General features: G+C 32.6%; 48 protein-coding genes and 2 pseudogenes (2 of these 50 cut by a window edge). 12 read left to right on the top strand and 38 right to left on the bottom strand.

Annotation, left to right across the window (positions count from 1 at the left end):
- The 10 genes and pseudogenes from COC46_RS05965 to COC46_RS22125 all read right to left on the bottom strand — a co-directional run.
- On the bottom strand, window positions 1–22 hold the 5' portion of the coding sequence (locus tag COC46_RS05965) for an AIPR family protein (RefSeq protein WP_098808824.1). It extends 1,775 nt beyond the left edge of the window; only the first 22 of its 1,797 coding nucleotides appear in the window; its start codon is at window positions 20–22; its stop codon lies off the left edge, out of view.
- A 464-nt stretch (window positions 23–486) separates the two neighbouring features.
- Window positions 487–885, bottom strand: a pseudogene (locus COC46_RS05960) (DUF4311 domain-containing protein).
- 378 nt (window positions 886–1,263) lie between these two features.
- Entirely contained in the window at window positions 1,264–2,340 is a 1,077-nt protein-coding gene (locus COC46_RS05955) for an amidohydrolase family protein (RefSeq protein ID WP_098808823.1), read from the bottom strand.
- A gap of 112 nt (window positions 2,341–2,452) precedes the next feature.
- Window positions 2,453–2,818 (bottom strand): hypothetical protein, encoded by a 366-nt coding sequence (locus COC46_RS05950; protein WP_098808822.1) that lies wholly within the window; start codon window positions 2,816–2,818, stop codon window positions 2,453–2,455.
- Window positions 2,819–3,137: 319 nt separating this feature from the next.
- Complete coding sequence (locus COC46_RS23085; RefSeq protein ID WP_369700020.1) at window positions 3,138–3,233, bottom strand: HTH domain-containing protein; 96 nt, start codon at window positions 3,231–3,233, stop codon at window positions 3,138–3,140.
- A 1,049-nt stretch (window positions 3,234–4,282) separates the two neighbouring features.
- Window positions 4,283–6,184, bottom strand: coding sequence for a DUF1998 domain-containing protein (gene drmB, locus COC46_RS05935; RefSeq protein ID WP_098808819.1), 1,902 nt, complete (start codon window positions 6,182–6,184; stop codon window positions 4,283–4,285).
- A complete protein-coding gene (locus tag COC46_RS05930; protein WP_098808818.1) occupies window positions 6,181–9,699 on the bottom strand; it encodes a helicase-related protein in 3,519 nt (1,172 codons plus the stop codon). The genes drmB and COC46_RS05930 overlap by 4 nt, the downstream gene beginning before the upstream one ends.
- Window positions 9,700–9,718: 19 nt before the next feature.
- Window positions 9,719–11,239: a hypothetical protein gene (locus tag COC46_RS05925; RefSeq protein WP_098808817.1), complete on the bottom strand. Its 1,521-nt coding sequence runs from the start codon at window positions 11,237–11,239 to the stop codon at window positions 9,719–9,721.
- Window positions 11,240–11,244: 5 nt separating this feature from the next.
- A complete protein-coding gene (locus COC46_RS05920) occupies window positions 11,245–12,225 on the bottom strand; it encodes a hypothetical protein (protein WP_098808816.1) in 981 nt (326 codons plus the stop codon).
- 394 nt (window positions 12,226–12,619) lie between these two features.
- Window positions 12,620–12,772, bottom strand: a complete 153-nt coding sequence (locus COC46_RS22125; protein WP_176545069.1) for a hypothetical protein — start codon at window positions 12,770–12,772, stop codon at window positions 12,620–12,622.
- A 141-nt stretch (window positions 12,773–12,913) separates the two neighbouring features.
- Between COC46_RS22125 and COC46_RS05915 the strand changes: the two genes are divergently transcribed.
- A complete protein-coding gene (locus COC46_RS05915; RefSeq protein WP_098808815.1) occupies window positions 12,914–13,705 on the top strand; it encodes a hypothetical protein in 792 nt (263 codons plus the stop codon).
- A gap of 306 nt (window positions 13,706–14,011) precedes the next feature.
- Here COC46_RS05915 and COC46_RS05910 read toward each other — a convergent pair whose 3' ends face one another.
- The 5 genes and pseudogenes from COC46_RS05910 to COC46_RS05890 form a co-directional block, all read right to left on the bottom strand.
- Complete coding sequence (locus COC46_RS05910) at window positions 14,012–15,115, bottom strand: DNA cytosine methyltransferase (protein ID WP_098808814.1); 1,104 nt, start codon at window positions 15,113–15,115, stop codon at window positions 14,012–14,014.
- A gap of 202 nt (window positions 15,116–15,317) precedes the next feature.
- A complete protein-coding gene (locus tag COC46_RS05905; RefSeq protein WP_098808813.1) occupies window positions 15,318–16,511 on the bottom strand; it encodes an NgoFVII family restriction endonuclease in 1,194 nt (397 codons plus the stop codon).
- A gap of 53 nt (window positions 16,512–16,564) precedes the next feature.
- A complete protein-coding gene (locus tag COC46_RS05900; RefSeq protein WP_098808812.1) occupies window positions 16,565–16,834 on the bottom strand; it encodes an AAA family ATPase in 270 nt (89 codons plus the stop codon).
- Window positions 16,835–17,242: 408 nt separating this feature from the next.
- Window positions 17,243–17,652, bottom strand: a pseudogene (locus COC46_RS05895) (transposase); the annotation flags it as partial.
- Between the two features lie 248 nt (window positions 17,653–17,900).
- Entirely contained in the window at window positions 17,901–18,587 is a 687-nt protein-coding gene (locus COC46_RS05890) for a hypothetical protein (RefSeq protein WP_098808811.1), read from the bottom strand.
- A gap of 246 nt (window positions 18,588–18,833) precedes the next feature.
- Here COC46_RS05890 and COC46_RS05885 point away from each other — a divergent pair, with 246 nt between their 5' ends.
- Both COC46_RS05885 and COC46_RS05880 read left to right on the top strand, forming a co-directional pair.
- Window positions 18,834–19,517 carry a response regulator transcription factor gene (locus tag COC46_RS05885; RefSeq protein ID WP_098808810.1) on the top strand — a complete coding sequence of 228 codons (684 nt, stop codon included), beginning with the start codon at window positions 18,834–18,836 and terminating at the stop codon, window positions 19,515–19,517.
- Window positions 19,507–21,021 carry a sensor histidine kinase gene (locus COC46_RS05880; RefSeq protein ID WP_098808809.1) on the top strand — a complete coding sequence of 505 codons (1,515 nt, stop codon included), beginning with the start codon at window positions 19,507–19,509 and terminating at the stop codon, window positions 21,019–21,021. Before COC46_RS05885 ends, COC46_RS05880 begins: the two co-directional genes overlap by 11 nt.
- Window positions 21,022–21,146: 125 nt before the next feature.
- Here the strand turns inward: COC46_RS05880 and COC46_RS05875 are convergent, their stop codons facing one another.
- The 6 genes from COC46_RS05875 to COC46_RS05855 all read right to left on the bottom strand — a co-directional run bounded on the left by COC46_RS05875 (window position 21,147) and on the right by COC46_RS05855 (window position 25,216).
- Window positions 21,147–21,542, bottom strand: a complete 396-nt coding sequence (locus tag COC46_RS05875) for a VOC family protein (protein WP_098808808.1) — start codon at window positions 21,540–21,542, stop codon at window positions 21,147–21,149.
- A 190-nt stretch (window positions 21,543–21,732) separates the two neighbouring features.
- Entirely contained in the window at window positions 21,733–22,122 is a 390-nt protein-coding gene (gene mutT, locus COC46_RS05870) for an 8-oxo-dGTP diphosphatase MutT (RefSeq protein ID WP_098808807.1), read from the bottom strand.
- A 112-nt stretch (window positions 22,123–22,234) separates the two neighbouring features.
- The gene (locus tag COC46_RS22620; protein ID WP_255294825.1) at window positions 22,235–22,363 is read right to left on the bottom strand and encodes a hypothetical protein; all 129 of its coding nucleotides are present in this window, start codon (window positions 22,361–22,363) and stop codon (window positions 22,235–22,237) included.
- A gap of 106 nt (window positions 22,364–22,469) precedes the next feature.
- Window positions 22,470–22,658 carry a hypothetical protein gene (locus tag COC46_RS05865; protein WP_098808806.1) on the bottom strand — a complete coding sequence of 63 codons (189 nt, stop codon included), beginning with the start codon at window positions 22,656–22,658 and terminating at the stop codon, window positions 22,470–22,472.
- 59 nt (window positions 22,659–22,717) lie between these two features.
- Window positions 22,718–23,641: a type II toxin-antitoxin system SpoIISA family toxin gene (locus tag COC46_RS05860; RefSeq protein ID WP_098808805.1), complete on the bottom strand. Its 924-nt coding sequence runs from the start codon at window positions 23,639–23,641 to the stop codon at window positions 22,718–22,720.
- A gap of 204 nt (window positions 23,642–23,845) precedes the next feature.
- Window positions 23,846–25,216 carry a PTS transporter subunit EIIC gene (locus COC46_RS05855; protein ID WP_098808804.1) on the bottom strand — a complete coding sequence of 457 codons (1,371 nt, stop codon included), beginning with the start codon at window positions 25,214–25,216 and terminating at the stop codon, window positions 23,846–23,848.
- Between the two features lie 452 nt (window positions 25,217–25,668).
- Between COC46_RS05855 and COC46_RS05850 the strand changes: the two genes are divergently transcribed.
- On the top strand, window positions 25,669–27,051 hold the full coding sequence (locus tag COC46_RS05850; protein ID WP_098808803.1) for a hypothetical protein: 1,383 nt from the start codon (window positions 25,669–25,671) through the stop codon (window positions 27,049–27,051).
- Window positions 27,052–27,437: 386 nt separating this feature from the next.
- On the opposite strand, the gene COC46_RS05845 is transcribed toward COC46_RS05850, so the two are convergent.
- The 3 genes from COC46_RS05845 to COC46_RS05835 all read right to left on the bottom strand — a co-directional run bounded on the left by COC46_RS05845 (window position 27,438) and on the right by COC46_RS05835 (window position 31,003).
- Window positions 27,438–27,698 (bottom strand): hypothetical protein, encoded by a 261-nt coding sequence (locus tag COC46_RS05845; RefSeq protein WP_098808802.1) that lies wholly within the window; start codon window positions 27,696–27,698, stop codon window positions 27,438–27,440.
- 61 nt (window positions 27,699–27,759) lie between these two features.
- Complete coding sequence (locus COC46_RS05840) at window positions 27,760–28,332, bottom strand: MerR family transcriptional regulator (RefSeq protein WP_098808801.1); 573 nt, start codon at window positions 28,330–28,332, stop codon at window positions 27,760–27,762.
- Between the two features lie 304 nt (window positions 28,333–28,636).
- Window positions 28,637–31,003: a glycoside hydrolase family 65 protein gene (locus COC46_RS05835; protein WP_176545068.1), complete on the bottom strand. Its 2,367-nt coding sequence runs from the start codon at window positions 31,001–31,003 to the stop codon at window positions 28,637–28,639.
- Window positions 31,004–31,161: 158 nt separating this feature from the next.
- Here COC46_RS05835 and COC46_RS05830 point away from each other — a divergent pair, with 158 nt between their 5' ends.
- On the top strand, window positions 31,162–31,944 hold the full coding sequence (locus COC46_RS05830; RefSeq protein ID WP_098808800.1) for a DUF1189 family protein: 783 nt from the start codon (window positions 31,162–31,164) through the stop codon (window positions 31,942–31,944).
- Window positions 31,945–31,969: 25 nt separating this feature from the next.
- Here the strand turns inward: COC46_RS05830 and COC46_RS05825 are convergent, their stop codons facing one another.
- Window positions 31,970–32,995 (bottom strand): LacI family DNA-binding transcriptional regulator, encoded by a 1,026-nt coding sequence (locus COC46_RS05825; RefSeq protein ID WP_098808799.1) that lies wholly within the window; start codon window positions 32,993–32,995, stop codon window positions 31,970–31,972.
- A gap of 293 nt (window positions 32,996–33,288) precedes the next feature.
- On the opposite strand from COC46_RS05825, the gene COC46_RS05820 reads away from it, so the two are divergent.
- From COC46_RS05820 to COC46_RS05800, 5 genes are all read left to right on the top strand, one after another.
- Entirely contained in the window at window positions 33,289–34,572 is a 1,284-nt protein-coding gene (locus COC46_RS05820) for an ABC transporter substrate-binding protein (protein ID WP_098808798.1), read from the top strand.
- Window positions 34,573–34,645: 73 nt separating this feature from the next.
- Window positions 34,646–35,593 (top strand): carbohydrate ABC transporter permease, encoded by a 948-nt coding sequence (locus COC46_RS05815; RefSeq protein WP_098808797.1) that lies wholly within the window; start codon window positions 34,646–34,648, stop codon window positions 35,591–35,593.
- A gap of 23 nt (window positions 35,594–35,616) precedes the next feature.
- On the top strand, window positions 35,617–36,432 hold the full coding sequence (locus COC46_RS05810; RefSeq protein ID WP_098808838.1) for a carbohydrate ABC transporter permease: 816 nt from the start codon (window positions 35,617–35,619) through the stop codon (window positions 36,430–36,432).
- A gap of 14 nt (window positions 36,433–36,446) precedes the next feature.
- Window positions 36,447–37,109, top strand: a complete 663-nt coding sequence (gene pgmB, locus COC46_RS05805) for a beta-phosphoglucomutase (protein WP_098808796.1) — start codon at window positions 36,447–36,449, stop codon at window positions 37,107–37,109.
- Window positions 37,110–37,752: 643 nt separating this feature from the next.
- Complete coding sequence (locus COC46_RS05800; RefSeq protein ID WP_098808795.1) at window positions 37,753–39,462, top strand: hypothetical protein; 1,710 nt, start codon at window positions 37,753–37,755, stop codon at window positions 39,460–39,462.
- Window positions 39,463–39,495: 33 nt separating this feature from the next.
- On the opposite strand, the gene COC46_RS05795 is transcribed toward COC46_RS05800, so the two are convergent.
- On the bottom strand, window positions 39,496–39,972 hold the full coding sequence (locus COC46_RS05795) for a GNAT family N-acetyltransferase (RefSeq protein WP_098808794.1): 477 nt from the start codon (window positions 39,970–39,972) through the stop codon (window positions 39,496–39,498).
- Between the two features lie 283 nt (window positions 39,973–40,255).
- On the opposite strand from COC46_RS05795, the gene COC46_RS22120 reads away from it, so the two are divergent.
- A complete protein-coding gene (locus COC46_RS22120; protein WP_176545067.1) occupies window positions 40,256–41,608 on the top strand; it encodes a L,D-transpeptidase family protein in 1,353 nt (450 codons plus the stop codon).
- Between the two features lie 84 nt (window positions 41,609–41,692).
- On the opposite strand, the gene COC46_RS05785 is transcribed toward COC46_RS22120, so the two are convergent.
- The 11 genes from COC46_RS05785 to COC46_RS05735 all read right to left on the bottom strand — a co-directional run bounded on the left by COC46_RS05785 (window position 41,693) and on the right by COC46_RS05735 (window position 53,756).
- The gene (locus COC46_RS05785; protein WP_098808793.1) at window positions 41,693–42,079 is read right to left on the bottom strand and encodes a hypothetical protein; all 387 of its coding nucleotides are present in this window, start codon (window positions 42,077–42,079) and stop codon (window positions 41,693–41,695) included.
- Window positions 42,080–42,120: 41 nt separating this feature from the next.
- Window positions 42,121–42,486 carry a hypothetical protein gene (locus COC46_RS05780; protein ID WP_098808792.1) on the bottom strand — a complete coding sequence of 122 codons (366 nt, stop codon included), beginning with the start codon at window positions 42,484–42,486 and terminating at the stop codon, window positions 42,121–42,123.
- A 159-nt stretch (window positions 42,487–42,645) separates the two neighbouring features.
- Window positions 42,646–42,993, bottom strand: a complete 348-nt coding sequence (locus COC46_RS05775) for a DUF6054 family protein (protein ID WP_098808791.1) — start codon at window positions 42,991–42,993, stop codon at window positions 42,646–42,648.
- A 312-nt stretch (window positions 42,994–43,305) separates the two neighbouring features.
- A complete protein-coding gene (locus COC46_RS05770; RefSeq protein ID WP_098808790.1) occupies window positions 43,306–44,700 on the bottom strand; it encodes an amino acid permease in 1,395 nt (464 codons plus the stop codon).
- Window positions 44,701–44,872: 172 nt separating this feature from the next.
- On the bottom strand, window positions 44,873–46,219 hold the full coding sequence (brnQ, locus tag COC46_RS05765) for a branched-chain amino acid transport system II carrier protein (RefSeq protein ID WP_098808789.1): 1,347 nt from the start codon (window positions 46,217–46,219) through the stop codon (window positions 44,873–44,875).
- A 482-nt stretch (window positions 46,220–46,701) separates the two neighbouring features.
- Window positions 46,702–47,154 carry a GNAT family N-acetyltransferase gene (locus COC46_RS05760; RefSeq protein WP_098808788.1) on the bottom strand — a complete coding sequence of 151 codons (453 nt, stop codon included), beginning with the start codon at window positions 47,152–47,154 and terminating at the stop codon, window positions 46,702–46,704.
- A 555-nt stretch (window positions 47,155–47,709) separates the two neighbouring features.
- Entirely contained in the window at window positions 47,710–48,180 is a 471-nt protein-coding gene (locus COC46_RS05755) for a hypothetical protein (protein ID WP_098808787.1), read from the bottom strand.
- A 191-nt stretch (window positions 48,181–48,371) separates the two neighbouring features.
- A complete protein-coding gene (locus COC46_RS05750; RefSeq protein WP_098808786.1) occupies window positions 48,372–48,860 on the bottom strand; it encodes a VanZ family protein in 489 nt (162 codons plus the stop codon).
- 595 nt (window positions 48,861–49,455) lie between these two features.
- On the bottom strand, window positions 49,456–50,262 hold the full coding sequence (locus tag COC46_RS05745; RefSeq protein WP_098808785.1) for a protein phosphatase 2C domain-containing protein: 807 nt from the start codon (window positions 50,260–50,262) through the stop codon (window positions 49,456–49,458).
- Window positions 50,263–50,488: 226 nt separating this feature from the next.
- Window positions 50,489–52,579 (bottom strand): DUF262 domain-containing protein, encoded by a 2,091-nt coding sequence (locus COC46_RS05740; protein WP_098808784.1) that lies wholly within the window; start codon window positions 52,577–52,579, stop codon window positions 50,489–50,491.
- A gap of 46 nt (window positions 52,580–52,625) precedes the next feature.
- Window positions 52,626–53,756: a CaiB/BaiF CoA transferase family protein gene (locus COC46_RS05735; RefSeq protein ID WP_098808783.1), complete on the bottom strand. Its 1,131-nt coding sequence runs from the start codon at window positions 53,754–53,756 to the stop codon at window positions 52,626–52,628.
- A 421-nt stretch (window positions 53,757–54,177) separates the two neighbouring features.
- On the opposite strand from COC46_RS05735, the gene COC46_RS05730 reads away from it, so the two are divergent.
- A complete protein-coding gene (locus COC46_RS05730; RefSeq protein WP_098808782.1) occupies window positions 54,178–54,360 on the top strand; it encodes a hypothetical protein in 183 nt (60 codons plus the stop codon).
- A gap of 508 nt (window positions 54,361–54,868) precedes the next feature.
- Here the strand turns inward: COC46_RS05730 and COC46_RS05725 are convergent.
- Window positions 54,869–57,671, bottom strand: the 3' portion of a protein-coding gene (locus COC46_RS05725; RefSeq protein ID WP_098808781.1) for a S8 family serine peptidase. It continues 962 nt past the right edge of the window; the window shows 2,803 of its 3,765 coding nt (coding positions 963–3,765); the start codon falls outside the window, past its right edge — the gene reads right to left on this strand; the stop codon is at window positions 54,869–54,871.

Raw genomic sequence — 57,671 nt, 5'->3', positions numbered from 1 at the left:
CATTCTTAATTATATTTGACATTAAACTACTCCTTATATCTGTAATTTTAATTTAATATTAGCTTTTCAATATAGCACTTCTCTTATTATAATTCTACCTATTCAAAAAAGTTAAATCAATATCAATTAAAAAATGGAATTATTTGAGTGGTTAAACATGAATCATAAATAAAATTACTTTTTCCGTATAATCAATTAACATTAGTCTGAAATCCAATGACTATACTTTCGTCTTATGATTATTCTTCAACTTATTTATAGATACTATCAAAGTTAATGGCGTTTTCAATTTTACGTAGTATTAGATGAATTTTGGAATTAGTTGATCTAGCGCCACCATTTCTACTTTATTTTTATTATACTAAAAAAACTTGTAGACAAGTGGTAAAATAACTTTGTCTACAAGCTTAAGCTGCTCCTTAAGTAACAGCTATTAACTAAATTAAAGTATTAAATTAAATGGATCTTCTGTCCAAAATGGATGTCTTAATATAACACAAGTTTAATTAGACAATAAAAGTACTGGTATTGGGCCAATGCGTAAAAATTGTCCCTATCTGGAACTAGTACTTTTAAAGCATTTGCTGGAAGTGATTCAGGTATCGCTGAAGCTGTTAAGTGTAAAAATGTCACCACAATTGCACCTATACTTGCAATTGCCATTTTCTTTGGTTTATGTAGAATATATTCCGGTAATTTATCACTACTTATTAATACTGTTGCTGACCAGTTAGGTATAATTCGATGATTAACGTCATGTATAAACGCACCGGCACCTACTGACGAAGCCCCTACATTAAAGAAAAATCCTAATCAAAACGAAAAACGGGAAGTAGCATCTCTTGCACATGCATTTAACTCTTCTAATTTACGAAATGCACCCATTCCTTGTACTTTTGGTGCATGAAACATACGAGCTGCCCCAACACCAGTTCTTACTCCTACAAATGTTACAATAATAATTGATTTAAAAATAATCTCAGACAATTCCATAGAATTCACTGCCTATCTAGAAGATTGTTTTCCGCTTAAAATTGACTTTAACAACCTTTTGAATGGTTAATTTGTTCAATTTTAATCTGCGATTTGTTCTCGATGAATAGATCGATAAACCATTGCTGATACTTGTGCAGTTAAAGATAGGCATCGTGTATCATCCATATTAAATTTCTCTTATTATTTAGACTTGAATATTATTCAACAATTCTTTACATCTAACCGCGTTGTCACTTTTTTGTAGTAGTACATCGATTTGTTTTTCCTTCATTTGATTATAACGACCTCTCCTTCTCTGAAAATAAATTTCGGTTTAAGTAGTTTTTTACAGATCAATTCTTTACCCTCAGGATCTAGTAAATTTACATCTTCACTAACAAGCTCAAATACAATTAGATTTGCTCTATTTCCAGGACTAAATGTTTTTTGTTTTTTAAGATCCGTTGAATTTTTTGTGAAATTTTTAACAATCATTTCTAGAGGATAACCACAATCTTGTAACTTATGCATCTTTTTCACTAAGCTACTGATTGGATTCTCATCATATTTAACATATAATTTTATGCATATAGTAAATGGAAAGTCATAACTTGATTTAAACTTTTTCATTGTTTCGAAACTAATTCCTAATTTTTCCTGACCGATTATTGCCCCTGGTAACATTTCGTCTGAATCACTTATTTCTCCGTATTTTTTATTAATGAAGGTATGCGTTACCCAGTCTCCTTTTTTTATAAATGTAAATATCTCTTCTAAATTCGGAGGAGGATTACCTGGATAAATCATAATCGGTATGCTCAAAACATCTGCTAATATCCGAGCATATTCAAGTGTCTTTATCCCACCATCATTTACAACTAAACTACTCACCCGTACTATTAAACATATTATTCCAAATTGGCTCATCAATTCTCTAACGATTTCATTCTTCATTAAATCACTCAATTCTTTAATTTCCGAAATTTCATGATATAATCCTTTTCTTGAAATATTTAAGAATGATAATATTTCTGGTCCTCTCTGATAAAAAACATCTTCCTTAAAAATTGAAAAATTACTAACCCCTGCCCCCCCAGCTTCTAAAGATGCAACACCTTGTTGAAGTCTGATTAAATCTAATTCAATTCCTTGTTTTATAATGTCTTTAACCACTTGTACATCAAGTTCGATAAATCCTGGAACAATATAACACCCTTCTACATCAATAAATTCTAAGTCTTTAAGTTGCATTAAATCTTCTAATTTAAAAATCTTACCATCTAAAATGGCAATATCACGTTTTTCAATTTTTAATGATTTAGTATTGACAACATAACCATTTTTGAGAATGATTGGATTTATCATATTGAACACATCCATTACTTTAAATATTGGTAAAGTGTAATCATTTCTTTCTCATTAAACTGAATCTCTTTTTCTTGTAAAATTTGTCTTAGCATCTCAATCTGTAGCTTTTTTACTTCAAAGTTATGTAATTTTGTATATAAATTTTGTTCATATTGTTTTTTGAAGTAGAAACGATGTACCATAAAAAAATACGTAATATAAAAGCACTTTTCTGACCCCCATCTATTTCGTTTGTAAAAGCTTTCAAAATTTCATGGGAGATTTCAAATCCTTTTAGTAGTATCTCTTGACTAATTGCTTCGGAATCATCACGTCGTAATTCTGATGGCTCTAGTTTACTAGGCTGTTTTTTTGGTTCCTTATTAACTATTATTTTCACATATTCCTTGATACCCTCTAGATCACGCATAGTTGGAATTGGTTCAACAACCACGACCTGAATATCAGATTCAATTGGAAATACACTAACAATCAAATCGATATCTTCTATTTTACAAAACTCTTCTACATCTAAAAAGGAACAATGCGTTACTAATTCTCTTTTATCATATGTTTTTCAACAACTTAAAATATAGGTTGAAGCTGTTCATCCAAAATTAGATCTGTTTCAAATTCATTATATTTTTCATAATTCTAGTTGTGATTTTATATATTGGGTATTTATTTAGATTAGTTAATAATAAATGCTCTAATAGAACACGTAGATTAATATCCTGACCTCTTGGACGATAATCAATTTGCTTCTTGCGCTCAAGCTAAATTATCCATGAGTCCACATATTCCTCAACTTGGTTTTAATCACTTAATAAAGTGTTTCGACTAACACATAATTTTTTCGCTAATTCCGCTACAGAAATATCCTCACTTTGCATCAACAATAGCATTTTAATTCTTCTTACTCGAGGTGATTGATCAGGCTACATGCTAATTTGCTCAATTTGCGTGAACTGCTCTCTTAATTTATTTCAGATATTATCATTAAACCCTACCCATAAACCTTTATTCGTTTGTGAATGCAAAAGAACACTTTGATCTTTAAACCAACTCCTAACATTTTCTAAATCATATTTAATTGTTCGCGTACTAACCTGAAACTCATTAGACAGATCCCTTATTCGAACAGAAGATCTCGCATCAAATAGCTTTGTCACAATTTAAAGTTCCTTTACCGTTAACATATTCATCACAGTTCTACAGTAATAAAAATGCGTATCCGTTTACACTCATATTATAATTTGATTCAATCGAGGTAAACAGTCAAATGTTTTCTCCTTAATTAGTGAAATAATTCTTCAAATATATTATCGTTCCTTTTAATCTTTTTTACAGATTTATGAATTTTATTGGTTTATCATTAAATACCTAATCCACCTGAGAACGGGTAGTTATCTCCACAGTTGAAAGTTTTTGTTACTTACCAAAACCTAAAGGAGTCTGAAAAAAGTATTACTTTTTCTGAAATCTTCAATTCGATCAAAAACACCTTGTACATTCTAATAGTATTTAAAATAGATAAGGCGTTTCGGTTAAAACTTAATTATAAATTTTTATTGTAATTTTGGACAAGATATTGTGCTAACGCCGTTGTGACAAGATTTAATCTCAACCTACTTGAATTAGTGAACTCTACCAAGTCAAATTACCAATGACTATAATGTATAATCACCTATAGTCATAAATAGCGTGGAAAAACAATATTAAGCTATGTCTTTGTACTAATTAGCCATAGTTAATATTAAATAAATTTATTAAGTTCGTGGGCAAAATGTTGTAATTAAATTTTAATTTTTTCTCTATGAATCAATTTCATAATGCATTTTTTATTAAGTTTAGACTTCCAGAATTTCTGTTTTCAGCAATTATTCACCACTAATTTATTTCACTTTATTTTTTAAAAAAAGAGAGCCATTAATTGGCTCCTAAAACAATACAATACGTTTTAATAGTTCTTAAAAAATCCAATCTTGGAATCAATTAATAGTGTTCTATCCAACAATAGATTTCCTAATTCACATGAGGTTTCAGGCAGATAAGAACAACTATGACAAGCTGCACCATTAAGATTATTAACACCTTGACCTGAGGATTTTCCAATTTCCGAACATACAGGGTCAGAACTGCACCAACGAGCTTTATCTATTGCTTTATATACCACAGGGAAGAAGTTTTCTTTTCTCCCCATTCTTACAAGACCACCAAAAGTACCATCTATATCACCTGAAGATGTATATAGTAATATTCCGCATTGCTCTTCATTTAGATATAGTCTTTCACGAATGGAAGCTGAATTATAGCCACATGTTAATGCCAACTCATCAATTATTAGGTGTGATAATGTATGCAGAAGAACATTTTTTGGCTTTAAAATATCCACATCAATATTTGCTCCTCTTTTCTCAGCACGAGTAAGTAACTTATTGAAATAATGTTGGACATTTGTTCCTTGTTCCCATAACTTCAATTTTTCATAATTTATAGTAAAGAAAATGCCTTCACCATAAACCTTATAAGCAGGTAACCAATTATTTTCAGGTAAATTTGGGTCTTTAAATAATAATTGTTTACCTTTTAGTATTTGATTCTGAGCAACTTCTTCATCATTGGTTGTTAGTCTATTAAAACCGGTTAAAGCAATTGTCTCTTTTAATTTAGTTACTCTATTAATCATGCTAAAGAATGTATTGATATCATTTTCATTTACTTCATCGCAAATCCATTCTTTTTTAACCTTTAGGTTTTCTGTAACAATTTCTTGTTTCAGCGTATCAAATTCCTTTTTCCTTAATTCTTTTTCTGCATTCCTGGTACTTACTCTCTGAGGAGTTGGTTCTTCCTCTATCCCACCCTCAATGTACAACATAGCAAGTTCTATATCTGAACGATTAAATTCTTGGAATTCAGGTGGGCATAGTTTTTTAACTATTGTAATTTTATCTTCAATACTTTCAGCAACATTTAGCCATGAGGAAGTAACCCCATATTTTTCAAACATATCAATTAGTTTCTCAACTTCAAGATTCTCTCCCGGTAAGTGAATTGCACTAATAGTATTTGGATAATACACATTGATAGAATTTTTTAATACTGCAATTGGATAAGAAGAGCAACTTTCCTTGTCATTTTCAGAACCATACCAAGGTTTATAGCCGGGACATTGGTATAACTTTTTTTCATTTTTATTAAGCATTTTACTTAATTCACTTACTCGGTCCTCGTCCAATTCAGAAGTAGTTTTTCTAGACATTATTCCTTTAAGCGATCTTTCTTTATTACAAGAGCAATTAACCTTGAGTGAATCTAAGGTTGCCCCTCCTGTTGAAAGAAGTTTCAATTGGCCATTACAAGAGGTATTCTCGTCACCATGAACCCATTCTCTCCATGGAAAATCAGATATGTGGCCATGACTACAAACCATAACAAATGGAACTTGTATCATCTTCATCTGTTTTTTACATTCTTTGCAATCTAACCAACTTGTTCTTGAGGACATAGAAGTTTGATGTAATGTTTTGCACTTCGGACAATAGTGCCAAGTAGGAAAACGCAACAACGGGATATACAAATCTGTATTAGTTTGAGTTATTGAAGTTCCTGCATTTTTGTATTGATAACTTGGCCTAAAATCTGGAGGCATCAATAATTGCTTTACCTTTAACAAGGATCTTAATCTAGGTTCTTGTATTTCATACTCATCAAATGTTTCAATACGATATTCATTTTTGTCATAATACCATTTATCAAGTGCGCCAATCATAGCTGATTCCCCTTCGGGACTAATAACAAGAGCACCGGGTCCAAATGTTGTAACAAGTTGACCTCTTCTTAAAGGTAAATCTTTCATGAAAACAAAGCCTCCCAACCACTTTCACTTTCATTATTCTCATCATTACTAGAGTTATATATTGTCGCAATTAGTCCTCTACATTCTGAATCTACATTTCTCATTGAATTAATCATCGACTCAGCATTTACTTTTAATGCGTGTGGAATCGTAGTACCAGCCGAATACATATAACCATTTACCTTAGGATCTACTCTCCATGCAGTATAATTTCCTTTTTCCAGTCGTTTCAATATCTTCATAAACCTGCTTTTGAATTCTTCAACTTGTTCTGGATCAACAAGTTCTGCTCTTTCTATTAGACGATTATAAAAAGGGACTATTTTATTATTAAGATACTTCTGAATCTCTTTCCAATCCGGAGTTCTAGCAACATCAGCATTTAATGCTTGGCGTAAAAATCCGATTACAACCGCATGTAAACCTCTATCTAAACATGAATCAGAAAAAGGAGTAACACTTGTAGGTTCTACTTGAGCATATAATTTTTGATGATATTCCCTAAAATGTTCAAAATGGGATTTATCTCTTGATTTTGTATTTGAATATAAAGTAAATATTAATCCAGGTCTTTCCGACCAACGACGTCCTACACGACCACTAACTTGTATATATTGCGCTGTCATTTTTGGTTGCCCTACTATTGCCATTACTGATAAGCGATCAATATCTACTCCAACTTCAATAATGTTAGATGCCAGACATAAATCTATTGTTGAATTCGAATCTTTTTTATCTTTATTAGGTCTATATTTTAGTTTCAAATCATCTATAGTTTTAGAGATTTCATGACTTTGCTTTCTCGATGTTAATTCTAAAACATTATTTATATACCTTATATCCTTTTGAAGTCCTTTTCTCATTGCCATCGCATTTGAATATTGAGGTATGTCTGTTTGAGTTAATGTCAGACCACCACCTAATTCCCGTAATGTATTATAAAATGAAAGTAAGGTCCAGTAAGGATCTCTTTCCTGTTCATTTATTTCAGCAGTCGATTGAAGAATAGATGAAAATGCCATAACCTGTGACATCATAATACGAACAGTTGTTGTATACACTCCTATATATTTACGTCCTGGTTTAGGCTTACTTGTTTCCTCATATATTGCTGGAGTTGCAAAAAATGAATCTTCATTTTCAAGCCCCGGACTTGGGAATAATCTTGCATTTTCTCTGCCGAATAAAGCACGAGCTTGCTCTTCAAATTGCTTAATTGTTGCTGTCGCTGCTATAATCTTCGGTTTGACTTCTTTTCCGTCGATCTTTTTAATACACAATTCTTCAATTAGTGTTTCAAAAAGACCTGTTAAAGTACCAAGTGGACCCGATATTAAATGTAACTCATCTTGCACTATTAAAGAGGGAGGACTTATAAACCTGTCTCCGTTTGAGTCAATTCCAAATAGCGATCTTGCCAATGGCTGCCATACTAGTTGAACAAACTTATCAACTGTTCCAATTAAAAAAGTTGGTCGTTTCTCATATATAGTTTCATCAACTATATAAATTGGTAATTCTTCATGAAAGTGACAATTTTTATCTGGACAATGAACCACTAACCTATCATTGGTAATTTTATAACCGAAGTAATACTTCTTTTTGCTTCCTTTTTCATCATAATAACCTAAATTCGCACCGCACCAGGAACAACTATTCACAACAAATTGCTTGGCATTTTTTTCATTTTTCTGAAGTTTGCTCAGCTGTGTTTTAGCCTTTATATTACTATTAGGAGTCGTTTCTGATCCAACCCAGATACCAATTGAAAAAGGTATATCTCCTAGTTTTGAAATATTCTTTTTTCTTAAATATTCTAAAGCACAAATAAGCCTTGCAGATCTTTGGAACTGGTCAGCAGTTAAAAGCCTTAACGTGTATCTCATCATTACATCAACACCAGCATCCATTTTATTCTTTAACCGTCTTAGAATTATTTGGAAAGAAGCAACCCCTAAATACGCTTCAGTTTTTCCTCCTCCAGTAGGAAACCAGATTAAATCTACTATTTCTCTTGAGTCGCTCTTCTCGTCAACTAATGACTCCATTGACATTAAAATAAAAGCAATCTGGAATGCTCTCCAAGAATTCCTGGCATGCTTAAGTTTAATTTCATCATTAACACTTTCTTTAAATGATTTATTAAAAACAATTTGTTTATCTTCTACACGCCCAAAGCGACTTTCTTTACCGTTAACTTGTTGGAGGAGTATTGCTGTATTCGCTAAACGAAATGCTTCAAGTATTTGTGGTTCTTTTAACAATTTCAGACCCTTTTTCATCCTACTTAGGCTTTCTTGACATAGTTCCAAGTGTTTTCTGGCAATCGTTTGTAAAAGTTTTGGTACTTTATCAACCTCAGTAGATTTCTTATCTATCCAATCTTGATATCCTTGAATTAATGGATTTAGAATTTCTTCCGGTGATTTATTACTAGATAGACCAGCAAGATCACTCATTTTAATCTCAAGTTCAACTTGTTCACCATCCTGATTGACAAAAACATTCGGAGTCATACTAAGTGCTTCATACTCTGGCATAAATGTTGTTGATAATAGCTGTACTTTTTTAGAATTTTGTTCCCAATCAGCAGCGCATCCATGCCCAAAAGCGTAGACGCCCTCGTTCCGATAAAGAAGTTCAGTTGAAGCCTCTTCATCACTCAACCATTGCTTCATTTCATATTGTTTTGGATAAACAGAAAAATAATATTCCTCAGGTGTACTTATAGACATATTCGCTTGAAACAATATTAACTGTTGTCTGTTAAACTTCGGAACTGAAGAACGGTTCGTAACACTTACAGTAATTATATATTTATCCTTAACTTCTCGAAGACGTGCCTGAAAATGAATATGATAATGGGCGATTTTATCCCCTTTTTTATTTTTCATTTCAACCTGTTTTTCCATTTGTGTACTGCTATTAAGTTCTTTTAAAGGTAAATTCCATATGCCTTCAACTGTTTCCCTTAACCACCATTGGACACTATTACTTTCACCTTTTACTTTTACATTAGTTGGAGTATATGTTCCCCCTTCTATTCTTACATTTAATTCTGGAAGATCTTTATTTACACAAAATGTTAACCCCATCGTTGAAGGCATAAAATCATTTCTTTGTGGAAATAATTCAACATCTCCGTCATCTTCGGTTGTCTCCATTCCTTCTTTACGCTCAAACATTTTATCCAACATATCATTCTCTTGTATTTCATCTGAATTTTCACTGATTGGAGTTTCAAGCGCAACTTCTTCGTTTATACCAAGTGGAAATAAGTGACCGCTTACATATCTTTGTGTTGGTGATTCTCGTTGCAGTATCTCTTCCTTTATGCTCGCGACTTCCCAATAATATGGCTTGTACAGTTCATCTCTCGTTTCAAATATTGTTGTACCAATTGGATTGAATTTTTTATAATGTTTTCTAATTTGTCCCGGACCAATCATTTCTTCTTTGACATTATCAATAACTTTCTGACGATTTTGAAGTGAATCTTCTAAAGAAATTGCCATAAATCTATCCCCTTTGATATTAATCTATATTCATAGGTCTCATGAGGTTATATGGTGCAATTAAATGTGTAGACCGATCAATTGATACAATACGTTCAATATTAAATGAAACACCATTAAACTCCGTCGACATGAATGTGTGATATCCTTTTTCTTGCAATTCTTTTAATATATTAGTAGATAGTTCACACATTAATTTATCTGATATAATTCTTCCTGCTTTTATATGTGCCTGTTGTATCTGCTTCATCGTTTCATATATTACCTTAATTCTATCATCCTCATATTTAAATGCCTTTAATATCTTATCAAGTTCAGTTGGACATATAGAATCTTCATTACACCACGATCTCAACGAAGCTATAGACGCAGTTTTAATATTATACTTTCTAACTAGAATTTCACTTACTTTTCCTATTCCTTTTCTTTGTACATTGAGACGAAGTTTATTTTTCCATTCATTTTGAAGTTTTCTATATTCAGCAGCCTTACTTTTAAGGACATATTGATCTGCAACCTCAGCAATTAACTTTGTGTCTCTTTCGTTTCTTATAACAATATAATTGTCTTCATCAATATCTTTAAAATTAAGTTGTTTAATAAAATTGTTCTGTTCATTTGGTGAAAGCACCCGAATTTTAGAATCTTTAGGTACAAATAAGAAACGTTCATTTTCCAGATAAATGATGCATGCTTCAATTGCATCATGTGAATTAACTTCCATTGTTTTTCTTTGTTCTTCAATGAACATACTAACTGCTGTATTAAATAAGTCTTCTTCTAATACAAGATTACTTTTCTTTTCTACGTGTTCTCCAAATGTTATATTCTTAAAAATTGTACTAAGGGTACCCTTTTTATCAATTTCTTCAAATGCCCCTTTGGGACTCAATGAATTCGTAAAAATATCGTATGATATAAAAGTTACTGTTTTTCCTTTAAACGTGTTTTTAACATACTCACCAAAATAGTTTGGATTCCCTATATATATAACTTCATCAAAAATTTCAAGTTCTTTTCGAAAACTATTTTCTGTAAAATAACTTATTTTTAAGAATGACTTTACTTCGGTATTTATAATTAGTCTCTCTTGAACTGTTAACGCTCTTTTAGTAACAATAGCAATTTTCAATCCAACTTGTGCCCTGATGTTAATGAATTGACAAAGGTAGTCTAACAGGTAATTATTACTTATTTCTATAACTTCCTTAAAAGATTTTGCAATTTTTATAACAAATTTAGAGAATAGTTCTGGATAACTACTTTTAATTTGCATGAATTTTGAAATAATTCCTTTTACAATATCCTTGCTTAAAACGATATTATAAGGAGATAAACTGCTCGATAACTTAAAAAATACTTTTTTTAAGTTATTAAGGACCATTACCAAATGCTCATCATTATCGTACCTATTTTGGATTTCATTTTTAAACTTCTCAATATAGTTGGCAAATGGCAATAACTCTTTACTTTGTACATGCTTAAAAAGAACTGTACTTTTATCTAAACTATATAAATCTAGTAAATTATTAAAATTCACAATAGTCACCTCCAAGCAAGGAGCTCAATACCCAGTGGAATCTTAGTTCCAATTGCATCTAAGTACTCAACAATTTCATTAGTTACAATTTTGTGTTCACCTTGCAGTAAATTTCTTTTAACTTCTTCCTTTACTTCATGTAACCGAATCTCGTTGTCTGTTCTACTAGATAAAATTATCTTGGGATTCTTAGAAAATTGTTTATCCTGTTTAAGATAACTATTTAAATCCGAATAAATAACTGGTACTTCTTCAATTATTTCGTCCTCATTTTTTTTCATTTGAGAAGAAAATAACTTGCCATTTGTGTAACTATTACTATTATCTAAATATAAAAAGTCTCCAATTGATCCATGAATTCCATCATAAAAAAAAATCATTTCACTCATTGACTCAATTAATTGCGCATTGTTACCAACTAAATAAAATGTATCACCAGGATAAAAAGAAACTTTACTTAATTGACTAGATGAATAAAGCAATTTTAGCAAACGGTTATTATCTAAACCTAACTTTTGGTTTTTACTTACTTTTCTAGTTCTCTTTATCTCATCAAATTCTTCATCTAAAATAATTACTCTCTCAATCCAATAATTCTCTGGAATACCTCTCTCAATTTTTCCATCTTTAATTTTTAGAATCATTTCTCCTTCAAAAACTGGACTAGGTTCTACACAAATTACCGACGCCTTTCTTGAGGAGTCCTTATCCTTGTAAATAATTCGGCTACCTGGTACTAGACCTAATATAGTTTTTCTAATTGATCTCATCTGCTTATTTATTGAGAATGTCTTTTCTGCTATCCCCATTGCTATAAAAAGAGAAAAGTAATGGTCACTTGGGAGAGAAATTAGTAATCTGATTGGTTTTTTATACTTTATACCCTGATCATTTATGTAAGAACCTAATTCAAATGCAAATTTAATCCAATCTGGTATATCTTGAGTTCCTTTTTTACTAAGAATTTTTAAATCCTTAATAGTCACCGTTCATTCACCTTCTAATAGTCCAAATTTATCTATATAGTAATTTTATCACAGATATCAACTGAGATAAATTTCCCCTTTAATTAATGATAAAATTTTACTATACACGTTAGGTAATTTATCACGAGAAATAATATCTTTAGTAGTCATTATAAGGAGCACTTCTATGAATCTTTTTCTCAAAACTCAATATATGAAATTGCAATATATCAAAACTTAGATTTTTTTTATTAAATTTGAATAAAACAAAAAATAAATTTATATTGATTGAATTCTGTAGTACCGCTTTCTACAAAATTCTTTCCTATAAAGAGCAGATCTGTATTTCGTACAAGACTATCGCCATTAAATGAGTTTTTATGTCAATTACCATTTTCAACTACTAAAATCTTCTTTAAATAATCATTATAAAATTTATTAGATGTTTAAGATAGAAGATTGATTTAATATCAACTAAAAGACTTTCATTTACATTGCCATTAATTTGATTTTCACTATAAACACAATTTTCGGGATGAATTTGTGCTAGATTTTGTACAATTTCCAATTTAACACTCCCTTATCAATTAAACTTTATAAGAATAAATGCATATCAATTTTTTCCATAAAATTACTTTTTTGTGGAATTTTACCATTAATCATCATAGAATTAAATTTATAGAAGCATGAAAAAAGGAGGAGAAAATCTATGAAGTTACAACTAATTAGACAACTTAACCCAAAAGTTGGTAGATATCAGGATGTTTACCGCTTTACTAACAGGAAAGAATTTGTTCCTATAGCTACATTTAGTCATGAGGTGATAGAAGAAGTTTTTAACTTTGCTTATGATATGAGTTTTGGGCGCCAAGGACACCACCGAAATCATAGAACAGGTGGTAATAACCGTAGACGTAATGGTGAAATTTTTGCGGATACTTTTCAAGGGAAATTAGCAGAGTTTGCACTTTGGAGTGTATTAAATGATAATGGGGTATTAGTACCAAGACCAGATCTAGAAATGTATGAAGAAGGAGTCTGGGATTCTAGTGACTTTGAGTATTTGGACAGGAAAATTGCAGTTAAGTCTACGAAGTCATTTGGACAGTTATTGTTACTGGAGGCAGAAGATTGGAATGAAGAAGGATTGTACATTCCAAACTTAAATACAAATAATGAACTTTATCATTATTTTGTATTAATAAGATTAGAACCATATACTGCAGATATTTTGAGACAAAATAGATTGTATTTCAACGATATATGTAACAGGGACGCTCTTAGAGAATTAATTATGGAACAAGAATTCACCTATGATATTCCGGGGTATATGACAAGAAATGATTTGGTCCAATTAATTGAAAATAACTACTTTATCCCACAAGGAGCATTTCTAAATAGAATTGGTCCTAACAACATAATGGACGCTGATAACTATTATATACAGGCTGGAAATCTACATAATATTCAAGAGTTAATTGAAATGTTACAAAACTTGTAAAAAATACGTGAGTTCTAGAAGAAAATCTTTTAAAAAAACATAGAAATTATTTACTAAAACAAATTTGAGAATCCATATTTTTTAGGCTTCTCTTTTTTTATACACCTCGCAATGTTTATAATAATTTATTAATGAAATCCTATCCAAAATTTAGTAATAAGGAAATTTAGTAATATCAAAAGTATTAGAAATACCCAAAATCATAGTAAATAATCAACAATATTAACAACCTATTAAAAAATGTATACTCTTGAAGAGAAAATTCCACATAACATTAAAAAAAGAAAAGAGACCCAGAAAGGTCTCCTAAACCGTTGCTTCTATTTTTTCTTTTACTTTAACAGTTTCCTTATTATAAACAGTGTCGAGTGCTACAATCATATTAGTAGCAAGTCTTTTAATTACAGGTACACTTACTGCATTACCAGCTTGTTTGTAAATATGAGAATTAGCCATTTTTTCTGGAATTTTATAATCATCATCCACCGGGAATCCTTGAAAACGTAAAGCCTCTTTAGGAGTAAGCTTTCTATATCCCCAATTATCTATAATTAGAGGAACATTGTGTCCCCCAGTTCCCATATTTGCAGTAAGGGTTGGACAAACATTACTTCGATTTTCTCTTATATACACCCTTCGTAATTGATATACTGTATCTCTACGTTTCATTGATTCCAGAATCATATTGTAATATTGACTAGAAACGGTATAGTAAAATGCAGAATCTTGTTCTTCGTCTCGATCTAAAATATCATCAATAGTTTTTGTAGGATCAAGCTTGTCCGGCCATACAAAATTACTTAAGGCCTCTTTGTTCTTAAATCCAACAATGAATATTCTCTCCCTGTTTTGTGGAATATCTCCATATTCCATTGTATTCATAACCTTACTATCGATGTCATATCCGCTTTCTCTAAGCATTTGCTTGATAACTCTAAATGTATTGCCGTTATCATGTCCTTTTAGATTTTTTACATTTTCTAAAAAGATAGCCCTTGGTTCTCTTTCACGAATAAAACGAATAACATCAAAGAATAATGTACCACGCGGATCAATTGCTTCTGTGTATCCACTACATTCTGGACATAAGGCTCCATTCTTGTATTCGTCAAAAGTAACACTATGCTCGTGTTCACATTCATGACATTTATATTTCATTCCATGTCTATTCCCAGCAACAGAAAATGCAACACATGGCCATCCAGCAGTTAAAATATCAACTTTTGGCATTTCATGTGCACTTACTTTACGTATATCTGCTTCTATTAATGTATGATTAAAGTTTTCTCTATAAGTAATACATGCATTCTTGTCCATCTCGTTTGCCCAAATAATATTGGCTCCGGCTTGTTCAAAACCCTTATCAATTCCTCCGATTCCGGCAAACAAACTTGCAACTTTATATGGCATTTATTGACCTCCTACCCAAAAATCGAATATATGTTCTCATATACGAGATATATTTTATTTTAACATATATAATTGACTTTGGCTGCCCCTTATAGAAATTATTTTATGGAAAGTATATATTTTGTTTGAAGATAAATTTGGCATATATTATGTTTTTTACTTATTGTTTTATCAAAAAACATATTTATGCTATTACAGAACATTAAGTACTTAGGTTACTAGTTAAACTTTGGTAATATTCCTCGAAACTTCCAACTTTGGCAAAATCCAAACTGAATCGGTCTTCCGCTTTTTTGTAGAGAATTACAGAATCTATATTAATTTCTTCTAACATCTCGTATGTGACAAGTTTTCGAGGTGGGACTTTTAATAAATCTTGTAATAACCACTTACCCAATGCTTTGTTGGGATTACTCATTAATCCCTTTCCAAAATGAGTTTCACCTTCTTTTTTACTCGCTTGTTGACACATACTAGCAGAAATTTCAGTACCATTCGGTAACTCAAGCGTAAATGGTACATCACGAGGTGGAAAAAAGTCTGGCACAAGTCTATGAAGACTGACTGGGACAGGAATGTAAACTTCATGTTCATGACGAAGAGGTCCATTTTTTGTACGTGGAGCAGCATTCCATTGATTTAAGCCACTTTTTTCTTCAAGAAATTGTCGTTCTTTCCCCACAGTGCTTGAGGCATAAAGAGGTAAGTACACAAAAGGATATCGCAATGTTTGTTTCTCATTTGAAAGCAATATTTCTCTATTTGTGAGTAAGAAACCATAAGGATCGTTCAAAATTTCAACTGGAATAGTTGTAATAGGTTCAAGGGTAATAAATCTTTTTAATAGTGTGGATTTTGATAAACTAAAGTTATATTCAGCTATGCCATCAGTAAAATGAATCGTATTTTCATTCTTTTTGATTCCTCGAATATCTTCAATTTTAACAAGTGGCATACTTTCTTCATACAAATACATAGCTTCGGGTTTACGTGTAACAAGATGATACATAAGATTATCTAATGAATGTGCTTCTTTTGTGAATTCTAGACGCTTATTTCGTAACTTTGCTATTTCGTATACTATTTCAGTTGGTGTATTTCCTACATACGTAGAATTTTTTTTATTGAATTCTGCAACTTTTTGAAACGTCTTCCCGTTATTATGTAAAAATGTCTTTAAGCCTATACCTATATTATTTTTAGATGCATCCGCTGATACATCTCCTCTTGATAAGTTGACAGCTTGAAATGCCCGACAAAATATATTCTCCGCTGCCCTATAATACAAGTACGGAACGTCACTATCTGCAAATAAATTAGACAAGCTACCAACTAACTTCAATAATTCTGTGTATTCTTTTTGTTGAGAAACGGGTTGATTACGAAAAAATTCCATACTTGTTACTCCTCTTTTCAAATATCTTCATTATCAGATTCAAAAGGAAATTTTTAAAAAAATTGGTTATCTGCTATAGTGAGTAAATTAGAAAAGTCAAAATAGATTGATATTTCCATAAATAGACTAAATGGATTATTTATGTCATGCAAATTCGCATTAAAATTATGTGACGTTATATTATCAAAGAAATATTTTAAAGCTTTTAGAATATTGGATTTTCCTGTACCATTTTCCCCTATTAAACATGTTAAAGAATTTATGTCAATTTTGATATTTAATAATGATTTACAGTTTTTTATTTCTATTAAAGAGATCCCCATTTTTCCTCCTGAAAAATTTAAAAAATAGCAAATTAGCCTTATAGATTACTTGAAATTGGAAAAAATCACCACAAAAAAATTATATCATGTTATTAAAAATTTAAGTAAATTTTTTAGTCATCTTTTGCTAAAAAACACAAGAAGAGGCTGTCTCAAAAGGTCGTTGAATAACGACCTTTTGAGGCAGTTTTTTTAATTTCTTCATTTTTAGAGGGATTTTTATAAAATTAGAGGTTTTAGGGGGGAAATATCCTTCTATTTTTATGTTATTTTTTCAGTTTTTTTGATTGGATTCCCGGAAATCAAGTCGTTTATCATTTGCACAAATCCACTCATCCAATTCCTCATCAGACATATTTTCAACGTGGCTGATTTGCTCTTTCCATGACTTAGTTTGTTCCTTATCAAATGTGTATTGGCATTTGCCTCAATTTTGGTACCATCAAGAAAATAGTCCTCAAGTTTTACAAGACCTTCTGCTCGAAGAAGTTGGACAATTGAAAAGAACGTTTCATAAATTACGTCTTTCATTTGATCGCTTCGGAAACGGTTAATCGTTGGGAAATCCGAAAGCCACATAAGAACAATATTCTCTTTCAGTTGTTTCGCAATTTGTCTAGAGGAATACATTCGGTTTGAATAAGCATAAAGGATGACTTTTAACATCATTTTTGGATGATATGGCGGACGGCCACAACCTGGATGAAAAGAAGAAAAATAGTAGGATTCATTTTGTCGACCGCAGTGTCAATTAAACAGTCAAGGTGATTAGTAGATATTAATACCTCAATGTCCATTGGAAGTGTTAGTTGGTTCATGTTATACTGTTTACACCTAAGAAAATCGTTCCTTTCAGGTTTAGTTTATTGGTGACTTAATTATACCAAATAGAACGATTTTCTTATTTTTTTATGTTCAAAAAAGGATGCCCCAAAAAGTTTATACTTTTGGGACATCCTCTTTTAAAAATTAAAAAATTATTTAACTGAACAAATTAATTTGCTTCGCTTATTTGATAAATAGCATGCCAAAAGATTCCAAGTTGAAGAACTCTATTTAAAAACTATTACTTACTTACTTTTTCAGCTAACATTCCTGGAATTGAAATATCCCAACCTGCTTGTGAAGTATAAGAATAATCTCCAGTGATTTCTCCCCAAACTGACACAACATCACCTTCTACATAATCAGTTACGTCAGGGTATTCAACGAAGATTACATCATCATAGTTATAACCGTAGCTATCTTTTGTAACAGCGATACGGATATTTGAGTAGTTGTCATCTTCCATAATTTGAATGATTTCACCTGTGTATTTTACAAACTGACCTTTGTAACGATCTGGATTTTTCTTAAGGTGAGGATAGTCAATTGGTTTTGCATTTGCAAACTTTTGAGCTTTTTCTTTTGCCTTACGTTCTGCTTCCGCTTTTGCTTTCGCAGCTTCTTCTGCTTTAATCTTAGCTTCTGCTTCCGCTTTTGCTTTAGCCTTTCTTTCATTTTCTGCTTTCTGTTGTGCTATTTGTTCAGATGATAATTTTTCTTTCTTAGGAGTTGTACTTTCAGTGCCACTATCCGGACTCGCACCTATAATAACAAAACTTACAATAATTGCTCCAAATGCACTAGCAGCAATCTTTAGGTTACGTTTCATCTTACCATTTCTCTTTATTAAAGAGACTACCGATAAAACTAGAAATAAAATAAGTGCTATAATACTTAGAAATAATAATATCCCACCAAAAACAGCCATTTAATTCCCTCCGCTTTATATTGTTCTATAATCGTTTTCCTTTGGATTAAAAATAAATTCAACTTGTCACAGGTCATATTAAAACATGAATGATACTGAACAAACCACTTACAATTTACTGAACCTCCACTGACACAATTGTAATTAAAATGTCATCCAAACAGGCAAATTTTCACTTGTATGTTAATATAGATTGAGTCTAATATTTTTCTTCAATTTGGAAAAATTAACAAAGAGGTGTAAGTTATGCGATTGTTGATTATGGATGATGATCGGGAGATTGGTTCTTTTTTGCAGGAGATGCTGCAAGAGGCTTCGTTTGAAGTGGATTTTTTTGATAATGCGAAAGATACATACTATGCTGCATTAGATAACAATTATGATTTAATGCTTTTAGATATAACGTTGGATTCATTTGCTCAATATGGGTTAATGTGTTCTGGATTAGATGTTGCGAGAATGATTTCTGAAAAAAAAAATACGCCGTATATGTACTTAACAGCTAGGGCGGATCCAACTGATGTGACTCAAGGGTTGTATTCAGGTGCGGAGGATTACATCACAAAGCCTTATTCTTTGCCAATCTTAATTGCTAAAATTCAAACAGTGCTGCGTAGATTAGGTAAATCTTCAATGTCTGAGTCGTTATCATACAGGGATTTAACGATATCTTTAACAAATCGAAGGGTAACGATTGGGCAGGAGATTGCTTCGCCAAGTCCGATTTTATACGATATTCTTGTCTATTTGCTAAAAAATAAAAACCAGCCTGTTTCACGTGAAGAATTAGCAAATGAGGTTTGGCAACATGGAGATGTTTCTGATTCTGACAAAAACAAAATTGATGTGGCGATTAAACGGTTACGTGAGATTTTGCCAGCTAAATATATACAAACTGTACGCGGGGTAGGATATATCATTGAAGATTAGAACAAATTCAACTTTACAAGCTACGTTTCGTGTTGCAACGGTTAATTTAATTCTCCTTGCTATTGTGATAGGGATTATGGCTCCAGTTACATTAATCTATAGGATCCACCAATATGTTCTAACTGAGGGTGAAGAAAATTTTCAACGATTAGAAAGAGCTTCATGGTTATTACAAGTACCGGATTCAACTATACCGAGAAAAGGAAAAGATGTCGTCCTTTCGACATTACCATTGTCTAGTTCAGTACTTGTTCTAAACAATTTCAAAACAAAAACGGTACATGCATATAATCCCCTCCTGTTGAAACATGAGCATCAATCATCTGAATTAGCTTTCAAAAAAATAAACGAAAGCAAGTTGAACAGTTTTTATCGAACAACTATTAGTCTAGCTGTTAAAGTGGATACGTTTTTAGTAAAGAACGGATTTTTTTATGATCGAGATTATGTACGAGTAAAAAAAATCGGTCCAAATGATTATGTTGAAGTACGCTATCCAATCAATTCTAAATCTTATAACTTTAATGGGGAAGCAAACTTTTATACAAATATCCAACTCGAATTTCAGCCAATATTTCGTATTACGGTTACAACATTTGTGGCTTCTTTAATTACTCTAATTACTATTTCATTTATCGCATCTTTTTTTGCGATGAGAGATATATTTGTCCCTTTAGACCGTGCATTAAAAAAGTTGGTGGTTGTAAATAAAGGGATGTTTAATGAGCGATTAACATTTGAAAAACATCGAAATGATTATGTTGATGACTTAAGTGAGCAAATTAATATCATTTTACATCGGGCGGAACGAGCAATTCTCTCTCAGGAACAAAGTGCTCGTGAAATTACACATCAAATTCGAACACCGCTAACATCAATTCAGCAATCAGTCGATTACTTCCGTATGTTTGGGTTTCATAATGAAAAAAAACGAGAAGAAAGGCTGAACATAATTGAATCACAAGTTGAACGGATTGCTTCAATGATCAATAAAATTATTACCTTATCTAAATTAGAAGAAATCCTAACAGAAAATACCGAAAGCTATGATTTATCGAGTTTTATCAAACAATACTTATTAAGAAATAAAATGGTTTATGAACATACTACTTTTGAAGAATCAATTCAAGAAGGTATTTATACTTTTATTCCCTATGATAATATCCTTCAAATATTGGATTCACTGATCGAAAATGCTGTGAAATATTCGTTTGAACCAAAGAAAATCCATATAGGATTATCGTCAGTTGATTCCATCATCCATCTATCTGTCACAAATCAGGGAGTGGTAATACCAGAGGATGAAATCGAAAAGATTTTTGAACACTCTTACCGAGCAAAAGCTGTCCAAAAAAATTATGTTGGTACTGGTTTAGGCTTAGCTGTCGTAAAAAGGTTTGTTGATTTATACAACGGTGATATTCATGTATCAAGTGAAAAGAATATTACTAGTTTTATTATTACGTTACCGAACAAAATAGAAGGTACAAATAAACTGGACTAATATAAAAAGGGTACCCCATAAGCTAATATGCTTAACTGATTGAGTAGCCCTTTTTTATGTCTGAAATTATTTAATTGAAAAACTATAAATCAAACTCTTTAACTATTCTTCAAACTTATAAATCATTACTTTGCATTCGCATCAGGTTGATGAATTCCAAAAATATTTCCTTCAGTGTCAATGAAGTATCCTTGCCAAGCCATTCCAGGTAGTGCATATTTAGGCATAGCTACTTTGCCACCATTTTCAACAATTTTAGCTTCCGTTACGTCGTAATTTTCTACTCCCATAGTACATGCATATCCATTTAATGGTTGGTTTACTTCAGGAGGAGCACTTTGGCGCTGCATTAAGGCACCATTAATTCCCATGTCGCCCTCATTGCCAGTCACTGCACCAAAGTATGGCATTCCTGCGTATTCACTCCAATCTTGAAACGTCCAACCAAATACTTCTCCATAAAACTTCTTTGCACGTTCTATGTTATCAACATGAATTTCGAAATGAATTAATCTTCCCATATTTTCCTCCTATGTTTTACAAGAATTTTCCTTAACTCATCTAGTATGTACACTTTTGTTGCTTATATATTATTATATTGGATATGGAAAAAAATTCATATTCACTAGGTAAATTTTCTTTTATCATTTAATCGACATCGTTCGAAATTACTTAATTAGATCGTTAATGATGGATTGGTAACTTAAAATTCTATAAAATTAATTTTTCAACTGTCGGAAGATCAGCTGGAGCCCACTCAAGTTCTTTTAAATCTGAAATCTCTTTCCATTCGATTTTTGCATGTTCCTTAGCAACTGGATAACCACTTATGATCTTTGCTTCATACGTTATTAAATTTACAACTAAATTAGGATACTCATGAATTACATCTTCAATCATTTCAGAAACTGAAATATCACACCCTAATTCTTCTTGTATTTCACGGACTAATGCCTCTTCAGGTTTCTCTTCCTTTTCAATTTTCCCTCCAGGAAATTCCCAGCTATTTGGCATGCTCATTTTCGGTGAACGTAGGGCACATAGTATTTGGTTTTGATTGTTTCTAATGACAGCTCCTACTACTTTAATTTGTTTTTTCAATGTTTTTCATTTCCTTTTTACTCAGGATAAGAATCTATCTATGTACTGTTTAGAGCGTGCTTATAAATACTTGTCCAACTTAATACCATAACTTTCTATTCCAATCAAAATGCTATTTCCCATTCTTATCTAACATTTTAATCGCTTTATCAATTTTAGAGATAGTCTTTCCTATTCCAAAATCTACTACTTTTGTATGTGGCTGAGTAGATTTTCTTTTATTAATTCGTTTTAATCCCATAAATGTTCCTCCTGTATCCTCTTTTAATACACATCCTATACAGGTGGTGAAACATTTATGCATAAGAAAAGCAGAGAATCTAATCATCCTCTGCCTAAAAAAAAAATTACCTTGTGTATGTAAGTTTTTCTGCTTTATCATTTGCTGTAAGAACATTACTAAAACCTTCAACAACCGGTACTTGAGTGTTTGGTCGTAAAGAGTTTTTTATAGAGGAGATCGATTTAGATTTTCCTCGTTTAATACCTGCTGGTCTACGAAGAACACTAATTGCTTGTCCATTTTTAGTTGGCATGTTACCCCTCCTGTTTCGATTAAATATGTTTCACATTTATATTAACATAATTACCCAATTTATTCATCAACCTCTTCTAAATCTCCCATATACCAATCAAATATATATAACAAATTTGAGATATGAGAAGCATCAATCCCATCAACAGCTACGTCTCTTGCTTCTAACGTCACGATCATTCCATAGAAATTTCCATAATAGGGGATCGATATGAGTTTTTCCTCTTTCAAAATTATAGTTTCTCCATTCGAAAAAGACATAATCATTTTAGCTTCCTCTTCTTCAACTGTCGAAAAATTAGTAGCGTGTCTTATACTTATTTTAGAAACCTGCGACTGAATTTTATTCAGCTTATCATCCTCGCTAATTGGAGAATTAAACATAAAGAAAGAAATTGCCATCCCAAACGTACTGCTATATAACTGCAAATAATCAGATAATTGACTTTCATATTCTTCTATTGTTTGTGGTATCGGTTTATTTTCGAAATAAGCAGCCGTTTCTTGTATTACTCTTGAAAAATTTTCTACTTTTTTGGCACTTTTTAAAATCATTTGTTTACTGTCTGCCAAAGCCTCACGCACTTCATCTTCATATTTAAACTCTGCACTCCAAATTTTTAAAATGTTAGGACATAAAAAAACGGATAGATCAACAAATACTACTAATGCGGTAATTTCTGTAAGCAACTTCCAATTCTGTAAATCTACTTTACTAGTTATGACTCCAATTGCCATAAAGATCAAATAAACCGTATAAAAGGTTCTTCGAATACGACCTAAGTTGTTGTGAAAACTTTTACTATCCATCCAGTAAAAAGCTAAAACAATTAGTAACAAAATAGCAAATACCCCAAAAAGGATTTTTAAATGTGAAACCTCAAATAAAAACAACAATGTAAAGATTGCTCCGATCATAAATACAAGCATTAGCATGAAAATCACCAAAAAATGAATCCGAATTTTCCCAACCTGTACTTTCATTTAACTCCCCCTCTTATCTTCTATTTTAACAAAGTAAAAATAGGATTTACTGCTAAAATAAGAAAATAATGGGAATAAATTTATACCGATGTTTTATTTTCGATAATTTTTTTGGTCATTCTTTTCAAAGTGATCCTGAAAGAAATCAATAAAAAAGGATGAAATCTCCTGATTTCATCCCTTTTTTCGAAACTACTGAAATTCTTACTTGAATTCAACCGCCATATCATCTTTAAATCCAAATAGATAAGTAAAAATAAAGCCAGCTACATAAGAGATAAGAAGTCCAGCAAGGTATAATAAAATCTGGCTTGTATGAACTAAGAATGAGAGTGGAAGTCCTGAAACACCAACTGCAATCGTTGCGATATGGAAATGGGCCTGAAATGCTCCGCCGACTCCAGCACCTAAACATGCAGTTAAGAATGGGCGTCCTAGCGGAAGGGTTACACCAAAGATTAATGGTTCACCGATTCCAAGCATTCCTGACGGGAGCCCCCCACCAATTGCACGTTTTAAGCTTTTTTTCTTCGTTTTAAAGTAAATGGCAAATGCTGCACCGACTTGACCTGCTCCACCCATAGCAAGGATAGGAAGTAAAGGGTCATCTCCAATCGAGTTGATTAATTCAAGATGAACTGGGGTTAAACCTTGATGAAGTCCTGTTACAACAAGTGGCAGGAATGTTGCGCCAAGCACAAATCCAGCTACTACTCCACCGAAATCAAGAACATGTAGCAAGCCTTTTGTGATTGTATCCGATACAAAACCCCCAACAGGCATAAACACTAGGTATGTAACGATACCAGTTATTAATAACGCTATGGTAGGTGTGAGAATAATATCAAGAGATTGCGGCACAAATTTTCTTACTTGCCTTTCAACTATAGCGATAAAGATTGCTGCAAAAAGAACGCCAATTAACCCTCCACGTCCAGGAAAAAGATTGTTCCCAAACAAAGAGATATCTGCAACTGCAGGGTTGATGACAAGAATTCCAGCCAATGCCCCAAGCGCAGGGGATCCACCAAACTCTTTTGCTGCGTTTATCCCGACTAAGATTCCAAGATAAGCAAACAGACCCGATCCGATAACCGTTAAAATAATAGCCAATTGTGAGTCTGCTGCAAGCCATTCCGCTTGAACAATTGCTTTTGTAATACCCGTTATTAATCCGGAAGCTACAAGGGCAGGAATTAGCGGAATAAAAATACTTGCGATTCTACGTAAAAACAGTTTAAAAGGTTTTGCATTCTTTCGATCAATCTCTGATTTGTTTTTTGAAGCTACATCATTCAAATCAAAATCATCTGCAGCTGCAAGCAGTTTATCAAACTCTGCTGACACTTTATTGACAACACCAGGTCCGAGTATGATTTGAATCGTTCCTTCTTCTACAACTCCAAGAACCCCTTCTGTCTTTTTGATTGCCTCTACGTCTACCTTCGAATGATCCGTCACCGATACACGTAGTCTTGTCATACAATGAGTGGACGTCGAAACATTCTCCACTCCTCCCAAATGCCCTAATAGTTGCTCGGCAATTAATAAATATTTGCTATTCCCCTTTGCCATCTTTACAACTCCTTTTTAGAGTAACCAATTAATTAGTTTTAAAGATTCCCTAACTCAAATACTTAATTATGACATTAGTCGTTTTTGCTAGATTGATAGTTTTTCTAATCGTTATCCCATCCCTTCTTTAACGATTTAATAATTCAGTGAAGTACCTACTTTACAACATAAAAGAAGCTTAATTTCAAGTACACTTTAATTAAACGTAATTTCAAACTTCATATTAAAGTTATTGAAATTTCCTTTTAAATTTTACGCTAAAGCGAGCGTATTTATGACAAGCTAGTATGAGGAAAAGTTTTGCTTTTTTACTACTAGTTGTCCCCTAAACATTCAATTAAAAAGATTAGATGTTTATAAGAATATCAATAAAATTAAACCGATTCCTCACCCCCATCTGGGCTAATGCATATATTGTTATCCAATATAAGTAACGAAAGGGGGCTTTTATCATGCATGTCGATTTAACAGCCATACATTGGCTTTATGTAGCATTTATAGGTTTAATTATCTTGTTTTTAATTCTTAGACGTGACACAAGCCTAGTCTGCCTTGCTGGAATTTTCTTGCTTGGCCTAGTCGCAACTGAATCACTTTCTAGTTCCGTTAGTATCTTGTTTTCGAGTTTTATTTACGCCATAACTGAATTACTTTCTACGATTCTTGTAATCTCGATCATCGTTTCAATGAGTAAAGCATTAACTGATAGCGGAGTGCATCAGGCACTCATCAGTCCATTTACAAAGGTGATGCGAAACGCCACGCTAGCTTATTGGACGATTGGAATTGTAATGATGGTCGTATCGTGGTTTTTCTGGCCATCTCCTGCGGTAGCTTTAATTGGTGCGGTTTTACTTCCAGTTGCTTTGAGAGTTGGGTTACCAGCGTTAGGTGTCGCGATGGCAATGAACTTATTCGGCCATGGTATTGCTCTTTCAAGTGATTATGTAATCCAAGGAGCTCCTAAACTAACAGCTGACGCGGCTGGCATTCCGGTTTCAGATGTTTTACATGCAAGTATTCCACTTGTGATCGTAATGGGTGTTGTGACAACTGTAGTTGCTTTTTACTTCTTAAAACGTGATATGAAAAGAGGACTTTTAACAGTAGAGTTACCTACAGAAGATACGAAAGAAGAGGACTATCTACTTTCATCTACCCAACAAAAATGGATGGCAGCTCTCGTTTTCATTTTATTTGCAGTAGATATATGGGCAATGGTTCACTTCAATTTACAAGGTGGAGATGCAACTGCTTTAATCGGTGGTACTTCATTAATTATCCTTTCAATTCTATCCATGTTAGGACACAAGAATAAAGGATTTGAAGAAGTTACAAATTATTTAATTCATGGATTTAAATTCGGATTTAGAGTATTTGGTCCAGTTATTCCGATTGCAGCTTTCTTCTATCTCGGAGATAGTGGATTTGCAGCAATTATTGGCGATTACTTGCCAAAAGGATCAAATGGGATTGTAAATGATTTAGGTTTTGCTTTAGCACATGCAGCACCTGTAAATCCTGCTGTCGCAGGAGTGACATTAACAACAGTAGGAGCAATTACAGGTTTAGATGGATCTGGATTCTCTGGAATTTCTCTTGCTGGTTCAGTCGCTTCATTATTTGCTACTGCGATTGGTCACGGAGTTGCTACTTTAACTGCTATGGGGCAAATTGCGGCAATTTGGGTTGGCGGTGGAACATTGATTCCTTGGGCGTTGATTCCTGCGGCGGCGATTTGTAATGTTAGTCCGTTTGAGTTGGCAAGGCGGAATTTGTTGCCTGTATTGATTGGATTGGCTGTTACTACTGTTGTTGCGATTTTCTTGATTTAATATATAAAAAAACAGCTATCAGAAAGAAATAGCTGTTTTTTTATGTACATTTATATTTATTACCATAATAGTATCTAGTTCGTATCCGTTTCTAAAAAGAATAAGAATGACTTTTCAATATTCCTATTAACCTAAGTTTTCGTTTCCACAAATAAAAAGCTTACTAAGGCTTGTTATTTTTTAAGTTTAATTTTCTTTTTAGATTGCAGTAATTCTTCTTTTTTATTCAAGAAATTTTCAAACTGTAATAATATACGTATGAGTTCAATAATCTGAGGAAGTTCTTTATGGTGAAAGTTGTCTAAGCGGTCCATCGTAGTAAATTCTATTAGTTTCGATAGATGAATATGGAATGGGTCTGATTTTGTTAAATACCTAAAATCACCTTAATGAGATTGGCAATGGAACCCAAATATTTTATGGTCTTTACCATTATGATCCTTACCATAAAAGTCATAATGATATTCTGCAATTGATTGGTCTTTATTTAATAATTCGTCAACTGTCATGCGATAATCACGGTTTATAAATTTTATATTGTATTTATTTCGAAAACGTGTGGAACCATCATTTACAATCTCTAAAATAATGTCGTTGAAATTCTGTTCAAGTTTACTAAAATTAGTAGTAAATATTATATTACTCATACTCTTTTAACATCTTAGAAAAATGAGACCACGCTACAAGATCTCTTTCTTCTTCTGAAGATTAATTATCCTTACTTGCTAGAATTTGATCTAAGTCACCTCTATATTTTTCTCTCAAGGCATTAATCTCTAGTAAAATTTCTTCACGTTCTTCCTCTTTAGAAATTTTCGGAGGTTTAGTATTATTAATCTGATAGTTTTCAACGATTTCTTTAATTTTTATTCTAGAACCATCAAACGATTTCCATTCAACATTTTCGTTTATCTTCTTATGCTTATTTCTTTCCCTATTAACACCGATAAATCGTCCTTTATTTATCCATTTATTAATAGTGGTTTGACTTACTTGAAAATATTTTGATAGATCGCTTGTTGAGTACTCAAATCCATCTGAAATATTTTCATCTTCAGATTCGACTAATGAATCAATTAATCTAGATAAAACAGCAGAAACAGAACTATTATTTTGTAGTAAACGAGCTATTTGTTCTAAATTAGGAACATTAGGATTCAAATGATTGACGAGCAACTTTATAAAAGCTACATTAATTTCTGACTGTTCGAACAACTTAATGAAATCTTCTGTGTGTTTTTGTACTTCTTCTTTTTCCCTTATAGTAACCAATAATTTCACCTCGCTCACCTCCTATTATACCTCAAACTGAAACCAAACTGAAACTCTACTATCTATTTTATTCAATAAATTAATTTTTAATCCTTTTTCAAATTAAACAGTGATTTATCATTTTTTTATAAATCCAATAATCTTTCACAAAATATGTAAATATAGTAAATAATATCAACTATATATCTAATATAATTAAAATAATCCTTTGAACAGATAGTATAACCTATACTTATTACCAAATAGAGATCTATCTTGGCAATAATAAATGATAATTTATTGCGAGATTAGATCTCTACTAAATTATATTTAATTAGTGATTCACACGTACATAAACCCTACTCTTCAATACATACTCCTCATCAAAAACTCGCAATCTAATAAACTCATTAACAAAAGTAACTTTCTCAATCAATAACTCATCCCTAGTAGCTCTGACCCTTAACTCATCCCCATGCCAATTAAACGTAAATTCTAAACTCTCCCATTCAATTGGAATTCTTGGCGAAACTCTTAACTCCCCATCCAACATACGAACTCCCCCAAATCCATTCACTACACATTGCCAAATTCCACCTAATGATGCAGCATGAATCCCATGATCGCTCGTCTTCATATTAGGTCCAAGATCGATTTTTGCTGCACGCTTGAAAAGGTCATATGCCATTTGATCCTCTTTCATATCACAAGCCAACACACAATGAGTAGATAAAGATAATGAAGAATCATGCAATGTCTTTGGTTCATAATAGCTCCAGTTCGCTCTCTTTACGTTGTGATCAAATAAATCTTCCAACAAGTAAAACAAAATCATAATATCAGCTTGTTTTGAAACTTGAATTTGATTTACTTGTTCAAGATTATAATCCTTAAACATTGAACCTATATTTTCTTGATTCTTATATTTAGACAAATCAATCGTTTTTAACGATAAATAGGTATCATCCTGAGGAATTACGAGATCCTCATTACGTGGACTTGGTAAGTAAATATTCCCTACCTTTTTATCCCAAATTAAAAAGTTCACTCCCAAATCTAATTTTATATTAAGCTCAGAAAATAAAAGCGGTTCACTATTCTTAAGCTCAATGTAATACTCCATTGCCTTCTTTATATTCCAATAAGCCATATAATTCGTAAATGCATTATTGTCTACATGTTCCTTATATTCATCAGGCCCAACAACTTGATTAATATGGTATTCCTGTTTTTCTTCATTCCATTCTAAACGGGAAGACCAGAATATTGCCGTATCAAAGATAATCTCATATCCATACTTCTTCATAAAATCAATATCATTTGTTACTTGGAAATATTGCCAAGTAGCGTAAGCAATATCCGCTGTAATATGCTGCTCAATAAAACCAGACCAAATCTTTGTAGCTTCTCCTGTTATAATATCCGCTGCACCCCAAACCGGAGTTACCTCACCATCTTCTAACCAAGCAGATTCCCACGGATACATCGCACCTTCATATCCATTTTCCAACGCTTTCTTCCGAGCACCATCAATCGTTAAATACCGATACTCTAGCAAACTCCTAGCTTTTTCTGGATCAGTATAAATAAAATAAGGCAGAATAAATATTTCCGTATCCCAGAATGTATGACCTTTATATCCCTCACCTGTTAATCCCTTTGCTCCAATATTCATACGGTTATCATGCACTGGTGTTGATACAGTCAAATGATACTGTGCAAATCGAATTGCCAATTGATCAAACTCATTTTTTGAATAGATCGTAATTGGAGTATGATCCCAAACTTTTTCTTTCCACGCTTTTACGTGGGAATGAAATAATTCATCATAACTTTTTGTTGCTAATTCTTTTATATGAATTAATGATGTATTCTTTAAACGCTCTAAGTTATATTCCTCTTTTGGCCATTCTTTATCTCGACTAGTAAATACATTTGTAATTTTTTCAATTACAACCGTTTCACAGTTCTTCACTTTTATTGGGGTAAATTCTTGAAATATTTTACGCCTCTCTATTGAAATATTAGCTTCATTTTCAATTTCTTGATGCCCTAATTTCACTGAATGATAAGAATTAAAAACGAAATCAATTTTAGATTCAGTTGTCGATTGCACTAATTGCATGTACTTTCCATCATACAAACGTTTTTCCCCTTCAGTAAAATGCTGTGCACCGCTATTCGTCACTTGTGCATTGATTCCTGAAGTTACGACTATCTCAGCACAATTAGTTAATGGTTTAATTTCAACTCTTTGAGCAATTACATGGAGATCATCCAATGAGATAAACCGCTTAAATACGATTTCAAAAACACTACCTAAAGGTGAAACCCAAGTAACTTTACGAACTAATTCTGCATTTTTAAGATTCAATGAACGTTTATATTCAACGATTTTCCCTTCCTGTAAACTAAAAACTTCATTATTTAATTTCAATTCAAACCAAAGCACATCTGCCGCATTTGGTAGCTCAGTTACCTCGTTTTCATCAAACTTATTAAACGTACCAGCAACAAATAAATTACGTGTTTCATTTACATAACGTTCCTCCATCGCTGCACGCTGACCCATGTAGCCATTTCCTAAAGCAAAAATAGCTTCACATTTCCCTAAATACCCAGGATGAAATTCCGTTTCTGTAATCATCCAATTCTTGTATTCACTAGAACCACTTTGATAATCCATTATCCTATTACTCATCGCCCTACTCCTAACTTTAAATTAATCGTAAAATTTTAATTTCATATTAATCAAAACGTTTTGGAATAACAATGGATATTTATTGAACTTTTTAAATTTTACTGCTATATATTTAAATTATTAACAAATAAAACGTTTCGGAAAGTAGTGAAAAAATTATGAGTCTAGTTGATCAATTTATTGCTAGTTTAGGCTTTCAATTTTCAAAAATCGTAAGTTTTCGGTTTCAATCTTTTTGGAAATCTCTCTTTTATTTAGTCATTTTGATTTTACTTTCGGGTTCTATTATTGCTGCCATGAAACTTTCAAAATCAGAGTCGATTGCTAAACAAATTCACAATTTACCCGATAGCTACATGATCAATAAAAGCGGGGCTTCATCGTTAAATGAGAAATGGGCTATTCAATTACCACAAATTGATACTGTCATCGTTTTAGGTGAAACAAGTTCACTAACAGGTATTCAAGGGTTTAAAAATTTGATTTGTATAGGTAAGGAGGGATGGTCGATTGGTCGAGTTGGTTTTCCTACTAAAAAATTAGATTACGAAAAATTTCCGTTTCTAAAAAATAACGAAGAATTAACGAAGAAAGACCTGATTCATATTAGTAAAGATCTAGATCAAACAATAAAAACTTTTGCTCCAATATATCTATATGTTCAGTTGTTTTTGGACTTGCTCATACATTTTGTTCTAGTCAGCATACTAGCCATAGCTGGAAGTAGTTTCAAAAAGCTCCTGCCAATTACATATAAAGAAGTTTGGAACATAACATGTTACGGAATAACTGCTCCAATTGTCGTTAGAACTTTATTTGATCTATTAGGATTCTCCATCCCAATCTTAACAACAATTTATTGGATTGCAGTCGCCCTCTTTACCATTTTGTCCATAAGACATATTCAAACTTCAGAAGAAATAGTTAATCAAGCATCATGATAAAAAGGAGATTGATTTAAAAAAATCAATCTCCTTTTTTTACCGTTGCTACAGATTCCCTTAAAATTAAATCATTCTTCACTTCAATGACTCTTTCTGATTCTTTTCCTTCAAAAATATCAATCAACATATTAGCTGCAGCAACTCCCATTTTATAAGGATATTGCCCGATAGTTGTTAACTTTGGCGTCACATATTGAGAGATTAAAATATTATCAAAACCAATAATTGATAATTGTTCAGGAACAGCTATTTTCAATTCTCTTGCTGCATGCAATGCCCCAAGTGCCATCACATCACTTGCACAAAAAACAGCAGTAATGTCGGGATGATTCAAAAGTAATTTAATCATTTCTTGTTTGGCCTTTTCTTCTTCAAAATCACCATTAACAATCAGTTCTTCACGAAATTCAATCCTATTTTCCTTTATTGCCGCCTCATATGCTTGTTTTCGAACTGTACTAACATGAGCATATTCGGTTCCGTTTATAAAAGCGATGTTTTTATGCCCGACTCGAATTAAGTATTTTACTGCATTTTTAGCACTTTCATACTGATTTGAAGTGACAAATCCGTTTTTCTCTCCGTCACATGGTATATCAATTAGAACGCAAGGTGTCTGACTATTTACAGCTTCTTCTAAATACGGATCATTCATTTTTAACCCTTGAATGATGACCCCATCCAACTGTCTTTCAGCACAGATTTGTTTATATGTTTTATTCTTTTGTTTTGTTGTTGTCGTACTTAATAAAACAAATTCATATTCAGTTTTTGCGAGGAAATCTGATACGCCACATAATATTTCAAACATAAATTGATCCTTAATACTCTCACGTTTTATATCCGATACGATAAACCCAATTGTCTTCGATTGTTTCATTACTAAACTACGGGCTAATATATTCGGGCTATATCCTAGCTCATCTGCAACTTGGAATATTTTAACTCTTGTTTCTTCATTCACATCAGAATATCCATTTAGTGCACGTGAAACTGTCGTAATTGAAAATCCAGTAGCTTTTGAAATATCTTTTAATGTAATTGCCAATGAATAACACTCTCTTTTCAATTTAATCTATTTATTTTATGTAAATTTACCTAAAGGTTTCGATTCAGTAAACTTTACTAATTTCTCGTTTCTATACTTATAGAATAAATGAATTAACACGATTCTTCAATCTTCTCTATTTCATTTTGTAAAAATTTAGACAAATATTTACAAAAATTCCAAAACGTTTCGGATATATAATGAAGTTGCTTAACCTCATTGTTTGCGTTTTCAACCACACAATGTTAAGCAAGTAAATTTTTACTAAATTACTATTTTAGGAGGTATTCTTAATGAAATTTTTGAAACCTGCAACAACGGTCTTATTATCATCCATGCTCCTAGTTTCTGCTGGGTGCGGAAACAAAAATAACGACGAAACTAGTGAAACTGGTTCGACCTTAAAAGGTAAAACAATCTCTGTTGGTTCATGGAAAGGTACAGAAGCTGAAGTAACGACTTGGGATAAAATTCTAAAAAGTTTTGAAAAAGATACTGGAATCAAAGTGCAAAAGAAAATTTACAATGACTATGCTACACAGTTACAAACTGATTTAATTGGTGGTACAGCTCCAGATGTATTTTATGTTGATTCAATGTTAGTTCCTGAATTATCGGCGCAAGGTGTTTTTGAACCGCTAGATCGCTACATCGATAAAACAAAAGACTTTAATAAGGATGATTTCTTCAAACCTGCTTTTGATGCTTTCACTGGCAAAGATGGAAAGCAATATGGGGTTCCAAAGGACTTCTCAACTTTGGGACTATATTACAATGAAGACTTACTTATGAAAGCAGGAATTACTCCTGACGATATTCCAACCGATTCTAGTCAATTACCTGAGTTTCTAAAAAGTTTACAGCAAAAACTTCCAAAAGGCGTATCAGCTGGTACAACAGCTGCAGAGTTAGCACGTCACCTATTTATTCTTCAATCAAATGGTACAGATATTACCGATGACAAAGGCTATGCTGTTTTAACGAAAGCTGACCAAATCGCAGCAATTGAGCCACTCATAAAAGCATACAAAGAAGGATCGATTAAACGACCTGCTGACCTTGGACAAGGCTGGTCTGGTGATTCATTTGGAGCAGGAAAAACAGCTCTAATGGTTGAAGGAAATTGGGCAATTGCTCACTTAAATCAAAACTTCCCAGATGTAAAATACGGTACAAAAGAAGTCCCTAAGATTAATGATAAAAACGGATCAATGATGTTCACAGTGAGTTACTCAATGAACGCAAACTCAAAAGAAAAAGACGCTGCTTGGGAATTCATCAAATACACAACTGGCAAAAAAGGAATGAAAATTTGGTCTGAAGGTACTAGAACTTTACCATCAAGAAAATCAGTTTCGGAGGAATTAAAATTTGGTGAAGATAAAATCCTTAGTCCATTTATTGCCGCTGGTACATACGCAACACCATGGCAAAAAGGTGACACCCTTTCAATCATCGCACGCGAATACAATAATATGCTTCCATCTGCATTAAAAGGTGAAATGACTATTCAAGAAGCAATGAAAAAAGCAGAAGACGCTGCAAATAAAGATATTAAAATCCAATTAAATAAGTAATTAAAAAATCACTTGGGGACGGATTTAAAAGTCAGTCCCCTCTCCCTTTTAAAAAATAAAAGTAAAGGAGTTTATGATGACTAGTACCGAGTCCAGTTCACCTAAACGTTCAGAGCCAAGAAGAGCAAAAAATAAATATAAAGTCCATGAATCGATTCAAGGTTATGGATTTATGCTTCCAACATTAATCATACTGCTCGTTTTTACATTATTACCAGTTTTATATTCCCTGTTTCTATCCTTCACAAAAGTAAATTTATTCGGTGGAATTAGCTATGATTGGGTTGGTTTTAAGAATTATACAAATGCCTTAAAAGATGAGAGATTGTGGATCGCGTTCAAAAACACGTTGCGATATGTAGTGTTTGTCGTACCGATTCAAACCGCAGTTTCACTTGTTATTGCCTCTGTACTTAATTCTGGCATAAAATTTCAAAAAACATTTAGAACGATTTTTTTCTTACCTACCCTTACTTCTAGTTCCGCACTAACAATGATCTTTATGTTCTTATTCAGCCTTAATGGCCCATTTAATAATTTACTCGTCAAAATTGGCATTCTAGCTGAACCAGTTAACTTTATCAATGAAACGAACTTTGCATTAACTACGATTATGATCATGAATATTTGGTCAACTGTCCCTTTCTTTATGACGATTTATCTAGCAGGCCTCCAAGACATCCCTCATTCTCTATACGAATCAGCAGAGATTGACGGGGCAAATGCTTGGCAAAAACTAATTAAAATTACAATTCCAAACTTAACACCTATCACAAACTATGTACTATTGATGGGAATTATTGGGACATTCCAATTATTCGACCAAGCTTATATCATATCAGGCGGATCCGGTGGCCCAAGTAATGCAACCCTGACCTTTTCACTCATAATCTATCAATATGCATTTAAAACAATTGGCACAATGGGTTATGCATCCACTCTAGCAATACTATTAACAGTCATTATCTTTGTCGTTTCAATGCTTGCCCGTAAATTAAACAAAGAAGAATCTTTCTATTAAAGGAGTGAAAAGTGTTGAAGAAAATGAAATTCACTAGAGTATTAACCTATACCATTCTCATCATCTATGCACTAGTCACACTTTACCCATTCCTTTGGGCAGTTCTAGCAGCATTCAAGCCATACAAAGAAATTGTTGGTGGGGGGCTATCCTTACTACCAAACGAACCTACTTTTGATAATTTCAAATATATATTCACGAGAGACCCATTATTTACTAGATGGATTTTCAATTCATTCTTAATCGCTACGATTGGAATGATTGTAAATGTCATTCTAAACACAATGTCCGGCTATGCACTGGCTAGAATTCGCTTTCCAGGTAGACACTATATTTTTCTATTAATCTTAGCTTTAATGATGGTGCCTGGACAAATCTTATTAATACCAAACTATCTCATCATGAAATCACTTGGATTACTTGATAACTATTCTTCATTAATCATTCCAGGTGCGATTAACTTCGCCTATATTTTTATGATGAGACAATTCTTCGTGAACTTCCCTAAAGAGATTGAAGAAGCTGCCTATGTTGAAGGGCTTAGTAAATTTGGGACGTTTTGGAGAGTCGTATTCCCGGTTGCAAGAGCATCCGTTGCGACTCAAGCTGTGTTTGTATTTTTAGCATTTTGGAATGAATTCATGAAGCCATTGCTTTATATTACTTCACCACATAAATACACATTAACGCTTGGACTTCAATCATTTCAAAGTCAAAACGCCACTCAGTGGAATTACATAATGGCTGCTTCGGTCGTTTCGATTATTCCTATTATTATTATTTACATTCTATTAAACCGTTATTTCATGCAAGGCTTTAGGGTCGGCAGTGATAAGTAAATGGAGGTATTTTTATGGCAAAAATAGAGGCAGTAATATTTGATCTTGATGGTGTTATTACGGATACAGCTGAGTTTCATTATATTGCTTGGAAAAAGCTTGCGGATGATTTAGGGATTAAAATTGATCGGGAGTTTAACGAAACGTTGAAAGGGGTTAGTCGAACGGAGTCTTTGGAGAGGATTCTTGAGCTTGGTAATAGGCAGAATGATTTTAGTGCTGAGGAAAAAGATGAGTTGGCAACTAAGAAGAATCGTCATTATGTAGAGTTGTTACAGGAAATTACACCTAAGGATCTGCTACCTGGTATTGAGGAATTTTTGAAGGAATTAAGATTAGCAGGTTTGAAAATTGGTATGGCTTCGGCTTCGAGAAATGCATTTTTGGTTGTCGATAAATTGGAGATTGGTCATTACTTTGATCATATTGTGGATGCGGCGACTGTGAAGAATTCAAAGCCTGGTCCGGAGGTGTTTTTGAGGGCTGCTGAGGCTTTAGGTGTCTCTCCTGATCGGTGTGTTGGGATTGAGGATTCTGTTGCTGGGGTTGAGGCGATTAATTGTGCTGGGATGTTTTCGGTTGGGATTGGGAGTAGGGATATTCTTAGTCGAGCTAATCTGGTACTTAATTCAACAAAAGAAATTGATATAAATCGGGTAATTGATTACTATTTTTAATGATATAGAAGCTGCATTGTAAATAATATCTTTAGTAGAAAAATTATTATTAGTAGAAATATATAAAGATACTTGACCTTTCTCGTTTTTATGGTTGAAATATCCTTACTAACCAGAAAAGGAGATTATCCTATGTGTCCAAAATGTAATTCAAAATCTTATGCTCTCATTAATTGTGCTGTCTTAGGACATTATCGACTAGAGTACAGACAATGTAAACAATGTTTTTATCGATATAAAGTAAAAGTTCAGCTATAAAGATTTGAATTAAGACCAAATCATTATTTGATTTGGTCTACTCAAACTTCAAGCATATAAAATAGTTTTATTTTAAGTCGTACTCACTCACGTTAGATGCACCCATCCCCCATCCCCCATCCGATTAATCCAATGTTCTCATGATCAACTTCTTCTTTAATTGATAAGAACGTAATCGCATTTTGTAATATCCTCTACTAGTTTATCTAAAACACCCTACCAACTTTAAAGTTTTGATTTTTAATATATTCAAACCATCAATATACAGCTAAAAACTCGCTATCTTTCTAGTAATTAATAGTAGCTATATGTAAATATTTTTAATAAAATTAAACTATTGTTAGAAAACAAATGTAAATTTACAACTAGATATCGGAGGAGTATTGTGTCAAATTATAAATCACAACTGAAACGAATCGTCGAAGATTTAAAAAATACAGATATAGCAATTCGTTCAAATGCAATTCATGTATTAATCGAACTATCAGAAGTAGAAGATGATCTTCAATTAAATTTATTAACTTTAGAATGGTTAGCAAAAGAAGCTGCTTATCAATATCCAAAGCCAATTAAAGAATGGGATGAACCTAGTTACCATCTGATCAACTTCATTACTCATTTCCAGCTACCTGAATTAATCGAGTGCTTAATAAAATATTATCCTGAATATAGTCAGGCTGCTAAAGAAGAAGTATTTCGATACATAACCTCTTTTGAAGGAGAAGAGCACGAAATAGCAATCCTAGATTTAATAGAACAAGATATTCAAAACAATCAAGTTGTTTTACCACTTGATGTACTATACGACAATCCTGCCATAATGATTAAACTACTAGACAAACATACTCAATTATTTGAAGTAGAAAAATATAAAACTACTTTCTATCGATTGTTGTCATTCTGTTTAGATAAAGGTTATCTAGACCGTTTCAAACCAAAATACATCGCGCCTTTGTTATTAGTCGATTATCAAAAGCAAATAGAAGAAATTCTACCTTATCAAAATGATTATAATATTAAGTTTGTATATGCCTCATGGAAAGACAACTATTTACAACAACGTATGATCATGTCAATCTACCTATCTTTAATGGAGTATTACTTTTATGAAGAGATGACACCATTTATAAAAGAAGCAATGTCATTTCCTGACCCGTTTATCCGAACTAGTGCGATTATCACCGCTCTTCAAAGAAACATTGAGGTACCAAAAGAACTTCTATTGGACTGTGCAACGAATTTAGAATCAACAGAATACTTTTACTGGGAAATACTTAGAATTCGTAAGGAACACTTATTCCCTATTAAAGAGTACAAACAAGAATATTTCGCTAAAAGTCACTTGTTTCAATATATCGTGCATGAACATGAGTTTGTACCTGAAAAAATCGAGTTAATTAAACCATTGGATATTGAAAATTCATATAACCAACCGATCCGTTATTATTTAGCTTCCGTTTCATATGATGATCAAGTCATTCCAGCATGGGTAGGTGCATATGCGCTAGAGGAAGAAGATGACTCTGTTCATATGTGGGAAGGTACTTATTTAGAAGATGGACAGTTCAGTGACAAATCAATCGAAGAGCATATACAACTATTTATGCACAAAAGGGAGAATGAAAAGGAAGAAGATGCTTCAACTGTTTACTACGAAGGTACACCAAAACTAAGTAAATGGTACTACGTTTGGTACGTCCTACTTGCTTATAGAGGCTATCAAGCATTCTCTACAATGGACCCAGTATACATCACATTAACAACTTTATTTGCAGCTTTAATCGTTTCATATCATGTTTATAAAAACAAACTATTAAAAAAGAAAATCGAAATCGTTGGGAATGTTGTACGATATACCGAGAAGGATGCGCATTCTCAAATCTTACTAGAAGACATCAAAAAAATAACAATTCAAAAATCGAATATGAAAACAAGACTTCTTGACCGTCGTTCCAAAGTTGTAGCCATTTACAACAAACAAAACAAAGTTGCACTTGAATTCCCATTAGAATGTGTGGCTTACGATGAATTCGCATTTGTTGTAGATCAATTAACGGATCATTTAAAAGAACAACCGCATATCCAGCAACAATAACAAAAAGAGATGCCGTTATTGGCATCTCTTTTCTTAACTTAATCGTAACTCCATTTTTCTATTTTTTGTCGTCATTCCAATTGACTCGTAGAAATGGATTGCATTTTGATTACTTTCTGAAACGCCCAATTCAATACTATCTACATTCAATTCTCTTGCGAAGTCAAAAACAAACTGCATAAGTTTTCTTCCAATCCCCTTTTTCCTACTCGCATCATCAACACATAAACTATTTACAAGTAAGATTTTCCTCGTGTTTACAAATGAATTTTCAACTACTTCCTCTTCCTTTAAAACAGCTACACCTACTATTTCAGTATCTAGAGTAGCCACGTAAATATGTTGCTTATCATCTTTTAGTTGATTCGTAAAATCCTCTTCCCCCACCGGAGTCGAGTTCTCCTTGTATAGATCAGGTCGTTCAAATACATGCAAATCATGAACTTGTCTAAATAAAGATAATAATGAGTTGTAATCTTCTTCATTTGCATTGCGGATACGAATCTCCATGCAGCTCACCTCTGTTGTTTTAACATTTATTATATTATTAAAGCGCTCCATTGGAAACAATCCTTCAAGAAAAATGCCGAGTATTTAATGTTGGCATTTTTCTTGAAGTTTTTTTGTTACAAAAATAAATTGTTTACAAGTTAGAAACATCCTGTGTTCAAGTTAGATACAACTAAAAAGTAAGATACAAATATAAGATTTCAGGAGAGTGATATAGGGGAAAAATCAATCTTTTAATAGCAATTTTAATTATTTAATTCTAATTTTACTAAGGAGAGAGACCATGTCTAATAAGATAATATGGATACTTTTGGGAATGTTTTTAATTCTCTTACCAACAGCCAATGCAACAACGTTTAAGCTAGGTTTTAACGGCAATGAGTTCTCTCATAATATAGAAAATCTAAGTTTAAACACTTCCGAGTCTACTTACGGTCAGACAATTGATGTAAGTTTAACAACGAAAAAAAATGTTGAAACAGTTTCGTTAACATTTTTAAATGGTACAAATCAGAAACATATTTCTTTATCAAAAACATCAGCACACCAATTTTCAGGAAAAATAAAGATCACAAGTTCATTCACAAAAGGTAACTATAAACTTAATTCAATTAAATTAGATCATAAAAATCTAGTAATCTCTGATAAAAAAATCAAGTTCACTATTTTAGATTTACCGACTCCGATCATTGATCAAGTCACAAATCAATCAACATCGATTAATGGATCATTTTTATCAAATAGCCATGTGGAAGTGTATAAAGATTCTACTTTAATTAACACAGTAAAAACAAATGAAAACGGTGAATACAACTATGTAATAAAACCATTCAAAGAATATACTAAGTTAACCATCATTGGAGTAAGTGAAGGAATTAAAAGTAAACCTACTTCGATTATTGTAAAGGATACGATTGCACCATCCATTTCTTCTGTATCTGCTGTAACAGACCAATCACAGTTTGTTAATGGAAAATCTGAACCTTCTGCATCTGTAAAAGTTTATATGAATGAAACACTAATCGGTCAAAGTATCGTTAGCTCATCAGGAAACTTCAATGTGAAAATTGGAAAACAAAAAGCGAATTCATTTATAAAAGTAATCGTTGGTGACAAGAGTAATAATCAAAGTAAACCATTAACAGTACGTGTATCGCACTACACTCCACCGGTAGTACAAGATACAGTTAAACATAATACATCATTATCAACTGGACAACTGATTATGATTAATACAAATACAAATAAATTAACTTACTATCATAATGGCAAAATCATTAAAAGCTTTAATGTTGCAACAGGCAAGTCGTCAACTCCAACACCTACTGGAAAGTTTACAATCGTAAACAAAATTAAGAACCGCCCATGGTACAAAGGGAATATTCCTGGAGGCGATCCTCGAAATCCACTAGGTAAACGTTGGATGGGACTAAGCGTAGGTGCTGCATATGGTATCCATGGAAACAGTAATGAAAGTTCCATAGGAAGTTCAGTAAGTTCAGGTTGTGTTCGCATGCATAATAGTGATATTCAATGGTTATTTGAGCAAATTAAAGTTGGAACTACTGTTATTATTGCTAAATCTTCTAATTCTAATGTGGCAATTGCGCAATCTTATGGTATATCGATTGTATAGGTAAAGAAAGAGGCTGTTTCTTTAGTCAGTTTTTGTGACTAAGGGACGCCTCTTTCTTTATATAGCTATGTGTAAAAATGAATACTAACAATAGTCGCCATTTTCATCAATTCCAATTGGATAGTAAGGCAAACCATTCATTAATTTAAATAATTCATACGGATCCCCATCATTTGAAAGCCAGTCAATTGTAAAGACTTTTGGATTAACATATTCGTCAGAACCAAGTTTTTGGTTATTTACATTTAATGCATTGCACTTTAACCAATATTTCCTGAACACAGTAATAACCCTACCTGAGCAGCATATAGGATCAAAATTTCCAATTATAAATTTCTCAATCTCTTCTTCTGATTTTCCTTCAATTAACATCTCTTCTCTAATCGAATCCAATTTATCTTCTTCACACGAAACAGCATTATCTAGCTCTTTTACATATTCATTAAATAATTTTTTATATGTATTATACATTTATATCTCCTGTTTATTTTTAATGTTATGATATTTTCACATCAATTTGTTTTAAATTTCAAACCACCATTCATTAGTCTAAAAATGAATAATAAATGAAAATACGGATAGACAAACAGTGCTAAAGCTGGCACAACAACCACAGGGATCGAAAACAATAATAATTGAATTAAGTAATCATAATACCACTTTTTTTTTGGTGTTCTCTTAACAATAAAATCGATTATTAGTGTTGTTGGAACTCCGATAACCACATAACCAATAAAGCTCATATATGCCATAAGCAAATAGAATCCCCCTTCTGCATACGCAAGGTTTTCTTCAGCTCGGAATTCAGGAACTATAATAAAATGAGCAAGATTAAGTAGTACAATAGAAACAATAATTGCTAGAAATATCTTTTTCATAAAAATAACACCCTTTCCTTAATTACTATTATAAAGATTTAATAAAAGAAAGGGTGTTTAATTATTAAATTATTATTTGAATATATATTACCAATTAATGAAATAGAAAAGTCCGCTGTAGCAATATTAAAGACTCACAAATACACTTACATACAAACATTAATTATCCTCAATTATTTCCATTATATTAGCTGCCAGCATTTCCCTTATAGGTCTAATAAAACTTTTCCCTGCTCCCCAACCAAAGTCAAATAATCCTTCACCATTACCTGAGGAAATACACTTAACATATGTCACATCATTAAAATTATCAATGGTAACTGTCAACGTGGCTGTACTATTGTTTCTAAAGAAGAATTTTTGAAATACTAGTATAACAATTTCTTTCTCTCCAGCAGCTTTATAGTCTTGAAAAATTAAATTAGATTTTAAATCTTCGTCCTCTAAAATACGTTGACATCCTTGCATTGGCTTTATATTTACAGTTAATTCTAAGTAATGTTTCATATGATGCCTTCTCCTCCAATAATTAGATCGATAAGTAAATTTAATATAAATTGACCAAATCATCTATTTTCAGTTAATTATAACAACTATTTCCTTTAAGTTTCCAAAGCAGATTAGCCTATATTTCCACGTGTAGTCTCTCGGTCTTCTATATTTGTATATCGATAAATCTAGCCTTTTAATATATTAATTAACCCAAAAATCATAAAAGCTAAACTTAAGCATCTAATAATTGAACCATCTTAGTATAAAGAAAAATAGAGGATGATCATAATGATCACCCTCTTTTCATTCTTCAACTAATCCATTGAATTAGTTAATTTTAGTTATTTTATTATCTGTTTGTTCATCTAATGGTACTCGTTTTCCAATACCAAAAGCATAAAAACTAATCGCAACAATTGCTAAGAAAATAATACCTACAATAAGTGAAACTCGTGTGTCGTCATTAAACCACATTCCGATTAATACAAGAACTAAGTAAGCCAATGTTAAATAGTTCGTAAAAGGAGCAAATGGCATTTTAAATGGATGATCATCAATTTCAGATCCCTTTGCTTTTCTGAATCGAATATGACTAATTAGAATGACAAACCATGGAATCATACCAGGAAGTACACTTGCACTGTATACATATACGAATAAGTTTTTAGGTGCAATGAAGTTTAAGATAACACCAACTACTAAACCAATAAGAACACCAATCGTACCAAATAAAGGCACTCCGTTATTTGAGATTTTTGCAAAATATTTTGGTGCTTGTCCGTTTACTCCTAATGTATAAAGCATACGTCCTGCACTATAAATACCACTGTTACAGCCTGACATTGCAGCTGTGATTACTACGAAGTTAATAATACCAGCCGCTGCTGTAATACCAACTTTAGCAAACGTTACAACAAACGGGCTTCCAATTGTATTTAGCTCATTCCATGGATAAACTGTTACAATTACAAAAATCGCACCAATATAGAAGATTAAAATACGCCAAATTGTACTTTGAGTCGCATCTCTTAATGTTTTTTTCGGATTTTCTGCTTCTCCAGCTGTAATACCAATTAATTCAACACCTTGATAAGCTCCAACAACAAGTGATAGTGCAAAGAAGAATCCAGACCAGCCACCTGTAAAGAAGCCACCATTTTCCCATAAGTTAGATAATCCAATCGCATCTCCACCGTTACCAAGGCCAAAGAAAATTAAACCAAAACCTGCAATAATCATTAATAAAATTGTAACGATTTTAATCATTGCAAACCAAAATTCAAATTCACCAAATGATTTAACAGAAATTAAATTCGCTGCTCCAAGAATTACAATTGCAATCATACCCGGAATCCAAGCTGGTAGGTCAGGAAACCAGAACTTCATGTATGCTCCAACCGCGATAATTTCTGACATTCCAACAATAACCCACTGGAACCAGTTACTCCATGCAGTCATATACCCAGCTAAAGGATGGATATATTTATGTCCAAATGTAGCAAATGAACCTGTACTTGGTTCTAAATACAACATTTCACCCATTGCACGCATAATAAAGAAAATAAACATACCCGAAATTGCATAAGCAAGCATTACTGATGGACCTGTCCACTGAATTGTACTCGTTGAGCCCATAAATAAACCTACACCAATTGTACCGCCCAAAGCGATCATCTGTATGTGACGCGCTCCGAGGCCTCTCTTCAATTCCTTTTGTGCCATACTATTTCCTCCCCAAAAATAAAATACTATAATCTCTATTTTGTTTGAAACAATGAAACTAGTGTCACTTTTTTATCTATCAAAAAAACTGATCCCTAAAATCATTGTTAAGCAACATACCTTACAGTTAAAAAGTTTCTTTATTTTTCTATTATTATTGGCAATTAGTTGATTAACCTACTTTTCGAAGTGGACTAGAATCATCTTTTTTCCATAATACACTAACATAATAACCACCTATACCACCTATAATAGCTGGAACCATCCAACCTAAACCTAAACTATACATAGGGAGAAACTTAGTGAAAAAATTATGAATGACTTCAATGTGTATTCCAGCTGAGTTTAAGCTATCCAATAGACTTACAATAAATGTTAAGATCAAACTGCCCTGATAAACTTCTGACCTACCTTTAAATTTATAGTGTAAGAATGTTAAGAAAATTAAAGATATGGCAATTGGATATAGTGTCGTTAATACAGGTATTGATACTTTAATTAATTGTGTTAAACCTATATTTGCGATCAGTGTACTAAACACAGTCATTATGATTGCAATCTTTTTATAAGAAATGGCTGGAAATAATTCATTAAAGAAAGATGAACAAGCAGTGATTAGACCTACACTCGTGGTCAAGCATGCCACTGTGATCATTAACCCTAATATAATTCCCCCATAAGAACCAAAATAATAGTCTGAAACCTTCGCTAAAACTTCGGCACCATTCTCCATTCGACCAAGTTTTTCAACACTCGATGCGCCCATATAAGAAAGAGCAGAATAGATAATTGCTAAAAGTGAAGCAGCTATAGCCGTCGATTTTCCACAAACAACCATAAGCTGTTTTTTAGAAGTAACACCTTTTCCTTTAATTGCATTCACAATAATAATACCAAAAACAAAAGCTACGAGAGCATCCATCGTTAAATAACCTTCTTGAAAACCTTTAAAAAACACATGTGATGAGTACCCTTCGAAAGGCTCCTGTAATTTACCAATTGGATTAACAATAGCTACAACGACTAGCAATCCGATGAAAGTTATTTTAATTGGAGTCAGAAATTTTCCAACTACATCAATAATCTTTGTAGGATTAAGTGATAATAAGCATGTAACTGTAAAAAATAAAATTGAAAATATGAATAATGCTACAGGACTTGGATCATTTGATAAAAAAGGTTTTACGCCAATTTCAAACGATACATTCCCTGACCTAGGAATAGCGAAAAAAGGACCAATAGCTAGATAAAGAATTGTAGTAAATACGATACCAAAAACAGGATGTACACGACTAGCTAAAGATTGTAAATTCTTTTCACCTGAAAAGACAAACGCTGTCACACCTAATAACGGTAAACCAACTCCAGTTACTAAAAAACCTGCATTGGCAATCCATACATTCTTTCCGGCTAACTGTCCAAGAATAGGTGGGAAAATTAAATTTCCTGCTCCGAAAAACAATGCAAATAACATAAAACCTAGAATAATTATAAAAGTATTAGGTACTCTTGGTGACATAAACAACAACTCCGCTTAATAATTTGTAAAAAGTTTCCAAAATAATTTGATAAATTAGATTTCTATTTTCCCATTCAATAGTATTAAAGTATCCCTTTTGCATTGACATTATTTCTCAGACCAAACAATCTTACCTCACATTTTCACCAAATTCAATAAGTTAATGATTCTTTAGTAAGATAATTCTAACATATTTTTGATTATTTTTTCTCATTATCTATCATTTTATTGTACCCAGTTGGGCATTTCGCCTTAGTACTATTGTTGAATGAGTTAATTTTTAATTCAAAAAAATTATAAAAAATGCACCCCAATAATGGAGTGCACTCTAGTTCTTCAACCTTTAGAAGTATTAGCTGAAATAATGTTTTGGTTATCACTTTATAGATTCTATGGAGTAAAACGTTCATTCTTGTTATCTCTGGGTAAAATAAAAAGATTAAAAAGTTACACTATAATCACCACTCGAAAGAAATTGTTAGTCACTTAATATCTAATACGACTGCCATTTCTTTACCAAAACGATTACCATAATCGATAAACCCTAAACTTAAATATAAATTATGTGCTCCTAAGTTTTCTGGATGATAACCTACAACTATCTTTTTAGCATTTGGTATTTTAGACATTTCTTCGATCATTAACTGAGTTGCAATTTTCCCAATTCCTTTTTGTTGAAAGTTCTTATCAACCATTATTCTATAAATCCAATAGCCACTTAGCTCTTCTTCAATCGTATTAAACATTAAAAAACCAACTGTTTTGCCTTCAAATTGAATAGCAAACGGTTTTAGTGATGATTCAAATTTAGATTGAGCAATTGAAATTGCATTCGGTTCAATGTGACTCTTTTGATTTTCAGATACCTCCAATTGACAGCATTCATACCAATTTTCAGCATTTAATTCCACAAGTTCTACTTTTTTGATCTGCATAATTTCTCCTTTTTACAGTTGTTTGAGCAATATTAACATTCACTAATCAAAATTTTAACAAATATTCCCAATTATTAATCGTGACGTTTTTCCTATTTAACTAACCAGGGATATAACAAAAGAGGATGATCTAATTAAAATAAACAATCATCCTCTTTTGTTATTTAATTAAAGCAATGCGTTAGATTCATAATTATGCATTCTATACTCGCACCTGAAAATACCAATAAATGTTCAGAATTAATAGTTAGTAAAAAAACGCTATAAATAATTTCCATCCTATTTTCGAATCTCATCTAAGTATGTTTTCTATAATAGTTTTGAAAATATCTACGAATTAATAATTATCACTTAAATCTTAAATGAAATTTGAAATTGCCAAATAGTAAAAATAAAAGCCAATTATTACAAATATATATAGCTACTAAATTAAATAGATGGATTTTCGAACAAGATTAACAAACTCTCATTTCCTTGTTTATTTCTATACATTTAATAAAAATTCTTCATTTGAAATATTTATCCAACCTACATATTTGAATACTGTTGTATAACTTATTGCCTTTTTTCTCCATGCCAGTAGTCAGGTTCCCCTAATAAAAGGGTACTCTGAATTGCTTCTTTATATTGTTTCCATTCAAAGTAGTAAGTTCCTATTTTAATTTTGTCACGGCTATCAACGAATTCATCATTCGTTTCATGACAAAAGTTAGACCAGGCAATAATCTCATTATTAATCCTTCTTATTTTTAAAGAAACTGCTCCGCAACCCAAATCTGTACATGGACATATATACAGAGAATTTCTGTTATTTTCTAAATCAGATTTGCTATCCAAAAGTAATCTTTTAATCTGCTTCTTTTGAAAAGATATTGGTCCCCAACCTAAACAAGATACTAATTCTAAACTTTCAATTGCATCAAATTCTGTAAGTGGAATACCATCCACATTAAAATTTGCGTACACGATTTTACCTGGATAACCTTCTCTATTTACTTTAGATATGCTAAGTTTAGATATTTTCATTTTACATTCAATCCTTACGTCAGTAATCAGTTTAGAATCAAAATTCAATTAAAGCAATTCGTTCGTTATGTAGCCTACAAAATTAATCGCCCTTCTGTAATAATCACTCCCTTTTATTTATATAATACAACCTATGGCATGAGCTCAATATAAATATGTTTCCTAAGCAGAATCCCCTAACTTTCTAAACACTATAAATAAAGGATCCTGTGTCTTTTAAATATAAGGATAATAAATAGTAATGCGCAAGAAGTTAGCACCAACGCAAATATATTGATGAATTTATTTGTTCTGTGTTTTAGAATCTTAAAGAAAAACTCATAAATTCCAATACCGATTGCACCTCCAACTGTATTGGCCAGTATATCAGTAATATCACTTCTTCCGATTGCTAAAACAAATTGTAGCGTCTCAAATGCCAGAGTTAAACCAAAAATTGAAAGAAGTTTTTTCATAACAGACCAGTTACTTTTCAACATGCAAATATAAATACCAAATGGCACAAAAATCCTAATATTGTTGTACACCTCAGAAAAGACAGACCCATTAAGTGGAATCATATTAATGATTCGCACTCGATCTATTTGATTAAAAGAAAGCTGTAATTTAAAAAGCACTAACCAATTTAGTGCTAAAAAATAGATTATAAATAATAAGAAAGTTAGTTTTTTATTTTTCAATATTTCTCCTCCAATTCTTAAAACACTAATGCTGGTATCTTTAAAACTCACAATAGCAATGTTCGTCTAGTGGTTATTAATACGCTCATATGCTTTAAGAATAAGAAAAACTTATTAAAAAAAGAATGGGGTAAATCTTAAATTTTTCTTAAATCCATTAATTGGATCTAAAATCAAAACATTTTCATCAATAAACTTTTACGAACGCAGAGAATTATAAGGATACGATTTATAGAAACAACTGCTATTTTATTATTTTTATAAGTAAAGCCCATTTTTTATACAATGGTGCACCTTCCTCAGAAGGATGTAACCAAATTCGCTTAACTCCACATTTTTTAAATATAGCAATACTCGTATGCTTTCAAAAAAGTTGATTTACCAACTTTATTACATAATTTTCCATAAATATAGATTTTTTCGAATAAGGAATAGGTAACAAAAAATTATAGTTCAATTAATTAACTATAAAGCTTTTTAATTGAACAAATAAACCGTTGTTCTACCATAATTGTGAGCATAAAAAAAGGTGCCGCATTCGACACCTTATTCTTTATTTGTGCTACTAAAATATATTTTTGCATTAAAGGATAATCTAAAACCGAATTAATATCCCCGTCTTATCATCCGAATGAGCTTTATTTTTCAACTCTTCCTTTTCTAATTGGTATGAATATTCCTCCAAGCCAATTGCATTAATTATTTTAAATGCATGGATTAAGTCAAATTTAGGATGAAATAAACCATCACTGATTAGTAAAATTGACTTTAAATTCTTGGTATCTATATACCCCGATTGGATATAATTTTTGACTACTTCTTTTCCATTTGCAACAGAATAACCATCAACCGTATTTGCCATACTGCGATTATAAATCAGTTGATTTTTAATCGAATGGAAATAGGATTCTTCTGGTAAAATTAATCCTTTCTTTCGATCCTTCTCACGTTTAGCCTTTGCCCTGATACTTATACCTTTCACAGTATCTTTGGTCAGTGTTTTTATATGACCATTATGGTATTCAGCTAAAATCATGCAATCTCCAAGCTGTGCAAATGATACTTTTTGCTTATCGATTTTTACAATGGCAACGCATGTTGTCCACAATTCTTCTGGGCGGTTTATGTCTACATTATTTAATTTCATTTCTTCCATCAGTCTTCTGTTTGCTTGTATTATTCCTTCTGAAAGAGTCATTTTTGATTGAAAATGATTTTCAAAATACAGTCTAAATAAATTTGATGCTAAATATGCTCCATTCATACCTTCAGCATTTTTAAATGAACTTATTGGAGTAGCTCCATCAAAAACTCCATATACATTTAGTTTGTTGTTTAATAGCATAGCATCTTCGGCCACTTTTTTGGAAAGAGATACTCTAAAACTTGTATTAATCTCCAAATTTTTGTCACCACCTAAAATGGTTAATACATTAAACAATTCTTCAATTTATTGAACTTACTAAGTAATATGTACATAAAAAAGTTTCATTCTAAAAAACATAAAAAATAATAACCAAAATAAAAAGATGTCCAGTTTGGACACCTTAATACAATGATTCTCAATCATGACAAGCCCCTTGGCCCCGACTTGAAATACATTTTTACAATAAATATATTTGAATATACTATTCATTATTTTTTTCTAAAAAACCTAAAAACAATAAATCTACTTTACTTTCTTCGTCTGGAAATTTTATGTTCCAACGTCTCTCCATAAATGAGAGTAACTTTAATCCGCGTTCAAGTATGTTAGCTGCATTCCATTCTTCGTATTTAGAAACTTCAATTTCACTATGAGAACCTTCAGAATAGCCTCTTCTAACTTTTTGTCCTTGTGCATTAAGTTTTGCAGTTTTTTTATCTGGAAAGCTATCATTTTGTAAACTTGAGTTAATCATACTTGATAGTGGTAGAAGATTACCTAGCGTACCTGTTAAAATTAACTTCTCTTCCTCTGAGAAATCATTGAACCTCTCTATCCAATAATCATTGTTGGGGGTTTGGGGATAGATATGTTCTATTGAAACTTTGTCCTTTTCGCTTTTAACGAAATACTGCCAGTCGATTTTTTGATTCCCAAATTGGTGAACTTTTTCAATTTCGTATTCGTATAGAAAATAACGAAGTCCATTCCAGTCGTAGAAACCATGACCATTTTTGTAACGACGCTGGATATACGTTTTGAAAGGCTGATAATCAAAGGCACTTTCTGGTTCTAGCCAACCCTCAATATGATGGTATAAAGAGGTGCAAATTTCATTTATTGTGATATCCCCATTACGTAATTGTCTGGCAGTTTTATAAAACTCATTGTTTCTATATGTCGTAAATGCCCGTCCTAATCGGAATGCAATAAATATAAATCTTTCTATTTCTTTAAATAGAAGTATTCTGTCTGTAGATTCCACGTTCTTGGCAATAAATGAAACTGTAACGAGTGGCCTAAAATAGGCAATTCCGATCCGGTTAAGGCGATCAATCCATAATCTTTCATCTGTAGTTAACTGATTATCACCAAAAGGATTGAAAGAATTGTACCAATGTTCGGCTGTCGATTTTAAGCTTCCAACATATTCTTCTATTTCTTTTGGTGATAAATATGATTTTTGTTTAAACATAAGTGGTTGTTCTTCTTCAGCCACATCATCCACTTCTTGAGTAGAGTCTCTTTGTTCTTCCACTTGCATTAGGGAAGTGGCTTTAACATCAACCTTTTTATAAACATTATTGGGTGTGAATTTTTCATCAAGTAAGAAACGAATATAATCGTCCCCTTTTTGTCGAGTGTATTGAAAATACATGATCCAATGAGCGGTAAGAAAGTCGTCATCGGAAAGCGGTTTTTGTTTATTTCTCCCTAATTGATAATATACTTCTTTCCATGCATCATTAATTTTCTCTCTCAATATCTTTTGATCATCAATGTCAAGTTCTTCATCATCGTAAAGGGTTGTGAGATAAATGAGACGATTCTTTAACAACTCTAAATTAGATAATTTCTTACCTCGATTATTCATCGTTTCAAAAGCTACAAATACATCAAAGTCATCATGAATTTCATGAAGATTAAACATAAGGTTTTGAGTTACTTTTTTGAACATCTTCTCTATTTCATCAATACCATACTCTTGAAAATAATTTGATAAATTTTCTCCAAAGAAACGCTTTGCATTTTCTAAATTGAGAGTATACAATGTCTCCTGTATACTACCTCCATCATTTTCTTCTAATATACGGTGCCTTAAATATTTAAAACTAGGGTTATCGGTTTCATATCCAAATTTATATGTATTTATGATAAATTGGGGTGGCTTCTGAACAACTAAATACTCTTCTTTTATTTGCTTCAGACTAAAAGTACCTATGTAAATGTCTTCATCATTTTTATCAGGATGTAAAGATTTAAAGAGATTAATTATCTCTTGGATTAATATTACAAATGTAGTTAATCGTTGTTGACCGTCCACTATGTGAAATGGTTTGAAACCTCTATCTTCTATTAACCAACGTTCTTCGTGCCAGTCTTTCCAACTTTGCTTATCAACCGCTTTTAAAGAAAGTAAACCAGTATAATGAAATTTTTCTACTGGTAAATTGACAACATCCTCCCAGAAATCCTTTAACTGCTTGTTTGTCCAGGCATAACCCCTTTGATAATCCGGAATTTTAAAAATCCTATCTTTAAAAATACTTTTTAAAGACTCTAATTCATGCAATAGTCACAACTCCTTAAATTACGGCTCTTATACAACTACTAACAATTCAACGTAATTTTCCAATCGTCTCTTCAGTATTCTCACCAAGTCCAGCCCCAATATGTCTATATGTAGGAACAAATACATTCGATTTAATTGGGCTTGCGATTTGTTTTTGATAACCACCATTTGGCTTTGGAACATTAACAATCATATTTCGCTCAACAATTTGAGGATGCTCACTAGCTTCTTTCAGTGTAAGAACTGGTTCAACACAAGCATCTAAAAGTTCAAAGGTTGCTTTCCATTCGTTAAATGTTTTTGTGAGAAAGGCATTTCTTACTTCTTCTTTAAACGCAATCTGATCTTCAGATTTTGAACTAAAGCTAAGTTCGATTAAGTCCTCTCTTTCAATTCCTACACAAAGTAGTTTTCGAAATTGTGGTTCAATACTTCCTACAGAAAAGTAGCGTCCATCTTTTGTTTCATAGTAGTCATAAAATGTTCCACCATTTAGCATTGTACTTTCTAGCTCAGGGTTAATGCCTCCCATTAAGCAATCTGGACCTGCTAATGCGTTTAATGCAAAGCTACAGTCTGTCATACTAATATCAAGCCATTGCCCTTCACCAGTTCGGTTACGATAAATAACAGCCGATAAGATTCCGATTACACCATGTAATGAACCGCCAGCAACGTCCGCAATTTGCACCCCTGCAGGTGATGGGCCTGTGTTTTTACGTCCAGAATAACTTGCAACTCCTGAAATCGATAAATAATTATTATCGTGTCCTGCGCGATTTCGATAAGGACCCGTTTGTCCAAATCCTGTAATAGAACAATAGATTAATTTTGGATTAATCAGCTTTAATTCTTCATAGCTTAAACCTAATCTTTCCATTACACCAGGACGGAATTGTTCCATCACGATATCATATTCTTCAATTAATTTTTTTACGATTTTAATTGATTGCTCTTTTTTTAAATCCAAAGCAATCGACTGTTTCGATCTGTTTATGTATCCGTGTGCAACTGAATCTTTCCCATCGCGCGGGTATCCATCTCGTACTAGATCTGGTCTAGTTGGTGATTCGACGCGTAATACTTCTGCGCCAAGGTCTGCTAGCATCATCGTTGCATAAGGACCAGGTAGCAAAGTTGAAAAATCCAATATTTTCAATCCTTTTAGTAGGCTCATTGTATTCTCCCTTTCTTAAAAAAGCGATTTAAATGTCACTTCTTAAATCGAACCTAAATTTTATTTATATTTCCCTTTAAATCCATGATTTACAATAACCCCAGCATCCCAACTATCGTCCCAAATTCTTCAACAGTCGAAGTGGATGAAAGATACTTCCAGTTAATTTTATTAATCATCATGGCTATTGTATTCATGATTTGCTATTTTAAATAACTCCCCTTCATACAGATTTTGGAGAAAACATTACTAAATTAGGACCGTTTATGCTCTAATGACAAATAAATACATACAGTCTTTTCGATACATCCTAAGAAACCTCGTTTTAAGTTTAATAAAAATTAACAATTAAATTATTTATAGTTACAATCAAAAAGGATATACTTAAATTATTAAATCCCTATTATAGGAGGAATGAAAAATGAACGAACAAGAATTAAAAGAATATCGTACAAATGTCATTTCATCACTAGAGGAAGAAATTGCTTACTACCAAAATCTAATTAAACTAACAAGACACAGTAGACTTAAAGAAAGCCATACATATAATCTTAAATTCATGCAAGAATTATTGGACGCTGAAAAAGCTGAGCAAAACGTTTAATAGTTAAGAGGCACCTTCTATTTTGAAGGTGCCTTTTATGTTGGTGGGGATAGAGAATTTCATTTAATTTGCGAATTTCAGTAGGAGCTGAGCAAGATTCGTGGATTAATAAGTCAGTTTCTCTGATAACTGGGTCACTTCTATGGGTATTTAAGCCACTTTCATTGATTATTGGGCCACTTCGGCCGGTATTTAAGCCACTTTCATTGATTATTAACCCACTTCGATCATTTTTCATGCCGTGTTCACTAACTGTTTGTGGTTTTATCCATTAATAATCTGAAAATGCGGGCGAATGCATTCCGTAAAAGTAATTTATCAACGACTATTAGCAATATATCAACGACTATTAGCAATATATCAACGAAGAATTATATTATATCAACGAGTTTTAATATTATATCAACGTAGTTCACAACTATTTCAATATTGTTCAAATAGTGTTCGCAATTTTTATTCAACGCAAAAAAAGGCACCTACCAAAAAAGGAAGGTGCCTTCTACCATTTCTACTTATTCAATCCAAAAGCCTTAATTACATCTTGATTAATACTATTACCTGCATCATCCCAAGCACTAGCTCTTAATGATACAGAAGTTGCCTTCTTACGGTTTTCGATTCTTGCTTTCCATCCATCTTTTTCACGATTTAAATTAACAATTTCCCAAGTCTTGCCTTCGTCATATGAAACTTCTAACGTTGCACCTTTAATTTTACCGCTTCCTGGTGCATCAGCTACAGGGATGGCTTTTAAGCCTAAATCGATCCAACGGCCTGATTTTGCATTGCCGTTCATGTCAGTATCTACATTATAATCTAGTGAGATTAATGGAAGTTCTGTTTTATATTCCTCTTGTTGCTTAGACCAGAATGTCCACTCAGTGTGTGTTTTAACAGATTTATCGAAGCGTGCTGGGTCACGCCAAGCATCAGTAACTACTTTGTACTGTGTATTTGCAGTTGGGAATTCGGTAAATGCGTAAATTGCTTGTCCATCCGCTGCCTTTATAAGTTTAGAACCTTGATATAGTTTTAGAGTTTGTGAACCAGGATAATTTGTTTCTGAACCGGTCGTTCCTACTCCAGAATCAGCCCATGCAGGAATGTTGATGACTAAGTTGTTTCCTGTTCGATATGGCTTCCAGAAGCCATCACCTAATCGAGGACGAGCAACTGGTGAGAACCAATCTTCATCAAGCGTTTGACCTGGCTTGTATGTTGCTTTTGGTTGACGCACTTCCCAAGCAGCATCTAATACGTTAGCTTGATGGTACCAAGATGTACCTTTTTGAGTAGAAACCCATTCAGTTCGAACTGATGGTAAGTCTAATTTAAATTGGTAACCTACACCATTTGGTCTGTATGACGGGATATCCCAACGGAATTCGCCACCTGCAGCCGGACGATCTGATTTATACTGAGCATTAATTTTTGCAAGTTCATTTGCTTTAGGTGAATAAGTTACGTCATTTGGAATTGCATTGTCATGGTTATCAACAAGATCGTAAACATATTTCGTATTAGGAGTACCCTTTACGTCAATTTTCGCTTTTTGAGATTTAGCAGCCTCAATTAGCTTTTTACCTTCTGTTTGACTAATTGCTACAACCGAAATAGGAGAATCTGAAAGTGAATAATCTTCATTTTCAATTCCAACATATTCACTAAGTTCTTTTTCACCATCATTTACAGTAATAACTAATTTTGCGCCTGCTGCGTATGCTGCTGCAGCGCGCTCAGAACCAGTTACTTCATCACTTCGATCAACGATAACTGCTTTCCCTTTAACGTTTAGTCCTTTATAGTCTGCTGGTGCACCTTTACCTGCATAAACAGCGTCTAAGTTGTATTTTCCATCTAGTAACGTACTTCCAGCTTGTGGAATATCGTCTAATTCATTCCCTTTGAAATTAATTGTCATGTATGGTTCAATCAATCTCCAGCGAGTGTTAAATGCGAATTTCCCTTTTTTAACTTTTTTAATTGGCTCAGCATACATCTTATCAACTGTAACTGGCATCACAAAGATGTCACCAACACTGTTGCCATCTATTTCACGGTAATATTCCATTTTTCTAAAACTTGCTTCTGTTTTATTTGGTACATTTGCTGTAATTTCATTTGCTTTACGTGCATCCAATGTAACAGTTTGAGGTCCATTTAAATTAATTTCTGGGTTACCGACAAACGCAACACCTGCATGATCTGTTTCAGCATCAACATCCATCATTGACATTGCAGAATAAGTTCCTGGTTTTAGACGTAATTCTGTTGTACCGTCAATTGCATAAAACTCTGGAATACCATCTGGGCCAAGTAGATTAATATACGTTAGAGTTGGGTTACCGTCGCGACCAATTGCTTTTAAAGTAAGTGGATATCTTTCCTCTTCTTTAATCATAGCCACCGCAGTATGCACAACTGTTTTACCATCAACATTTGCAGAAATTTGACCTTGATAACGAGAACCATTAGCTCCTGCATTCGGATCAAGTGTCACAGTCACATTTGCACTACCTTTTGCTGGTACAGTTACTTTGTTTGTTGAAAGTTTAAACAAACCATCAGGAGCATCTGCATCGTTACTATCGGTAATCTTTGCAGAAAGATCTAACGTTACTGCCTTATCACTATCATTTGTGTACGTAATTGTTTTCTCTTTCGAAGCATCATTATCATGAGGCCAAGCATAGAAACCAAAATCAAGAGAGCCTGTCGCACGTAAATCACCTAAAGTTGCTGCTACAACGTCAAGTCTTCCAGTACCACCTTCAAACGGCTTGATATCATCTAGCTTTTTAGTAGTACTCATTAAAGCATCTTTTAATTGAGCCCCTGACCAATCAGGATGACGTTGTGAAAGGATTGCAGCTGCCCCTGCCACATGTGGCGTTGCCATCGAAGTACCACTCATAGAAAGATAAGATCCACTTCCATTAGTTGAATATTGAGAACGTGCTGCAGTTATGTCTACACCTGGTGCTGTTAGATCAGGCTTTAACCCTTCACTTCCAAATCGTGGCCCTTTTGATGAGAAATAAGCAAGATTATCAGACTTATCAACCGCACCAACCGTAAGTGCCGCATCCGCTGCTCCTGGTGAACCAATTCCTTCACCACCTGTATTACCAGCCGCAATAACGAACAGAGATCCAGTCTCAGCACTTAAATTATTTACAGCTTGAGCCATCGGGTCAGTACCATCACTTGGCTGATCACTACCTAAACTCATACTTACAACCTTGGCATTATGTGCAGCCCATTCCATACCATCAATAATCCAAGAATCAAGACCATAACCATCATTACTT

Source organism: Bacillus sp. AFS041924 (assembly GCF_002577195.1).
Taxonomy (GTDB): Bacteria; Bacillota; Bacilli; order Bacillales; family Bacillaceae_G; genus Gottfriedia.
Note: the sequence above shows the minus strand (reverse complement) of the source record. Positions and strands in the feature narration are given on the sequence as shown.

Coding starts and splice junctions, on each gene's coding strand:
- COC46_RS05830 (WP_098808800.1), top strand. CDS start 31,162: ATGAGTCTAGTTGATCAATTTATTGCTAGTTTAGGCTTTCAATTTTCA.
- pgmB (WP_098808796.1), top strand. CDS start 36,447: ATGGCAAAAATAGAGGCAGTAATATTTGATCTTGATGGTGTTATTACG.
- COC46_RS05915 (WP_098808815.1), top strand. CDS start 12,914: ATGAAGTTACAACTAATTAGACAACTTAACCCAAAAGTTGGTAGATAT.
- COC46_RS05955 (WP_098808823.1), bottom strand. CDS start 2,340: ATGATAAATCCAATCATTCTCAAAAATGGTTATGTTGTCAATACTAAA.
- COC46_RS05865 (WP_098808806.1), bottom strand. CDS start 22,658: ATGCCAACTAAAAATGGACAAGCAATTAGTGTTCTTCGTAGACCAGCA.
- COC46_RS22120 (WP_176545067.1), top strand. CDS start 40,256: ATGTCTAATAAGATAATATGGATACTTTTGGGAATGTTTTTAATTCTC.
- COC46_RS05760 (WP_098808788.1), bottom strand. CDS start 47,154: ATGCAGATCAAAAAAGTAGAACTTGTGGAATTAAATGCTGAAAATTGG.
- COC46_RS05910 (WP_098808814.1), bottom strand. CDS start 15,115: ATGCCATATAAAGTTGCAAGTTTGTTTGCCGGAATCGGAGGAATTGAT.
- COC46_RS05845 (WP_098808802.1), bottom strand. CDS start 27,698: ATGAGTAATATAATATTTACTACTAATTTTAGTAAACTTGAACAGAAT.
- COC46_RS05735 (WP_098808783.1), bottom strand. CDS start 53,756: ATGAGCCTACTAAAAGGATTGAAAATATTGGATTTTTCAACTTTGCTA.
- COC46_RS05890 (WP_098808811.1), bottom strand. CDS start 18,587: ATGGCTGTTTTTGGTGGGATATTATTATTTCTAAGTATTATAGCACTT.
- COC46_RS05770 (WP_098808790.1), bottom strand. CDS start 44,700: ATGGCACAAAAGGAATTGAAGAGAGGCCTCGGAGCGCGTCACATACAG.
- COC46_RS05810 (WP_098808838.1), top strand. CDS start 35,617: ATGAAATTCACTAGAGTATTAACCTATACCATTCTCATCATCTATGCA.
- COC46_RS05730 (WP_098808782.1), top strand. CDS start 54,178: ATGAACGAACAAGAATTAAAAGAATATCGTACAAATGTCATTTCATCA.
- COC46_RS05775 (WP_098808791.1), bottom strand. CDS start 42,993: ATGAAACATTACTTAGAATTAACTGTAAATATAAAGCCAATGCAAGGA.
- COC46_RS05905 (WP_098808813.1), bottom strand. CDS start 16,511: ATGGAATTTTTTCGTAATCAACCCGTTTCTCAACAAAAAGAATACACA.
- COC46_RS05780 (WP_098808792.1), bottom strand. CDS start 42,486: ATGAAAAAGATATTTCTAGCAATTATTGTTTCTATTGTACTACTTAAT.
- COC46_RS05900 (WP_098808812.1), bottom strand. CDS start 16,834: ATGGGGATCTCTTTAATAGAAATAAAAAACTGTAAATCATTATTAAAT.
- COC46_RS05755 (WP_098808787.1), bottom strand. CDS start 48,180: ATGAAAATATCTAAACTTAGCATATCTAAAGTAAATAGAGAAGGTTAT.
- COC46_RS05820 (WP_098808798.1), top strand. CDS start 33,289: ATGAAATTTTTGAAACCTGCAACAACGGTCTTATTATCATCCATGCTC.
- COC46_RS22620 (WP_255294825.1), bottom strand. CDS start 22,363: ATGGGATTAAAACGAATTAATAAAAGAAAATCTACTCAGCCACATACA.
- COC46_RS05785 (WP_098808793.1), bottom strand. CDS start 42,079: ATGTATAATACATATAAAAAATTATTTAATGAATATGTAAAAGAGCTA.
- COC46_RS05875 (WP_098808808.1), bottom strand. CDS start 21,542: ATGGGAAGATTAATTCATTTCGAAATTCATGTTGATAACATAGAACGT.
- COC46_RS05860 (WP_098808805.1), bottom strand. CDS start 23,641: ATGAAAGTACAGGTTGGGAAAATTCGGATTCATTTTTTGGTGATTTTC.
- COC46_RS05930 (WP_098808818.1), bottom strand. CDS start 9,699: ATGGCAATTTCTTTAGAAGATTCACTTCAAAATCGTCAGAAAGTTATT.
- COC46_RS05815 (WP_098808797.1), top strand. CDS start 34,646: ATGATGACTAGTACCGAGTCCAGTTCACCTAAACGTTCAGAGCCAAGA.
- COC46_RS05850 (WP_098808803.1), top strand. CDS start 25,669: ATGCATGTCGATTTAACAGCCATACATTGGCTTTATGTAGCATTTATA.
- COC46_RS05855 (WP_098808804.1), bottom strand. CDS start 25,216: ATGGCAAAGGGGAATAGCAAATATTTATTAATTGCCGAGCAACTATTA.
- COC46_RS05885 (WP_098808810.1), top strand. CDS start 18,834: ATGCGATTGTTGATTATGGATGATGATCGGGAGATTGGTTCTTTTTTG.
- COC46_RS05795 (WP_098808794.1), bottom strand. CDS start 39,972: ATGGAGATTCGTATCCGCAATGCAAATGAAGAAGATTACAACTCATTA.
- brnQ (WP_098808789.1), bottom strand. CDS start 46,219: ATGTCACCAAGAGTACCTAATACTTTTATAATTATTCTAGGTTTTATG.
- COC46_RS05835 (WP_176545068.1), bottom strand. CDS start 31,003: ATGAGTAATAGGATAATGGATTATCAAAGTGGTTCTAGTGAATACAAG.
- drmB (WP_098808819.1), bottom strand. CDS start 6,184: ATGAAAGATTTACCTTTAAGAAGAGGTCAACTTGTTACAACATTTGGA.